Below are 53,727 nucleotides of genomic sequence, written 5' to 3' on the forward strand. Positions count from 1 at the left end.
AAACCCGACCCGGCGTCCGCAGTCGCAAAGAGCCACCTTCAAACCGTGGGGGAAGAATAACGTCCTTCAAGGCTGACTTCTTCAGCAGCCTGTTAAGGCTCAAGATTGGTTCAGTTTTACTAAAGCAACAGCACTCAGAATCGGAGTTATTGTGTTGATGATTTTTCTTGTGCAGATTTTGGTTAACCTTTTTCGTTATAATACAAGATTGGCTGCATTTTATAATGCAAGGGCCGATGTGCTCGAGCTAGCCTTTGTGGAAGGTATTAACATGAATGTCGGAGAGTTGGCCGAGTTCATTCGTGTGATGTCGCCAGACAATCTCGACTTTGGAAAATCGGTTCGGTCCCCGGTCGAAGAAGCAGTTGAAATTAGTAGAAATTTAGCATCGACAGCAAAAGCCCCTTTCCCGCGTTAAAAAGGTGCTGTGAACCGCGATAAAGCGCGTCCAATTCAATACTTTCTGAGGATCGCTATATTTGTCACTGAATGAGATTTCGGTCGAAGGTCAGTCAAATCGGGATATCGTCATACCCCCGCTTGGTGCCGGTCGTGGCGTCCTTGACCGCGTCGCCCGTGGCCTCGGTCATGATGTCAAACACCCGCTGCGCCTCGGAGGTGTATTGCTCGACCGCGCGGCGGAAGAATTCCGATTGCAGTTGCACCAGATCGGCCGGGCTCTGGCAGCGCAGCATGGCCCTTTGGGTCTCGAGATCGTTTTGCAGGCGCTCGGAGACGAAGCGGGTGCTCTCGGCCATGATGTCGAGCCACATCCGGGCGGCAGGGTTCCCGGCGGCCATGGCCGCGGTGAGGGCCGTGGTGTCTGGCTTGGCGGTGGTTTTCTTTGCGGATTTGGTCATGGTGGTCTCCCTTGTCCGGACGGATCATGCGCCATTGCGGGCGGCGCATCCCATCGGGTATGTGCTATTGAACGACCGGATTTTAATCCCGTCGGGCCGGGCTGGCCTTGATCTGTGTCTAATGGCGCGATTATGTGCTCACCCCCTTGACCGGGCACGGACACTCCCCTATCAGACCCCATCCGCAAGGCCCCGGATTCGTCCGGGGCTTCGCTGTTGTTCGCAAGGGCAACGAAGAGCCGGGCACCTTCGGGGGCCTAAATCCAAGGTGGGATACAAACCCACCCTACATAGCGGGCCTTCGGGCACGCGTTTGCTAAACGGAAGACAGAAAGCATGGCACTCAAGTCGTATAAGCCGACGACGCCGGGCCAGCGTGGGCTGGTGCTGATCGACCGTTCGGAGCTGTGGAAAGGACGTCCGGTCAAATCCCTCACTGAGGGTTTGACCAAGCATGGCGGCCGGAACAATACCGGACGGATCACGATGCGTCGCAAGGGCGGCGGGGCGAAACGCCTCTACCGCATCGTCGATTTCAAGCGCACCAAACTCGACATCTCGGCAGTCGTGGAACGGATCGAATATGACCCGAACCGCACCGCGTTCATCGCGCTGATCAAGTATGCAGATGGCGAACAGGCCTATATCCTGGCGCCGCAGCGTCTGGCTGTCGGCGACAAGGTGATCGCCTCGGCCAAGGCCGATATCAAGCCGGGCAACGCGATGCCGTTCTCGGGCATGCCGATCGGCACGATCGTTCACAACATCGAGCTCAAGGCCGGCAAGGGCGGGCAGATCGCACGCGCCGCTGGCACCTATGCGCAATTCGTCGGCCGCGATGGCGGCTATGCGCAGATCCGCCTCAGCTCGGGCGAGCTGCGTCTCGTGCGTCAGGAATGCATGGCCACCGTCGGTGCCGTCAGCAACCCCGACAACAGCAACCAGAATTACGGGAAAGCGGGCCGCATGCGCCACAAGGGCATCCGCCCGTCGGTGCGTGGTGTCGTGATGAACCCGATCGACCACCCCCATGGTGGTGGTGAGGGCCGGACCTCGGGTGGTCGTCACCCGGTCACGCCCTGGGGCAAGCCCACCAAGGGCGCGCGCACCCGCAACAAGAACAAGGCGTCGCAGAAGCTTATCCTGCGCTCGCGTCACGCCAAGAAGAAGGGCCGCTAACACATGGCACGTTCTGTATGGAAAGGCCCCTTCGTCGATGCCTATGTCTTGAAAAAGGCAGAGGCAACGCGCGAGTCGGGGCGCAACGAAGTGATCAAGATCTGGTCGCGCCGCTCGACGATCCTGCCGCAATTTGTCGGCCTGACGTTCGGCGTCTACAATGGCCACAAGCACATTCCGGTGAATGTGAGCGAAGACATGATCGGCCAGAAATTCGGTGAATACTCGCCGACCCGCACCTATTACGGGCATGCGGCGGACAAGAAAGCGAAGAGGAAATAAGCCATGGGCAAGGATAAGAATCCCCGCCGCGTGGCGGATAATGAGGCGATGGCCAAGCTGCGCATGCTGCGCACGAGCCCGCAGAAACTCAACCTCGTCGCCGCGATGATCCGGGGCAAGAAGGTGGATCGGGCGCTGACCGATCTGACCTTCTCGAACAAGCGGATCGCAGAGGACGTCAAGAAGTGCCTGCAATCGGCGATCGCCAATGCCGAGAACAACCACAATCTCGACGTGGACGAGTTGATCGTTGCCGAGGCCTATGTCGGCAAGAACCTTGTGATGAAGCGTGGCCGTCCGCGGGCACGTGGCCGGTTCGGGGCGCTGAAAAAGCCGTTCTCGGAGCTGACAATCAAGGTGCGTGAAATTGAGGAGCAAGCCTAATGGGTAACAAAGTCAATCCGATTGGCATGCGCCTGCAGGTGAACCGCACCTGGGACAGCCGCTGGTATGCCGACACCAAGGATTACGGCAACCTTTTGCTTGAGGATCTCGCCATGCGCGAGTTCATCAATACCGAGTGCAAGCAGGCCGGCATCAGCCGTGTGATCATCGAGCGTCCGCACAAGAAGTGCCGCGTCACGATCCACACCGCGCGCCCGGGCGTGATCATCGGCAAGAAAGGCGCGGATATCGAGACGCTGCGCAAGAAGCTGGCGAAGATGACCGACAGCGAGCTGCATCTCAACATCGTCGAGGTGCGCAAGCCCGAGCTCGATGCCGCCCTGGTGGGCGACAGCATCGCGCAGCAGCTTGAGCGTCGTGTGTCCTTCCGTCGTGCGATGAAGCGCGCCGTGCAGAACGCCATGCGCATGGGGGCCCTGGGGATCCGGGTCAACGTCGCGGGCCGTCTTGGCGGCGCCGAGATCGCCCGAACCGAATGGTATCGCGAGGGGCGTGTGCCGCTGCACACGCTGCGCGCCGATATCGACTATGCCAATGTCGAGGCGACGACCGCCTATGGCATCATCGGCATCAAGGTCTGGATCTTCAAGGGTGAGATCATGGAGCACGATCCCGGTGCGCGTGATCGCAAGGCCCAGGAACTCCAGGATGGTCCCGCGCCCCGTGGCGCCGGCGGCCGCCGTTAAGGAGGAATGACAGATGCTACAACCAAAGCGCACGAAATTCCGCAAGCAGTTCAAGGGCCGGATCAAGGGCGAGGCCAAGGGCGGCTCTGACCTGAACTTTGGCTCCTTCGGTCTCAAGGCGACGGAACCCGAGCGTGTCACCGCGCGCCAGATCGAGGCGGCACGCCGTGCCATGACGCGTCACATGAAGCGTCAGGGCCGCGTCTGGATCCGGATCTTCCCGGATGTTCCGGTGACGGCAAAGCCGATCGAGGTCCGCATGGGCAAGGGCAAGGGCTCGGTGGACCGGTGGGTCTGCAAGGTCAAGCCCGGCCGCGTTATGTTCGAGATCGACGGCGTCGGCGAAGCGGTCGCGATGGAGGCCCTGCGCCTCGCCGCAATGAAGTTGCCGGTCAAGACCCGGGTCGTGGTCCGCGAGGACTGGTAAGGGCGGTGGGGTGTAACCCCACCCTACGGTTTGCCCCCGTGCGAGCCATCGCGCGGGGGCTTTCGTTTGGCGCGAGGCTGCGCTAGGAACACGGCATGCCCCAGATCAGCTCTCTCTTCGTGACCCGCCTCTACCGTGCCGCCCTCAGCGAACACGGCCCCGCCATCGATGCCAGGGAGTTGGAGGCGTCGTGCTATTCCATCGCCGAGGATGACGAGGCGGGGCAGGCGTGGTGCGAGACCGAAGGCTATCCCGGCTACACCTCCTATGCCTCGCTGACCGATCTGCCGTGGCGGTTTCCGATCTTTGCGGATCTGGTCACGGCGCTGAATGCGCATGTCGGGGCGTTTGCCGAGGATCTCGAGTTTGATCTCGACGGGCGCGCGCTCAAGCTGGAGGATATCTGGATCAACATCCTGCCCGAGGGCGGCAGCCATGGCAGCCACATCCACCCGCATTCCGTGATCTCCGGCACCACCTACGTGGCGATGCCCGAGGATGCCAGCGCCCTCAAGCTGGAAGATCCGCGCTCTGCCCGGATGATGGCCGCGCCCGCCCGCCGCAAGCAGGCGCGCGAGGATCTTAAGACCTTTGTCTATGCCAGGCCGCAGGTGGGCGATGTGCTGCTCTGGGAATCATGGCTGCGCCACGAGGTGCCGATGAACATGTCGGAAGACGACCGGATCAGCGTCAGCTTCAACTATTCCTGGGCCTGAAACCGCCAAAAGGGGGCGAAAAGGGGCCGGAAAATCGGCGGATATCGAACTTGCCCCTTGCAAAATGCCGTGAAAGCGCGCATGTACTCCGTGCTAACGTTATTCTTTTTCGATACCTGTCTCCTCTAAACCGGCGGTCAGTTTCTCGATCCAGACCGACCACGCCGCGACTGCCGCACTAAAGCGGGCAGCACCACACCAGGAGACTACCCATGGCCAATGGCACCGTAAAATGGTTCAATTCCACTAAAGGCTTCGGCTTTATCGCACCCGACAATGGCGGCAAGGACGTTTTCGTCCACATCAGCGCCGTCGAGCGCGCAGGCCTCACCGGCTTGGCCGATGACCAGAAAGTGACCTTCGACATCGAATCCGGCCGTGACGGCCGCGAGAGCGCGTCGAACCTGCAGCTCGCATAAGCGATCTGATCCGAATTATGAAGCGGCCTCGGGGTGACCCGGGGCCGTTTCTTTTGCCATGGTGCCGAGGCGTGGCAGGGGCGGGCCGGACGATTTCCCAAACTCCCCCTTGCCCTATGCGGCTGCCTCCCTTATAGAGCGCCAATCCGCGACCCGTGGGCCTGCCTGGGGATTCGCGTGTCTTGCAAGTCATCCACCGGGTTTCGGGTGACCCTGAACCAACCGTCAGGGGCCGTCCGGTGTATTGAGAAAGGAAAAGGCGATGAACGCCAAGGAACTGCGTGACAAGACCCCGGACCAGCTCCGGGAGGACCTCACCACCCTGAAGAAGCAGCAGTTCAACCTGCGCTTTCAGGCGGCCACCGGCCAGCTTGAGAACCCCGCTCAGATGCGCAAGGCCCGCCGCGACGCGGCGCGCGTCAAGACCATTCTGAACGAAAAAGCCCAAGCGGCCGCAGAGTAAGGAGCCCCTGAGATGCCCAAACGTATTCTTCAAGGTGTCGTGACCTCTGACGCCAACGCCCAGACGGTGACCGTATCGGTCGAGCGCCGCTTCAAGCACCCGGTCCTTCAGAAGACCATCCGTAAGTCCAAGAAGTACCGGGCTCACGATGAGACCAACGCCTACAAGGTCGGCGATGCCGTTCGGATCATCGAATGCGCGCCGAAGTCGAAAACGAAACGTTGGGAGGTGCTGAAGGCGTAAGCCTGCACCGCCTTTCGGCATTATCGAAACCCTGGGGACACGGCATTGCATCGCCCCCCATAGGTCGGGAGAAACCAAATGATCCAGATGCAGACCAATCTGGATGTTGCTGACAACTCCGGCGCACGCCGAGTTCAGTGCATCAAGGTTCTGGGTGGTTCCAAGCGTAAATACGCATCCGTGGGCGACATCATCGTCGTCTCGGTCAAGGAAGCCATTCCGCGCGGTCGCGTGAAGAAGGGCGACGTCCGCAAGGCCGTCGTCGTGCGCACCGCCAAGGAGGTCCGTCGCGAGGACGGCACCGCCATCAAGTTCGACCGTAACGCCGCCGTCATCCTGAACAATGCGGGCGAGCCTGTCGGCACCCGTATCTTCGGGCCGGTCGTGCGCGAATTGCGCTCCAAGAACTTCATGAAAATCATCTCGCTCGCCCCGGAGGTGCTGTAAGATGGCTGCCAAACTTAAAAAAGGCGACAGCGTGATCGTTCTGGCCGGCAAGGACAAGGGCCAGAAGGGCACGATCACCAGCGTTGATCCGAAATCCGGCAAGGCCGTGGTCGAGGGCGTCAACATGGCGATCCGCCATACCCGTCAGAGCCAGACCAGCCAGGGCGGCCGCATCCCCAAGGCGATGCCGATCGACCTGAGCAACCTGGCCATTGTCGACAAGAACGGCAAACCGACCCGCGTCGGCTTCAAGATCGAAGGCGACAAGAAGGTCCGTTTTGCCAAGACCACGGGGGACGTGATCGATGCTTGATACAGCAACCTATACCCCGCGTCTGCGCACGCAGTTCCGTGAGGTGATCAAGCCCGCTCTGAAGGAAGAGTTCGGCTATACCAACGACATGCAGATCCCGCGTCTGGACAAGATCGTCCTGAACATCGGCTGCGGCGCCGAGGCTGTGCGCGACTCCAAGAAGGCGAAATCGGCTCAGGACGACCTGAGCGCCATCGCCGGTCAGCGCGCCGTCGTCACCAAGGCCCGCAACTCGATCGCCGGGTTCCGGGTACGCGAGGACATGCCCTTGGGGGCCAAGGTCACGCTGCGCGGCGACCGCATGTATGATTTCCTCGATCGCCTGATCACCATCGCCATGCCCCGTATCCGCGACTTCCGCGGCGTGCCAGGCAAGTCGTTCGATGGGCGTGGCAACTATGCCATGGGCATCAAGGAACACATCGTTTTCCCCGAAATCAACTTCGACAAGGTCGACGAAGTCTGGGGTATGGACATCATCATCACAACCACGGCGAAGACCGACGCTGAAGCCAAGGCGCTGTTGAAGCTTTTCAACATGCCCTTCAACAGCTGAGCCGGGGGAGGATAGATACATGGCTAAGAAAGCAATGATCGAGCGCGAGAAGAAGCGCCAGAAGCTGGTGGACCGTTTCGCCAAGAAACGCGCTGCCCTGAAAGCGGTCATCAACGATCAGGACAAGCCGATGGAAGAGCGGTTCCGCGCCTCCCTCGCGCTTGCGCAACTGCCGCGCAACAGCTCGGCGACCCGGCTGCACAACCGCTGCCAGCTGACCGGTCGTCCGCATGCGTATTACCGCAAACTCAAGATTTCCCGTATCGCGCTGCGCGATCTGGGCTCTGCCGGGCAACTGCCCGGCGTCGTGAAATCGAGCTGGTGAGGAGGGCAGAGATATGAACGATCCTATCGGCGACATGCTCACCCGTATCCGCAACAGCCAGATGCGCGGTAAGTCCACGGTTCTGACCCCGGCCTCGAAGATGCGCGTGCGCGTGCTCGACGTTCTGGCGGCAGAAGGCTATATCCGCGGCTACGAGCAGATCACGGGGGCCGATGGTCACCCGCAGATCGAAATCAGCCTGAAGTATTTCGAGGGCACCCCTGTCATTCGCGAAATGAAGCGGGTCTCCAAGCCCGGTCGTCGCGTCTATTTGGGCGTCAAGGACATTCCGCAGGTCCGTCAGGGCCTCGGCGTGTCGATTGTCTCCACCCCCAAGGGTGTGATGTCGGATGCAGCCGCGCGCGCAGCCAATGTTGGCGGCGAAGTGCTCTGCACGGTATTCTAAGGAGACCCGGACATGTCTCGTATCGGAAAACAACCCGTGGCTCTGCCGAATGGTGTCACCGCGACACTGTCGGGCCAGACCCTCGAAGTGAAGGGCCCGAAGGCCACCAAATCCTTCACCGCGACCGACGATGTGACCATCACCATCGAGGATGCTCAGATCACCGTCTTGCCGCGTGGCAAATCCAAGCGCGCCCGCCAGCAATGGGGCATGACCCGCACGGTCATCGCCAACCTGGTGCATGGTGCCAATGAAACCTTCAAGAAAGAACTGGAAATCCGTGGCGTGGGTTATCGCGCGCAGATGGCGGGCAACGTCCTCAAGCTGAACCTCGGTCTCAGCCATGACGTCGACTTCGCTGTTCCGGAAGGTGTGACTGTTACCGCGCCCAAGCCCACCGAACTGGTGGTCGAAGGCACGGACAAGCAGCTCGTCGGTCAGGTTGCGGCGAATATCCGCGACTGGCGGCGGCCCGAGCCCTACAAGGGCAAAGGGATCCGCTACAAGGACGAGTACATCTTCCAGAAGGAAGGCAAGAAGAAGTAAGGACGCGAGCTATGGCATACAGCAAAAGAAAACTGTTCCTCAAACGCCGCCTGCGCGTTCGGAACAAACTCCGCAAGGTCAATGCCGGGCGTCCGCGCCTGAGCGTTCACCGCTCCAACAAGAACATCAGCGTGCAGCTGATCGACGACGTCAACGGCGTGACGCTCGCCGCCGCCTCGACCCTCGAAAAGGATCTGGGACTGGTGGGCAAGTGCAACCTCGAGGCCGCCACCAAGATCGGCGCCACGATTGCAGAACGCGCCAAGAAGGCGGGTGTCACCGAGGCCTATTTCGACCGGGGCGGGTTCCTGTTCCACGGTCGGGTCAAGGCCGTGGCCGACGCCGCGCGTGACGCCGGTCTGAAAATCTAAAGCGCAGGCGGCCCCCCTCGGGGCCGCCTCGATGATCCGGGAGCTTCGACTCACCTGGATTGAGCAATATCAGGCACCCCGCCGTGCCGCATGGAAAGGACGCCGAGAATGGCAAGAGATGACAACCGCCGCGGAGGTCGCGATCGCGACGAAGCGCCGGAATTCGCCGATCGCCTGGTTGCGATCAACCGGGTTTCGAAAACCGTAAAAGGGGGCAAGCGCTTCGGCTTTGCCGCTCTGGTCGTTGTTGGCGACCAAAAAGGCCGTGTCGGCTTTGGCAAAGGTAAAGCCAAGGAAGTCCCCGAGGCGATCCGCAAGGCCACCGAAGCCGCCAAGCGCGCGATGATCCGCGTGCCGCTGCGCGAGGGCCGGACGCTGCACCACGACATGGAAGGCCGTCATGGCGCGGGCAAGGTCGTGATGCGCACCGCCCCGCAGGGTACCGGTATCATTGCCGGTGGTCCGATGCGCGCCGTGTTCGAGATGCTGGGCGTTCAGGACGTGGTCGCCAAGTCGAACGGGTCGCAGAACCCCTATAACATGATCCGCGCCACGCTGAACGGTCTCCAGAAAGAGACCAGCCCGCGCATGGTCGCACAGCGCCGTGGCAAGAAGGTCGCCGACATCCTGAAACGGGGTGACGAAGCGCCGGCTACTGCCGATGCGGCAGAAGCGTAAGGAGACCGGAACATGGCAAAAACCATCGTCGTCAAGCAGATCGGCTCGCCGATCCGCCGCCCCGAAAAGCAGCGCCAGACCCTGATCGGGCTGGGACTGGGCAAGATGCACAAGACGCGAGAGCTGGAAGACACGCCCGCGGTGCGCGGCATGATCGCCAAGATCCCGCACATGGTGCAGATCGTCGAAGAAAAAGGCTGAAGGCAGGCATCGGGTTCACCCGCGCTGCCTTGCTTGAAATCGCCCCGGTCAGTGATGGCCGGGGCGATTTTCGTTACACTATCACGCGAGTCTTTTGTCTCTCTGCCGGGCGGGCAGGGGGCCGTGGTATTCTCTCTCTTGCGCCGGGTGGCGGGCTGCTTCCGGGCGCGCATTCCTTGAGGGAGGACCCCATGTCACATAAATATTCCGGCGGTTGCGATCACATCCACACGCATGCCGATCACGACCCGATCGACAATCACACTTGTCACTGTTCCGTCTGCAAGGGCGTCACCGGGCAGGACACCACCCATGTCGTGTTCTTCAAACATGGCGATGTGGCGGTGGACAACGAGACCGGTCTCAAGCGCCAGCCGTTCAACGCTAGCAATCCCGACGGCCCGCTTGAGCTGTGTACCTGTGGCACCTGCGGCGCGCCGATCATGCTCGACGACAAGCAGAGCCGCATCCGCGTCATCGTGCCCAACCTGATGGGTTATGAGGACCAGATTGCCCCGGCCCCCTATCACGCCTTCTACGATCCCGCGAGCGGCGTGCCGAAGCCGGATGACGGTCGCCCGGTCTACGAGGCGCTGCGCCCTGACTTCGAGTGGCCTGCGCCGTCGTAAACATTGCTGCCCCGGCGGATCAGACCGGCACTCGCGCGGTGATCCGCCGGGGCGCTTCGCCCACCACCAGACATCCAAGCGTGACGCGGAGCGCGTCTGCCAATTCGTCCACCGTTTCGGTCGAGACGAACAGCCCTCCGGTCGCATCGGCGAGGCATTTGGCCACGGTCTGGCCGTCATAGTCCCCGGCCTCGGGGCTGTTCCACGAGAACGGGTCATAGACCACGCGAAAGCCGATGACATGCACGGTAAGCCCCGGGGCGGTGTCGGCCAGATTCGCGCTGAGCGCGCAGGGCGTGCCGCCGCAGGTCTCGTTACCATCGGTCACCAGAACGACGATGCCATCCTCTCCCAGAACTTCGACGGCCGCCGCGACCGAGGCGGCGAGCGGGGTAAGGCCGCCGGGTGAAAGCGCTTCGATGCCCGCGATGACGGCGGGCCCCGCATCGGCGCGCGGGGCAAAGCGCAGGTCGATCCCTGAGCAGGCATGCGCCCCGCCGGGGCCGTAGGTCAGCAGGCCGACCCGGCGATAGGGGGCGATGTCCGGCATCGCGGCGCGCACCGCGCGGCGGGCGTCGACGATTCGGGTCGGCGCGGTTGCGTCATGCCCCACCTCGTCCATCGAGCCCGAGCCATCAAACACCAGCATCGCATCGCGCGCGCAGCCCGTGGCGGCCTGTGGCGCGGCACCGGGCAGTGTCGTCGTCAGGCCAAGGGCAAGGCAAAGGGTCAGGGTGCGCATTCCGGGTCTCCGAGGCTGACAGGGAGCAGCCTAACGCAGGCAGAGCGCTTGTCCAGACATGCAAGACCGTCCTGCGTCATCCCGGGGGCTGTGCACGGTCATCCGGCGCAAAACCTGCCATGCCGACAGCAGTCCACCGTGCCCGGTTCACGGCTTTCTCAATCCGCCCTCCCACTGGATGAACTGGATGATTTGATCGAGACCCTCGCCGTTACGCAGGTTGGCAAGCACATAGGGCCTCCGCCCCCGCGCCAGCGCCGTGTCGGCCTCAAGCTGCACCAGATCGACGCCCACATGCGGCGCGAGGTCGGTCTTGTTGACCACCAGCAGGTCGGATTTCGTGAGCCCCGGCCCGCGTTTGCGCGGGATGTCCTGCCCTGCGGCGGTGTCAATCACATAGATCGTCAGATCCGCCAGTTCCGGGCTGAAGGTGGCCGCAAGGTTGTCGCCGCCCGACTCGATCAGCACCAGGTCGAGATCGGGAAAGGCGGTGTTGAGGTCGGTCACGGCGGCCAGATTGATAGAGGCATCCTCGCGGATCGCGGTATGCGGGCAGCCCCCGGTTTCCACCCCCCGGATACGGTCGGCAGGCAGCACCTGCGCGCGCATGAGGTATTCTGCATCCTCACGGGTATAGATGTCGTTGGTGATCACCGCCATCGAACAGCGATGCGCCAGCGCCCGCGCCAGCCCCTCGGTCAGCGTGGTCTTGCCGGCACCGACCGGGCCACCAATACCCACCCGCAGCGGGCCGTTCATACGGGTGCCGCTCATGTCCTGAAAATCCTCACATCCATCCCCTCATGTTGCAGCGCCGCCAGGTCGCCCGCAAGGGCGCAGGTGCCAAGCGTGTCGAGCGGCGCGCAGGCGGCGCGATGTGCCAGATCATGGATCCGCGGCGCAAGGCGTGAGAGGACGGCTTGCCCCTCGGTCTGACCAAGCGGCACGTGGCGGATACCGATGGTGACGAGGTTCCCGGCAAAGCCTTGCAGGTAGAGCGCGATCACGTCCTCACGGGCCAGATCAAGCGGCGCCGCGGCCTCCCCCACCGCCACGGGCAGCATCCGGGGCGGCAGGGCGCGCCCGGTGAGGCCATTGACGGTGCGGGCGAACGCGGCACCCTGTTCCAACCCCTCTTGCAGCCGTTCGGCGCAGGGCGCGAGCGCGCGGGCCAGATCGTCAAGCGCGTCGCACCCGCCCTCCAGCGCGTGGCTGAGCAGCACCGCATCCTGCCAGCCCGCGCCATAGCGCAGGATATTCTCCAGCCACGCCGCGAGGCTGGCCGCGTCCCTCACCACCCCCGTCGCGATCTCATGCTCCAGCCCGTGCGAATAGGCGAACGCCCCGGTCGGAAATGCGGGGGAGAGCCATTGGGTGAGCGTGAGATGTGCGGGCGTGAGCATCAGGCGTGGCTGTGATGGGTATGGCCGTGATCGTGACCGCCGTGATCGTGCCCGCCGTGATCGTGCCCGCCGTGATCGTGACCCATGGTGCGGCCCTTGCCGTAGGCCCCGCCCTCGGGGCGGAAGGGGCCAGTCACCGGCGTCAACGCCGCGCCCAGATGCGCCAGCATCGCCTCGATCACATGGTCGCGGCGAATGCGCAGGCGATCCGCGCCGATCTGGCAGGGCGTGTGCCGGTTGCCGATATGCCAGGCCAGTCGCGCCAGGTCGCCGCGTACTTCAATGAGATCCTCCGGCGCTGCCTCCACCGCCACCGCCCGACCATCGTCGAGCGCGAAGCCCCAGTGATCATCCAGATTGGTCACCTCCGCCAGATCGACCAGAAAGGTCAGCCCGGCCTTGCCCACCAGTCGCTTGCGCCGCATCAGCCGCGCGTCATAGTCGAGCACGACCGTATCCGCGACTGCGTCGGGGGCGTGAGGCAATAGGCGGCGGGCGGTTGGCAGGTCGGTCATGTGCAGGCCCTTCAGAACAGGAAATAGCGTTGCGCGAGCGGCAACTCGGAGGCCGGCTCGCAGGTCAGCAATTCGCCATCTGCCCGCACCTCGTAGGTTTCGGGATGCACCTCGACCTCGGGTGTCAGATTATTGTGGATCATGTCGCGCTTGGCGATGGTGCGGGTGTTCGACACCGCCACCGTCGCCTTGGCCAGCCCAAGCGCCGCGCCGATCCCGTCGGCCTGCGCGGCGGCGCTGACGAAGAGCACCGAGGACCGTTCCAGCGACCGTCCATAGGCCCCGAACATCGGTCGCGAATGCACCGGCTGCGCGGGGATGGAGCCGTTCGGGTCGCCCATCTGCGCCAGCACGATGGTGCCGCCCATCAGCACCATCTCGGGTTTCGCGCCGAAAAACGCCGGGTTCCACAGCACCAGATCGGCGCGCTTGCCCGGCTCCACACTGCCGATATGGGCGCTCATCCCGTGCACGATGGCGGGGTTGATGGTGTATTTCGCGATATAGCGTTTGACGCGGGCATTGTCGTTGTCGCCGGTCTCTTCCGCCAGCCGCCCGCGCTGCTTGCGCATCTTGGAGGCCGTCTGCCATGTGCGGATGATCACCTCGCCCACGCGCCCCATCGCCTGACTGTCCGAGGCCATGACGGAAAACGCGCCCATGTCGTGCAGGATATCCTCGGCGGCGATGGTCTCCCGGCGGATACGGCTCTCGGCAAAGGCCACATCCTCGGGGATCGCCTTGTCGAGGTGGTGACAGACCATCAGCATGTCGAGATGCTCTTCGATGGTGTTGACGGTATAGGGCATCGTGGGGTTGGTCGAGGACGGCAGGATATGCTCATACCCCACCACCTTCATGATGTCAGGGGCGTGTCCGCCCCCCGCACCCTCGGTGTGAAAGGCGTGGATCGTGCGCCCCTTGATGGCGGCAAGCGTGTTTTCCACAAAGCCGCTTTCATTGAGCGTATCGGTGTGGATCATCACCTGCACGTCCATGTCATCGGCGACCGAGAGGCAACAGTCGATGGCACCCGGCGTTGTGCCCCAATCCTCGTGCAGCTTCATCGCGCAGGCCCCGGCGCGCACCTGCTCGATGAGCGCCTCGGGCAGGCTCGCATTGCCCTTGCCAGCGAGGCCGAAATTCATCGGAAAGGCATCCAGCGACTGCAGCATCCGCCCGATATGCCACGCCCCCGGCGTGCAGGTGGTGGCAAGCGTGCCATGCGCGGGCCCGGTGCCGCCGCCCAGCATGGTGGTGATGCCCGAATGCAGCGCGTCGTCGATCTGCTGCGGGCAGATGAAATGGATATGCGCGTCAAACCCGCCGGGGGTGAGGATGCGGCCCTCACCTGCGATTACCTCTGTCCCCGGCCCGATGATGATATCGACGCCGGATTGCGTGTCGGGATTGCCCGCCTTGCCGATGGCGGCAATCAACCCGTCGCGCAGCCCGACATCGGCCTTGGTGATGCCCTGATGATCGACGATCAGCGCATTGGTGATGACGGTATCCACCGCCCCGCCCGCGCGGGTGACCTGGGATTGCCCCATGCCGTCGCGGATCACCTTGCCACCCCCGAATTTCACCTCTTCGCCGTAGGTGGTCAGATCACGCTCCACCTCGATGATCAGATCGGTATCGCCAAGCCGCAGCCGGTCACCCGTGGTGGGGCCATACATGGCGGCATAGGCGGCGCGGGGGATGGAATATGCCATGTCTACAGGTCTCCCATAACTTGCCCGTTGAACCCGAACGCCCGCCGCGCGCCACCGTATGGGATCAACCGCACCTCGCGCCGCTGCCCCGGCTCAAACCGCACGGCGGTGCCTGCGGGAATATCCAGCCGTTGGCCGAGTGCCGCAGTTCGGTCGAAGGACAGCCCGGCATTGGCCTCGGCGAAATGGTAATGGCTGCCCACCTGCACCGGCCGGTCGCCGGTATTGGCGACCTCCAGCACGGTGACCGCGGCTCCTTCGTTCAGGGTGATCTCGCCATCGGCGGGAAAGAGTTCTCCGGGGATCATGATCTGCGCCTCATCCTGCGGCCACAAGCCACGCGCCGAGCGCCGCAACCAGCCCGCCGCCCCCGCGCGCCACGCTTTGCGAGCCAAGCCGTATGACAAGCAGCCCCAGAGCAAGGCCCGCAAGATGCAGACCCATTGTTGCTATGGCAAAGCCCGCGAAATAGTCCAACGCCGTCGCGGCCCCGATTTCGGCCCCATGGGCACCGCCGTGAAACAGACCGAATACCGACACGATACCGACTGCCCAAATCGCGGGCAGCCGCACGACGAGAGCCACCAGCAGCCCCAGGATCAGCACCGAGGCAAGGATCAGCGGCTCTACCGCCGGGAGGGTCAGCCCGAGCAGCGCGCCGCCAAATCCAACCGCCATCGCCGTGACGAAACCCACCGGCAACAGCCAGATCGCGCGCCCCGAAAGCACTGCGGCCCACAGCCCGACAGCGAGCATGGCAAGCCCATGATCGGCCCCGAAGAGCGGATGCGTCGCCCCGGCAGCGAAAGAGCCATGCGCCGCAGGATCGAGATGCGCAAAGGCCAGCGACGGTGTCAGCAGCAGAACAGCGAGGATGTAGCGCATTGGAAATATCCCTTCAGCGTAGTGGGTTATGGACGGTTACCAGCTTGGTGCCGTCGGGGAATGTCGCCTCGACCTGCACGGAATGGAGCATCTGCGCGATGCCCTCCATGCATTGCTCGGCGGTGATGACATGCGCGCCCGCCTCCATCAGATCGGCCACCGAACGGCCATCGCGCGCGCCCTCGACCACGAAATCGGTGATCAGCGCCACCGCCTCGGGGTGGTTGAGCCGGACACCGCGCGCGAGCCGCCCGCGCGCCACCATGGCGGCGAGTGAGATCAGCAGCTTGTCCTTTTCGCGGGGGGTGAGGTTCATCGCATGTCTCTCCTAAGTCTGCCAGACGCGGGGCAAGGGGCCGGGGCGCAGGGCGCTGACCAGCCGCATGATCTGGCGGCGCAGCGGCCGGCCGTCACCGGCCATGAGCCGGATCACCAGCCTGCCGTCAAAGCCCGAGGCGCCGCCCGACACGCCCTGCTCATCCAGCAGGTCGCGCATGCGGGGTACGGCACCCTCGGCCCCCTGGGCCACCAGCGCCAGCGTGGCGAAGGCGCGCGCGCCGTTCAGGATGGCGGGACCGGCGGTAAGCGCCTCGGTGGTCAGGTGAAGCGGTTCCATCAGCACGGGCCGCCCCGCGCGGGTGATGCGGCGGCTGTCGCGCAGGGTGGTGCGCGTGACGGTTTCGCCCATCGCGGCGCGGCCAAGCACGACCGATTCCAGCATCAGGCAAGAGGCATCTGCAGCAAGGTCGATGGTCGTCTCGCGCGCGAGATGGCTGTCCTCGAAAAGGATCGTCTCTTGTGGCAGCCAGTCGAGATGCGCGCCGGACGCGACCCGGTGATGCACCGTGACCCGCGCCGCCGCGCCGGTGCTGCGATAGGCGCGTTCGGCGGTCTGCGTGGTGCCGGTGGCCCGACAGCACGCCGCCAGATCAAGCCGGTAGGACAGAAGGTCACCCCCGGTCAGCCCGCCGGAGGTGTTGAGCAGCACGATCTCGGGGCCGGAGGTGCCGGGATGCAGGAACGCCTTGGCCGATCCCTTCTGAAACAGCCGGTCGAGCCGCCCGCCATTCGGCCCCGGCAAAAGCGTGACATGCGCGGCACCAAAGCTGCGCTCATGTCTCACGATTGGGGCGGGGCAGACGGTCATGCGGGCTCGCGTGTCAATTTCGCTGCCAACGCTACCGCCCTTGCGCCGGACCGCCAGAGGTCGGCCGCCGATGCGCCCGACCTTCGGGTGGCCGCATGCCAATTTGCCTAAATTACAGGCATGTCGCCCATCAAATGGACACTTCGCGCAAGAGCCGCGCGCGGTCCACCGTCGCGGCAGGCTCGGACAGGCGCACCTCGCCGCGATTGAGCACCACGATCTCGTCGGCCAGCCGATAGGCGAAATCGAAATACTGTTCGACCAGCACGAGGGCGATCTCCCCCTCGCCGCGCAGCAGGTCGATCACCGCGCCGATCTGCTTGATGATATTGGGCTGAATGCCCTCGGTCGGCTCGTCGAGCAACAGCACGCGAGGGCGGGCGATCAGCGCGCGGGCGATGGCCAGTTGCTGCTGCTGCCCGCCCGAGAGGTCGCCGCCGCGCCGGTCGCGCATCTGTTCCAGCACCGGGAAGAGGTCATAGATGCGGGGCGGAATCGTATGATCGCTTTTCGGCAGGCAGGCAAACCCGGTTTGCAGGTTCTCCGTCACCGTCAGCAGCGGGAAGATCTCGCGCCCCTGCGGCACATAGGCGATGCCCGATTGTGCGGCCTGCGCGGCGGAAAGATGGGGCAGTTCGCGCCCGTCGAGGGTGATGCGCCCGCCCGTGTAGGGATGCCGCCCGGCGATGGCCTTCAAGAGGCTGGTCTTGCCCACACCATTGGTGCCCATCACCGCCGTCACCGCGCCGGGGCGGGCGGCAAGGCTGACACCGTGCAGGATCTGCGAGGCACCGTAATGCAGGGTGAGGCTGTCCACGCTCAGCATCGCTTATCTCCCGAGATAGACATCTATGACCTGCTGGTTCTGCGTGACGTGATCGAGGCTGCCTTCGGCCAGCACCGACCCTTCGTGCAGCACCGTCACCTTGCAGCCCAGACGGCGGACGAATTCCATGTCATGCTCGATCACCACCACGGCACGGGTCTGCGCCGCACGTTTGAGAATGTCGGTGGTGTGCTCGCGCTCGGCGGGGGTCATTCCGGCGGCGGGCTCATCGACCAGCAAGAGGCGCGGGTCCTGCGCCAGCAGCATGCCGATTTCCAGCCACTGCTTCTGTCCATGGCTGAGGTCGCCTGCGCGGCGCGGCAGGTCGTCCATGAGGCCGATCTCCTCGGCCAATTCCGCAATGCGCGCGGACCCTTCTACCGAACGGCGATGGAGCACCACGTCGAGCGGCCCGCGTTTGCTCTTGAGCGCCATGGCGAGATTTTCGCGCACCGTCTGTTCCTCGAACACGGTGGGTTTCTGAAACTTGCGCCCGATGCCCGCCCGTGCGATGGCGCTTTCGCTCATCCCGAGAAGCGAGATGTTTTTCTCGGCCCAGATCACCCGGCCCTCGTCGGGCCTGGTCTTGCCGGTGACGATGTCCATGAAGGTCGTCTTGCCCGCGCCGTTGGGGCCGATCACGGCGCGCAATTCCGGCTCGCCGATCTGTATCGAGAGATTGTTGATGGCGCGGAAGCCGTCGAATGTGACGGAGACGCCGGAGACTTCGAGAAGGGTGGTCATGGCTTCCTCACCAGCATGTCGAACAGCCCGCCGATGCCGCGCGGAAAGAACAGCGTGACGGCGACGAAACCAAGGCCCAGAAGCACCAGCCACCAGTCGGTCCAGTTGATCGTGTAGAAGCCGAGGTCGATATCCGGCGCGCCGCCGCCGGTAAACCAGCTTGAGGCGAGCGAGACGACGGCTGCCCCGATCACAGCGCCGTAAAGCCGCCCGCGCCCGCCGATGGCGACCCAGACGGCGAGGTAAATGGACGCGATAGGGGCGATTTCGGCGGGGTTTATGATGCCCGCCTGCGGGTAATAGAGCGCGCCTGCAAGGCCAGAGACCACCGCCGTCAGGGTGAAGATCACCAGCTTGTAGCTTTCGACATGGTAGCCGAGGAAACGCACGCGGGCCTCGTTGTCGCGGATGCCGCGAATGACCGAGCCGAACTTGCCCGATATGAGCCAGGCAAAGAAGAGATAGCCAAGCCCGAGGGCAGCGGCGGAGGCCCAGAAGAACCACAGCGCGATGGTGGATTGCGGCAGGTGCAGCAGGCCGGGGATGTTCTGCAGGCCCGAGAGCCCGTTGTTGCCGCGCAAGCCGGTGTCGTTCTGGAAGAGATAGAGCGACAGCGCCAGCGTCATCGCCTGTGTCAGGATCGACAGGTAGACGCCGGTCACGCGGCTGCGAAATGCCAGCCAGCCGAAGACGAGCGCCAGCAGCCCCGGCACCAGCACCACGAAGACAAGCTGCATCGCGAGGCTGTCCGCGAAGGCCCAGATCAGCGGCAACTCGTTACTGCCCACCACACCGAAAATCTGCGTGGCGATGGCGTCGTTGATTTCTTCCTGCGTGGGGGGGATTGGCGCGTTTGCCAGCGAGTCCACCACGATGCCTTGGGTGCGGGCATACATCAGCCACATGCCGATGGCGTAGCCGCCCAGCCCGAAGAAGGCGAAATGCCCTAGACTGAGGATGCCGCAATACCCCCAGACCACGTCCATCGCCACGGCGATGAGGCACAGGCAGAGCGTCATGCCGAGGATCTTGACCATCGAGGTCGAAAGGAGCGCCACCCCAAACCCTTCGGCCAGCACGGTGACGCCGAGGGTGAAGAGGCCGAGCAGGCCTAGGAACCACATGACCGAGGGATTTTCGGCCAGAAAGCTGCGGCGCGGGGTGATATCGGGTTTGCTCATGGCTCAGTCCCCTGCCGCGCGGCCCTTGAGGGCGACGATGCCCTTGGGGCGGAACTGGATGAAGAGGATCACGAAGAGCACCATGTAGGTCTGTGCCGCCAGCGTGTTGGAGGGGTTGAACCACTCGATCCCCTTTTGCAGGAAGCCGATCATCGAGGCCCCCGCCAGCGTACCCCAGACATTGCCGACACCGCCGACCACCACGGTCATGAAGCTCTGCACGATGTAGTTGGCCCCCATCTCCGAGGTGACCTGCGCATAAAGCCCGATGGCCACTCCCGCGATCCCCGCGATGCCGGAGCCGAGGCCGAAGGTCAGCATGTTGATGCGGTCGGGGTCGATCCCCATCGAGGCCGCCATGCCGGGGTTTTGCGTTACTGCCCGCACCTCCAGCCCCAGCCGGGTACGCTTGAGGATGTAGAGGAGCAGCGCGAGGAAGATGAGGGCCAGCACGAAGATCGCCACGCGGATGGTGGAGATGCTGACGATGTCGTTGAGGGTGATCGCACCGCCAAGCCAGTCGGGGGCGGTGAGGGGACGCGCCTGCGTGCCGAAGATGTTCTTGGCCAGTTGTTGCAGGGCGATGGAGATGCCGAAGGTGGCAAGCAGCGTCTCGAGCGGCCTTGTGTAAAGGTGGCGGATCACCAGCCGCTCCATCGTGACGCCTGCACCGAACGTGACGGCAAAGGCGAGCGGCAGGGCGATCAGCAGGCTGACGGTGTAATCGGGGATAAAAAGCTGCACGACATAGCCGGTATAGGCCCCCATCATGATGAATTCGCCATGCGCCATGTTGATCACGCCCATCACGCCGAAGGTGATGGCAAGGCCGATGGCGGCGAGAAAGAATATCGAGGCGAGCGACAGCCCGTCAAGCACCAGATCGGCGGTCTGGTAGAGGCCGAGCGTGCGCGAGGTGGCGGTGAGCGCGTCCTCGGCGGTCTGTGTGATCTCTGGATCAGGTTGCAGGTATTCGGTGTAGAAGACATGGGCGGCGACGGCCTGTGCCACCTCGTCGGGCGCGGCGCGCGGCGGCACGGTGCCCGCCTGTTCCAGAGCCTCGTAGGCGCGGGCGCGGGCGGCGGTGGTGTCGAGTTGGTGCAGCGGCACGCCGCCGACAGTGCCATCCACGACATGCTGCGCGAGCACGTCGCGCAGGTCGGTGGCGGTCTGGCGCGGCGGGGCGAGGTCGGCCTCCACCAGCCGGTCATGCGCCTCAGCTTCGCTGAGGTCGGCGCCGACCTCCAGCACGCCGGCAAGGTTGATGCCGTCGGGCAGGGTCGTCGCCACGCGGTCGCGGGTGGCCGTGAGCTGGTTGAGAACGCTGCGCGCCTCGATGCTGGTGTCGCCGCCAAGCCCTGCGATCGCGTCGAGACGTTCGGATTTGGTCTCACCGAATTGCGCGATGAGCAGGGTAAGCAGGCGCTGCTTACGGGTTTTCAGGGCGGGGTCCGTCTCGGTTACGATGCTGTCGCGCAGGGGCGCGATCTGGCTTGTCTCGGCGCTACGCGCGATCGCGTCGAGCGCGGCGGCGCGGCGGGCGGGGTCGGCGGCGTTCAATTCGAATGGCACGAGGGCGGCGGCGAGTTCGCGGCGCACGCCCGCATTGGGACGGATCTGGTCGACGTCGCGGCTGCCCGCTTCGGCCACCGTCTCGCCGCTGTCGATGTCGATCAGCCGCAGGGTGTCGCCCGCCTCATCGGCGTAGAAGAAGAGCCCGTCCCCGGGGCGCAGATAGACCTCGCGCGCCTCCCATTTGCGCAGGAAATCGGCCATTCCGGGGTGATCCGAGGCCAGAAGGTCCGCGATCACCGGGCCGATGGTCTGGCGGGATGGCTTGGCGAGATCGGCCTGATACTCCTGCAGGAGCGGTTGCAGTGCGCCCTGTGCCGTCGCGATACCCGGGCGCAGGACCATGGCGCAGGCGAGGATCATCAGCAGCGCGGCGGCGCGGGCAAGGAGGGCGGTGAAACGCATGGTCGATCCGGTCCTGAGCGGGGGTGCTGTGTGAAGGGCCGCGCGGGGGTAATCGGCGCGGCCCGTCGGATCAGTAATTCGAGGTCATCTGCACGCAGGTCGCGGTCTCGGTGTTGTACATGCCGCAGCCAAGATCCTTCCAATCGCTCTTGAGCGGCGCGCTCTCGGGCAAATGATCGGTCCAGGCATCGCCGGGCACTTCCTCGGTCTGGCTGATGATGTCGAACTGACCGTCATCACGGATTTCGCCGATCAGAACCGGCTTCGACAGGTGATGGTTGGCATTCATCACCGCCATGCCGCCGGTGAGGTTGGGGAATTCCTGCCCCCACATCGCCGCGCGCACCGCGTCCACATCGGTGGTGCCCGCCTCGGTCACGGCGTTCACCCACATGTTGAAGCCGATGTAATGCGCCTCCATCGGGTCGTTGGTCACGCGCTTGGTGTCACCGATATAGTCATGCCAGGCGGCGATGAAGGCCTCGTTCTCCGGGGTGTCGGCGGACTGGAAATAGTTCCACGCCGCGAGGTGCCCGACGAGCGGCGCGGTGTCGAGGCCCGAAAGCTCTTCTTCACCGACCGAGAAGGCCACCACGGGAATGTCGGCGGCGTCCACGCCTTGCGCGGCCAGTTCCTTGTAGAAGCCGACATTGGCGTCGCCATTGATGGTCGAGATCACGCCGACCTGCTTGCCAGAGGCACCGAGGGCGACCACGTCCGAGACGATGGTGGCCCAGTCGGAATGGCCGAAGGGGGTGTAGTTGACGAAGATATCCTCATCCGCGATGCCCTTGGACTTGAGATAGGCGTCAAGGATGTTGTTGGTGGTGCGGGGATAGACATAGTCGGTGCCCAGAAGCGCGAAGCTTTCGACTCCCAGTTCGTCGAGGAAATAATCCACCGCCGGGATCGCCTGCTGGTTGGGGGCGGCACCGGTGTAAAAGACGTTTTTCGAGCTTTCCTCGCCCTCGTACTGGACGGGGTAAAACATCAGCCCGTTGAGTTCCTCCAGCACCGGCAGGGCCGATTTGCGGCTCACCGAGGTCCAGGAGCCGAAGATCACGTCGACCTCGCTCACGGTGAGCAATTCACGCGCCTTTTCGGCAAAAAGCGACCAGTCGGAGGCGGGATCGACCACCACCGCCTCGATGTCGCAGCCCAGAAGACCGCCCTTGGCGTTCTGCTGCTCGACCAGCATCAGGACGGTATCCTTTAGCGTGGTCTCGGAGATCGCCATCGTGCCCGACAGCGAGTGCAGCACACCCACCTTGACGGGGCAGTCCTGCGCCCAAGCGGGCGCGGTCAATAGCGCGGTTGTCGTGGCGAGGCTCGCCAGCAAGGTCTTGGTTTTCATCTCTTCGGAACTCCCATGTGAACGCTGCGCGCACCTGATGACGGGGCTGCCGCAGGCACGCGTACATCCCCTGCCGGGTGAGCGCGGCAGCGCATTTTTGTGTTACAAGCCAGCGGCTTCGGAATCCCCCGGGGCCGCAAGGGTTGGGTGTCGGTCACGTCCTGGCCAGACACAGCTTTTCAACATCGCAAGCCGGAGATCCGCCAACGTTTGGGGATGCCCGGGCGTTCGGATGTGGCTGTTTGCACGTTATTTGGGAGGATTCTGTCAGCGCTGCCCGATTTTTCCCCATCTGAGAATTTCGCTGAACCAAGGCCACGGCCCGGGAACTCGTGTTAACCCGGATAATTCATGAAGCTGCCTTCATGTGTTCCTGGGGCCGGTTTCACGGATCTCGGGGAGTCGCGCGCATCCGATGTTTGCGTCCGGTTTGCTGGCCGGTCGGTGACGGGGGTGTTGGGTAATGATGGATTGCTGTTTCGGTGTGTCGGGGCGCTCTGCGTCAGGCCGATTTCGGTGGGGCGAGGGCGTTGAAGAGAAGATGGAGGAGGCCCTGTCGCGGACATGATGTCGGCAGTGTGATGACGATCCGGGTCTTCTTCTCGACGATGGTTGCGGCCAGCTTGACGAGATGCAGCCGCAGCGTGTCGAACTGGGCGCGGCGCCACGGGGATCTCCTTGGGCAGGCCGCGCGTAACGTCCACCAGATCCAGTAGGCGCAGCCGTGCAGCAGTGAGCCGGGACCGTGGCCCTGGTGGGGCCGCGTAAGCCCGGCGAACGCGCATCTGGTTGGCGTTCGCCTTCGAGCACGAGGTCCGGTCTGATGCGAGGTGGGCTTTCCAGGCCTTGATGTGGTTTTCGGCCTGACCGCGAGCGGAATAAAGCTTCTCGTAAAGATGCTTGCCGCGACCGCCCATCAGATTGGTGACGATAGCGGGTATCGCGCCCCATTGGGCCAACCTCGACCCGGGCGATCACGCGGCGCGGTTTCGACCACGACCGGGCCGCGTAGGAGAAGGTTTTGAACCGGCGCAGCTTTTGCCCCGGCGTGCGGGCGTAGCGCGCAGCCGTCGACGCCTCCAGAGCCGAGATGTTTTGCGCCAGACGGCCGTTCTTTGACAGACCGAAGACATAGCACAGCCCGAGCCTGTCACACAGGTCCAGAACCTCCGGGGTGCCGTAATGGCTGTCCGCCCGGAGCAGGATTTCCGTCTCGGGCCAATGCCTGGCAATCTGCCGGATCAACCGGCGGATATGGGCCGCGCTCTCGGCTCCCTTGGGCCGGCGGGCCGGGCGCAGCAGTGTCCCCACGAGCCGGCCTTCGCCGTCGAAGACGACGATCGGCTGGAAGCCGAACGCGTCGTAGAACGCATTGAACAGGCGCAGTTGCTGGTGGCCATGCACCGCATCGAAGGTATCGTCGATATCGAGCACGATCCGGCCCGGGGCGCGCGCAAAGGACTGGCAGTAGAACCGGACCATCTCGCGGCCCATTCGGATCGGCGCGCGGGCGTCGGGCAGGTTTTCCATGCGCGAGATCGTCGGCTGCGAACATAACGCCGCCCCGGTTTCCGGGCCGCGCTCCAGGGCAATCCTGAAGCCGGGATCGTGCCGCAAGGCGTTCGCGTCATTGCCGTCTTCATACCCGGCTCCGATCATCATGATCCGGAAACGGATGATGTCGCACAGGCGATGCTGAACTTTCACCGGATCGCGCGGATCGCACAGGCAATCTGCAAGCCGCTGCGCCAGACCCGCCTTGCGCTCGATCTCGCGCAGCAGTGTCAGTCCTGCGTCGGAGCTCATGTCCGCGCCGTCAAATCCAAGCAAGATCGGCTTGCTATTGAGGGGTGACAGGCGGGGCGTGGAGCACGTAGATTGAACCATGGCGGAGGTCGTCCTCCTGAAAGCTGCATGTTTGGCGGTAACACCCAAAACATACAGCGTTTCAGATGGTTACGCTACCTCCGCCGCCTTCTCGTGAATTATTTGGGTTAGGTTCTGTTGCATCATCCTGCGCGACCACGGTCGCCAACCGGGAGCCGTGGTCGTGATCGGGCGTAGCATGGGCGATCGTGTCCGGGTGTTCGTCTGGGAAGGGGCACGATGGCCCCAGGAGCCCGGCATCGGAGGCTCGGCCAGCGATCCCCGACAGGACGATCCGCGTCAAACGCGAGGTGCAGAACACTGCCGTCAGAACACGTCGGCGATGCGGGGCGCATTGTCCGCATTTGCCGATCCGCGGCCGCCATAGAACTCGCATAGCAGGCCAAAGAGACGCGCCTGCATGTCCTCGGTGTCCATCAGGGTTTCGTGCCGTCCCCCCGGCACGATTTCCAGCCGTCCGCCGGGCCAGCGCGCCATGCGGTCATGCACGCGCGGCACGTCGACGATATCCTCGTCGCTGCCCAGGAGGGTCAGGCAGGGCGGGTCGGGTGAGGGGCGGCGCGCGAGATCCCGGGTCTCGCGCAGCGCCTCGTGAAGCCAATGCAGGCTGGGGCCGCCGAGGCCAAGCGCAGGATGCGCCCGGAGTTGCCGCCCCATATAGGCCCACATGCCCTGATCATTGGTCAGCTTGTTGGTCTCGAACGGCTCGCTCAGCACGTAATGCTCGGCGGCTGTGCCGGGGGCGTAGCGATGGCTCATCCCGACCTGACGGCTGCTCCAGGACAGCGACCAGGCCACCGGACGCAGCGCGTCGGCCATCTTGATCCCCCACATCGGCCCCGAAAAGGCGACGCTGGCGACGTCAAGGCCCTGCATCACCGCGCGCAGCCCGATGCAGCCGCCCATCGAATGCGCCAGAAGATGCCAGGGGCGCGGCAGGTCGAGCCGTTCGGCGGCCTGCATCATCGCGGCGACGTCCTGCTGATAGTCGGTGAAGTGATGCACATGGCCCGACATCGCGTCATCGAGCAGGCGGTCGGACAATCCCTGGCCGCGCCAGTCGATGGCAAGGCTGGCATAACCAGCGGCCGCAAACCGGGTCGCGGCGCGACCGTATTTCTCGATATACTCGGTGCGTCCGGGCCAGATCAGGACCGTGCCCCGGGGGGCCTCTCGGTTCCAGAGCCCGACGCGCAGGCGCAGGTTATCGTTCGCCGTGATCCACCAAGCGGCACCGCCCTCGGGCCCTTCGGCCACATCTGCAAAGAACGGTGCGGTGTCCATCAGGCGAGAACGCTGCCCAGCTTCATCGCCAGACCCATGTCGCCGTCGACGCTGAGACGGCCCGACATGAAGGCCGCTGTCGGGTCGAGATCGCCGGAGAGGATCGATTCGAAGGTATCGGCATCGGCGGTGAGTGTGACGTCGGCGTCATCGTCTGAGGCGCGCGCGCCGTCGTTGTCCATGACGATACTGCCTTCGCCCTCGATCACGAATTTTGCGGTGCCGTCAAAGCCGTCGTCGCCCATCTTTTCGTTAAGGGCCTTCACCGCCGCGTTGATCACGTCGCTCATCTGCGCTTCCTTTCACAATTGCGATGTCGGGGGTTTGAATCCCGGCATTCTGCGCTAAACTCACGACTGTTATGGGCGCAGCATTCACCAATCTCAACCGTATCGTCGCGGCAGGTCTGACGGTAGTCACGTTTTCCTTACCCGCCTCGGCGGAGGACACGCGGGTTGACTCGCTGTTGTCTGACCTGTCACAGGCCGAACCGGCGGAGGCGCGCAAGATTGCCGCCGAGGTCGAGCTGGAATGGTCGAAATCCGGCTCGCCCGCGATGGACCTGCTGTTGCGACGGGGCGAAGATGCGATCGAGGCCGGTGATCTGGATGCCGCAGTCGAGCATTTGAGCGCTTTGATCGATCATGCGCCGGATTTTGCCCAGGGCTGGCACCTGCGCTCGGTCGCGTTTTTCAAGCAGGATCACTACGGGCTGGCGCTGGCCGATATCGAGCGGGCGCTGGCACTGGAGCCGCGACAGTTCAACGTGATCTACGGGCTGGGCGTGCTGCTTGATGAGACCGGGCACCCCGATCTGGCCCATGACGCGTTTTCGCGCGCGCTGGCTATACATCCCCACCACGAGGACGTAACCAAGGCCAAAGAGCGTGTGGCCCGCGAGTTGGGCGGCGCGGAACTCTGACGGCATAAGGAACGCGGCGGATGTCCGAGCAGTCGAGAACCCTAGCGGTTCTGGGCCCCACCAATACCGGCAAGACGCATTTCGCCATCGAGCGGATGCTGGGCTATCGCACGGGGGTGATCGGCCTGCCGCTGCGCCTGCTGGCGCGTGAGGTCTATGACAAGATTGTCGCTGTGCGGGGCCCTTCGGTCGTGGCGCTGGTGACGGGTGAAGAGCGCATTGTGCCGGAGCGCGCGCAATACTGGGTCTGCACGGTCGAGGCGATGCCCGAGGGGATGGGCACGGATTTCGTCGGCATTGACGAGATTCAGCTCTGTGCCGACCCTGAGCGCGGGCATGTCTTTACCGACCGGCTGTTGCGCATGCGGGGCCTGCGCGAGACGCAGTTTCTGGGCAGTCACACGATGCGCAGCGTGATTGCCAACCTCGTGCCGGGGGTCGAATTCCTGAGCCGCGAGCGGATGTCGCAACTGAGTTACTCGGGGCCGAAGAAAATCTCGAAAATGCCCGCCCGCAGTGCGATTGTCGGATTTTCGGTGGAAAACGTCTATGCGATGGCCGAATTGCTGCGCCGCCAAAAGGGTGGGGCGGCGGTGGTGATGGGCGCGCTTAGCCCGCGCACGCGCAATGCGCAGGTGGCGCTCTATCAGAATGGCGATGTCGATTACCTGGTGGCGACCGATGCCATCGGCATGGGGCTCAACCTCGATATCAACCACGTGGCGTTTTCGTCGCTCTCGAAATTCGACGGGCGGCGGATGCGGCATCTGCAACCCAATGAGCTGGGCCAGATCGCCGGGCGCGCGGGGCGGGGGATGAGCCATGGCACATTCGGCGTGACCGGCGAGGCGCCCGATCTCGACCCCGATCTGGCGCAGGCGATCATGGAGCATCGCTTTGCCCCCATTCGCAAGCTGGAATGGCGCAACGCGCGGCTGGCCTTTGGCAGCACGCAGTCGCTGATCGCCTCACTGGAAGCCAAGCCCGAGCACGAGTTGCTGGCCCGCGCGCGGGAGGCCGACGATCTGGGTGCGCTCAAGACGCTGGCCGCGCAGCCCGATATCGCGGCGCGTGCCACCGATGCGCCCTCGGTGCGGCTGTTGTGGGATGTCTGCCGCATCCCCGATTTTCGCGGCATCAGCCATGCGGAACACGCGGGCCTGTTGGAACGACTTTACGGCGATCTGGTTGAGTATGGGCGAGTGCCCGATGATTGGCTGGGCGGCCAAGTCAAGCGGATCGACCGGACTGATGGTGATATCGACACATTGTCGAAACGGCTGGCGTATATCCGCACATGGACCTATGTCGCACAGCGCAAGGGCTGGGTGGATGACGAAAATCATTGGCGCGGCGCGACTCGCGCGGTAGAAGACCGCCTGTCGGACGCGCTGCACGACCGTCTGACGCAGAGATTTGTGGACCGGCGCACATCCGTGCTCTTGCGCCGGCTCAAGCAGAAGGAGGCCATGGTGGCCGAGGTAAACGATCAAGGTGATGTGAGCGTCGAAGGCGAATTCGTCGGACGGCTCGAAGGGTTCCGCTTCATGCAGGACAAGGCGGCAGCGGGCAAGGAGGCGCGCACGTTGCAACAGGCGAGCCTGCAGGCGCTGGCACCGCATTTCCATCTCAAGGCGGATCGCTTTTACAACGCGCCCGATACCGAGATCGACTTTACCGAACAGGGCGGGCTGCTCTGGGGCAAGGAAGCGGTGGGCAAGCTGACGCCCGGTGCCGACCCATTGAAGCCGCAGGTTGCCGCCTTTGTCGATGACGAGGCGGGCGCGGACGTGGCGCAGAAGGTGCAGCGCCGCTTGCAGCATTTCATCGACCGCAAGATTGCCACGCTCTTTGAGCCGCTGATGAACCTGCAACGCGACGAGACGCTTGGCGGTCTGGCGCGCGGTTTCGGCTTTCGCATGGTCGAGGCGCTTGGCATCATTCCGCGCGGCGAGGTGGCCGCCGAGGTCAAGGCGCTCGATCAGGAGGCGCGCAGCGCTCTGCGCAAGCATGGCGTCCGGTTCGGTCAGTTCACGGTGTTCATGCCCGCGCTGCTGAAGCCCGCGCCGACGCGGCTGCGGCTGGTGCTGTGGTCGCTGAGCAACGGGCTGCAGGAGTTTCCCGAGACGCCGCCGCCGGGTCTGGTGACGGTGCCCGCGCGTGATGACGCGCCCAAGGGTTATCACAGCATGGCAGGCTATCGCGCGGCGGGCGAGCGGGCGATTCGCATCGACATGCTGGAACGGCTGGCCGACATGCTGCGCAGCGAGGATACGCGTGGCGGCTTCGAGGCCAAGGCGGACATGTTGTCGATCACCGGCATGACGCTGGAACAGTTCGCAGCGCTGATGCAGGGCCTGGGCTACAAGGCTGAGAAGGCTGAGCGCGAGAAGGTCAAGCCGGTGGATCAGGCACTGGCAGAGGCCCCCGCCGATGCCGCGCAGGCCGCTGACGAGACCCCAGTCGAGACCGCGGAGGATGCTGTCGAGGCGATCGTCGACGAGGGCGAGGCCCCGATTGCTGCCGAACCTCAGCCGGAGGCGGAAGTCACCGCCGACATTCCCGAAACCCCGGAGGAGGAAGTGATCCCGGGCGAGACGCCCGAGATGGCGGAGCCGGAGATCGAGGTCTATTATACCTTCACCTGGGCTCCGCGCGCGCCGCGTGGCAATCGCCCCGCCCAGGGCGGGCGTGGCAAGCCGCAAGGCAAGCCCAAGGGCAAGGGCGGCCCCAAGAGCAAGCCGCGCGAGGAAAGCACCCGGAATTTCTCGTCCAAGCCGGAGAAGAAGGACAAGATCGACCCCGACAATCCCTTTGCGGCAGCCCTGATGGGGCTCAAGACCAAGGGCTGATCTTGGTCGAGGGCGCGTCACGTATCCGCCTCGACAAGTGGCTCTGGCATGCGCGGTTCTTCAAGACGCGCTCGCTGGCGTCAAAGCAGGTGTCGGGCGGGCATGTGCGGGTCAACGGCAACCGGGTGTCGAAACCGGCGCAGGCGGTTGGCCCCGAGGATGTGCTGACCTTCGTGCAGGGCGATGCGGTGCGGGTGGTGCGCATTCTGGCCCCCGGCACGCGGCGCGGCCCGGCGCCCGAGGCGCAGACGCTTTATGATGATCTGAGCGAGTCCAAGCCGCAGGACAGCGTTCCGCCCGCGCCGAAATACGAGGGAAAAGGACGCCCCACCAAGCGCGACCGCCGCAAACTCGATCTCAATGGGCCGGGGACGCTTGATTGATCCGGTCCGCTGGATTAGGTGAACCCCAACCCGGCAAACATGAGAGACGGCCATGACTTACATCGTCAACGACAATTGCATCGCCTGCAAATATACCGACTGCGTCGAGGTCTGCCCGGTGGATTGCTTTTACGAGGGCGAGAACATGCTGGTCATCCACCCCGATGAGTGCATTGATTGCGGGGTCTGCGAGCCGGAATGCCCCGCCGATGCGATCCGCCCGGACACCGAGCCGGAGATGGAGAAGTGGGTGGAGTTCAACCGCAAGTATTCCGAGATGTGGCCGGTCATCATAACCAAGAAGGACCCGCTGCCCGAGGCCGAGGAGCGCGATGGCGAGACCGGCAAGCTGGAAAAGTACTTTTCCGAAGCCCCGGGCGAGGGCGGCTGAGACCGATTCGCGCGGCTTTGGCCTGAGAGACGCGCCGCACGACCTGAAAAACCCGCTGAATCCATTGTTTTTCACGGTGGATTTACCACGCCTGTGACGCGCACCCTTCCATTGCGCCGGTTTTTATGATACATTTCCGTCACAAACAATGAGAGACGCCTGACATACGTTCACCCGCCATGCTGCCTGGGGGTGGATTTCCTTGTGACAGTCACACATATCCCCGGTCTGCAACTGGCCCGAGGCATGTGTTTGTCTGCGTCGACAGGGCGGGCCCCCTTGCTAGGAAATGAACCGAATGTCGAAATCCAAGAAATCCGAATTTCGCCCTGATGATTATGTCGTCTACCCCGCGCACGGCGTGGGTCAGATCGTGTCGATCGAAGAGCAGGAAATCGCCGGGATCACCCTGGAGCTTTTCGTGATCTCCTTCGAGAAGGACAAGATGACCCTGCGGGTGCCGACCAACAAGGCTACGGAAATCGGAATGCGCAGCCTGTCCAGCCCGGACGTGATCTCGAAGGCGATGAGCACGCTCAAGGGCAAGGCCAAGGTCAAGCGCGCGATGTGGTCGCGCCGCGCCCAGGAATACGAGCAAAAGATCAACTCGGGCGATCTGATCGCCATCGCCGAGGTCGTGCGCGATTTGCATCGCAGCGATGATCAGCGCGAGCAAAGCTATTCCGAGCGTCAGCTTTACGAGGCGGCGCTTGAACGGCTGACCCGTGAGGTCGCGGCGGTCTCCGGTGGCGACGAGGTTCTGGCCGCCAAGCAGGTGGACGAAGTTCTCGTTTCGCGCGCCGCGTAAGCGCTATTGCAGATCACTGAAAGGGCCGCGCCGTCAGGGTGCGGCCTTTCTTGTGGCCGACGCGGGCGGTTCGAGCGGGGCCCGGCGCTGCACGGCGGCGCCAGCGACGCCTTGGCTCCAAGCACGGGTGGCCGCCTGCGAAAATCCGACCCGAGCACTACCGGCCTATTGCGCCAGTGCCGCGTCCACGACCGGTTTCCAGGTCTCCTCGTTGGCCGCGAGCCAGTTGGCGGCAACCTCGGCCACCGGGCGGCCCTCCTGCTCGACCGCTAGCATCAGCGCCTCTTGCGTTTCGGTGCCGAGCTGGAAATCCTCCAGCATGTACCAAGCGGCGGGCCATTTGATCTTGGTGCCCTTGATCACCGTCTTGACCGCCTGCAGCGAAGGAATGCCGCAGTCGCCGGGCAAGTCCGGGTTCGGCCCCCAGCTTGCGGTCTCAAAACAGGCGGCCTCGGGCGTGGGTAATGTGACAAAGCGCAGATCCTGCGCGGCCACCGCCCAATGCGGCCGCCAGAACATCACCAACGCGGCGTCGCCCGAGGTGCTCGCCTCGCTCAGGGTCTCGGCCAGATCCGCTTCGGAGGCGGCGGGGCGCACCTCGAAGGGCAGGGCTAGGGCCTCGATGATGCCGACGGCGGCGCCGTCCCACTCCTCGGGGTAGTCGGTCACCACCAGACCCGAGAGGGCGGCGCAATCGCGCAGCGCTTCCCAGTCGGGCAGGCCGGGGCAGGTTGCCTCCATATGGGCGGGATAGGCAAGGCCCTCGGACAGGGTCAGGCCCAACTCGCCCATGTCCTGCAAGTCGCCGTCGAGGATCATGTCGCGGTAATTGGCCGGTGCGCGCGCCTCCCAGACTTCGAGATTGGCGTCGATACGACCCTGTTTCATGTCGCTGAAGACGCGCATGTGATCGGCCTCGACATACTCCACCGCGTATCCCATGGCGGTGAGCATCTCACCGGCCAGATGGGCGGTGATCTGTCCGCCGGTTTCAGGCAGGAGCGCCAGCCGGATGGCACTTCCGGTGTCACCCAGTTCGGCGGCATGGCTGGCCATGGGAAGGGTCAGGCCGACAATGGCGAGGGCGCGGATTCTGGACGGCATTTCAAGCTCCTGATGCAATAATGGGCGCGTGGCCCGCATGGGTCAAACGGTCAGATCGGGCCGCAGGGTGCTGAAAAGCGTTTGCGAGTAATGTGACGGCGCGTCCCGAATCGCGGGCAAGATAGCATGCGCGTCGGGCGGCGCATCCTTTTTCTGCTGCCGGGCGCAGCGGCCCGTCTGGCGGCATGGCAGATGTTCAAATCCTAGGGCAGATCTGCTAGGCTATCGAGGTCGGAAGGGCCGAAGTTCGGTTGAGTTCGCGTAGGTGTTTGCGGTAACAGACAAGGAGGCCGAGGTGAGAACTTCGAACCACAGACCGGGCGTGCTGACGCTGCTGATTGTCCTGCTGTGCATGATCGTGCCCTTCGCGCGTGCCGCAGAGGAGGGCGCGCCGCGAGCCGGGCTGATGTGGAATCGCACCGGCCTGCCTGCCGTCTTCCCGCTTCAGGTCAAGAGCCCGCCGGGCCGCGATTATTTCCTGCGATTGATCGACGTGGAGACCGGAGACGCCGCCCTCGCCGCCTATATCGAAGGAGGTGCGTTCTTTCGCGTGCTGGTGCCGCCGGGCACCTTTCGCCTGATATTCGCCGCCGGAACGACGTGGCGGGGTGAGGACGACCTCTTTGGCCCGGGCGAGGCGACGCAGATATTCGAGTTGCGCCGCCCGCTGACCTTCGAGACCCATGGGCTGGACACCAAGGCCGGACATATTGTGCGCCTGATCGAACAGCCATCCGGTGAAATCCTCGAGGCTGCGGTGAAGGGGCAGGCGATCTGCCAGACCTTCCGGCTGTCGCTGCCGGTGTCGATCTACGGTGACCAGACGAGAACGCGGCACTTCCGTCACAACCCCGGCCATATCGGCCTGCCCTCGCAGGACGTGTCGCGCTCCGGGCCGGGGCTGGTCGATCCGCCACGGGATCACGACCGGTTTCACCGTTCCTTCACCGGCCCGCGCCGGGATGTGCGGTCGCGCTATTGCGGGTGACTGCCGCGCAATTGCCGGGGTGACAGGCCAAAGGCGCGCCGGAACATCCGCGTCATCGCCGAGGCATCGTCATAGCCCACGCGCGCCGCGATCTCGGCCACCGAGAGCGGCGTGCCCTTGACCAACCGGTAAGCCTCGGACATGCGGATCAGGGCATAGATACCCTGCGGTGACCGCCCAGAGGCGGCAAGGCAGCGTTGTTCGAGGCCGCGCTGGCTGAGCGCGAGGCGGCGGGCAATTTCGGGGATCGGCAGCGGCTGCTCGACATGGCGGCGCATCAACGCAGCGGCGGCGCGCACCACCCGGTCGCCCGACATGCCCGGGGGGCTGGGCGCGTCGGCAGGCCGTTCGCCATGCATGAAGAGCGCCGCCACATCGAGGCTGAGCATCGCGCCGTGATGCTGCGCGATCAGTTCCAGCATCAGCTCCATCGTGGTCGAGGCGCCGCCGCAGCTCAGCCGGTCGCGGTCGATGACGAAGCGGTCGCTCACCACCTCGACCTCGGGATGGGCTTCCTCGAATTCGGTCAGCACGTCCCAATGCGAGGTCGCGCGGTAGCCCTCCATCAGCCCCGCCGCCGCCAGCAGGAGACTGCCGGTATCGAGCCCCACAAGGTTGCCGCAACGCGCCGCAGCACCGCGCAACCGGCGCAGGATGCCGGGCTCGGTCAGGGCGCGGTGGCCATAGCTGGGCATGACAAAGAGGTAATCGACGCGCGGCATGTCCGAAAGCCGTAGCATCGGCGTCACCGGCAGGCCGCTCGACGACAGCACGGTGCCGCCGTCAAGGCCGATGAAGTGCCAGTCATAGAGATCGCGGCCCGCCAGCGTGTTAGCGGCGCGCAGCGGCTCGACCGCGTTGGCAAGGCACAGGTTGGAAAAGCTGGGAAAGAGAAGGATCGCGACCTGGCGTTGCATCGGAAAATTTCGAATCCTGCATGATCTGGAGCATTTTCGGCATGATACCGCCCGCGCCCGATGTCTAGCAATATCATCAGGACAGCAGGGAGCATGGCATGGATTTCGATCTGAGCGCCGAACAGGAGATGATCGTCTCGACGGTCCGCAGCTTTGTCGAGACCGAGATCTACCCGCATGAGGCAGAGGTGGAGAGCCGGGGTGAAGTGCCGCCCGAGCTTGCCGCGGAGCTGCGCCGCAAGGTCATCGACATGGGGTTCTGGGCCTGCAACTTCCCCGAGGAGATCGGCGGCGGCGGGCTCGGCCATCTCGATTTCGCGCTGGTCGAGCGGGAATTGGGGCGCGGCTCGATGGCGCTCACGCATTTCTTCGGGCGGCCGCAGAACATCCTGATGGCCTGCACGGGCGATCAGCGCGAGCAGTACCTGCTTCCAGCGGTGCGTGGCGAGCGGATGGACGCGCTGGCGATGACCGAACCCGATGCCGGATCGGATGTGCGCGGCATGAAATGCACAGCGGCGCGCGACGGGTCGGACTGGATCGTGAACGGCACCAAGCATTTCATCTCGGGCGCAGATCACGCGGATTTCTTCATCGTCTTCGTGGCGACCGGCGTCGATGAGACGGCGCATGGCCCGAAAAAGCGGATCACCTGTTTTCTGGTGGATCGCGGGCATCCCGGCTTTACCGTGCGCGATGGCTATCGCTCGGTCTCGCATCGCGGCTACAAGAACTGCATCCTCGAATTCGGCGATTGCCGCCTGCCGCAGGGCCAGGTTCTGGGCGAGGTCGATGGCGGATTCGAGGTGATGAACACCTGGCTCTATGCCACCCGGATCACCGTGGCGACGATGAGCGTCGGGCGCGCGCGCCGGGTTTTTGACCTTGCGCTGCACCATGCCGCCGAGCGGCGGCAATTCGGCCAGCCGATCGCGAAATTTCAGGGTGTCAGCTTTCAGATCGCCGATATGATCACCGAGATCGACGCCGCCGACTGGCTGACGCTCGCGGCCGCCTGGCGGCTAGACCGGGGCCTGCCCGCCAATCGCGAGATCGCCAGCGCCAAGCTCTATGCCTCCGAGATGCTGGCGCGGGTGACCGACGCCGCGCTGCAGATCCATGGCGGCATGGGTCTGATGGACGATCTGCCCATCGAGCGGTTCTGGCGCGATGCGCGGGTCGAGCGGATCTGGGACGGCACCAGCGAGATCCAGCGCCATATCATCGGGCGGGACCTGTTCCGCCCGCTCGGGGCCTGAGCGCGATGCAAGACCTGTCGCGCCTGTTGCGCCCGCGCTCCATCGCGGTGATCGGCGGCGGCACCTGGTGCCGCGACGTGATCGCGCAATGCCGCCGGATCGGCTTTGCCGGCCCGGTCTGGCCGGTGCATCCCCATCGCGACGAGATCGGCGGGCTGCCCGCCCATGCCCGCGTGACGGACCTGCCCGAAGCACCCGACGCCGCCTTCATCGGGGTCAATCGCGCCGCCAGCATCGAGACGGTGCGCGCGCTCCATGCAATGGGGGCCGGGGGGGCGGTCTGTTTCGCCTCGGGCTTTCGCGAATCGACCTCCGAGACCGGCGATGGCCGGGACATGGAGGCGGCCCTGGTGCGCGCGGCGGGGCCTTTGCGCATTCTCGGGCCGAATTGCTACGGATTTCTGAACCTGCTCGACGGGGCCGCGCTCTGGCCCGATCAGCAGGGCGCGCGCCGCGTGGAACGGGGCGTGGCGCTGATCACGCAATCCTCGAATATCGCGATAAACCTCACCATGCAGACCCGGGGCCTGCCGCTGGCCTATGTGGTCACCGTCGGCAATCAGGCGCAGACCGGCATGGCCGAGATCGCCGAGACGCTGCTGGCCGATCAGCGGGTCACAGCACTCGGGCTGCATGTCGAGGGCGTGGGCGATCTGGCGGCGTTCGAGGCGATGACCCGCGCCGCCCGGGCGCGCAGCGTGCCGGTGGTGGTGATCAAATCGGGGCGCACGGCGCAGGCGCAGGCGGCGGCGCTGTCGCATACCGGCGCGCTTGCGGGCAGCGATGCGGGCGCGCGGGCGCTGTTCGAGCGGCTGGGCGTGGTGCAGGTCGACACGCTGTCCGACCTGCTGGAAACCTTGAAGATCCTGCATGTCGTGGGCCCGCTCGCCTCGCCCCGCATCGCGTCGCTGTCCTCGTCGGGCGGCGAGGCGGGGCTGATCGCGGATCAGGCCGCGCGGGCCGGGCTGATCTGCCCGCCGCTCGATGCGGCGCAGCAGGCGGGCTTGCGCGCCGCCCTCGGGCCGCGCGTCGCGCTCGCCAACCCGCTCGATTACCACACCTATATCTGGGGCGACCGCGCGGCGATCGCCGCCACCTTTTCGGCGATGATGGCGGGCGATCTGGCACTGGGCGTGGTGATCCTCGACTTCCCGCGCCCGGACCGCTGCGACGGCGCCGCCTGGCATATCGTGATCGACGCCGTCGCCGACACCATGGCGGCCACCGGGCGGCCCATGGCGATCCTGTCGAGCCTGCCCGAGACCATGCCCGAAGACGTGGCCGAGGCGATGATAGCGCGCGGCATCGTGCCGTTGTGCGGCATGGCCGAGGGGGTGGCGGCGATGGCCGCCGCCGCGCGCTGTGGCGCGCAGCGGGCGTATCCCAGCCCGCTGGCCATCCCCGCGCCAATCGGCGATGAAAGCCACCTGCTGACCGAGGCCGAGGCCAAGACCCGGCTGGCGGCGCGTGGCGTGGCGGTGCCGCGCGCGCAAACCGCCCATGGCCCCGAGGAGGCCGCAGAGGCCGCCACCGCGCTCGGCTTTCCGGTTGTGCTCAAGGCACTGGGCATCGCGCACAAGACCGACGCCGGGGCGGTCGCGCTCCACCTGTCCAGCCCCGAGGCGGTCGCTGTGGCGGCCACGCGCATGGGCGGTGCCAACTTTCTGATCGAGGAAATGATCACCGGCGGCGTGGTGGAACTTCTGGTGGGCGTGATCCGCGACCCGGCGCATGGCTTCGTGCTGACGCTTGGCGCGGGCGGCGTGCTGACCGAACGGCTGGCCGATACCGTCTCGCTCTTGCTGCCCGCCGAACCCGCCGATATCCGCGCCGCGCTCGACCGGCTGCGGATCGCGCCGCTGCTGCATGGCTATCGCGGCGCGCCCGCCGCCGATCTCGACGCGCTGGTCGCGGCGATTGAGGCGGTGCAGGCCTGCGCGCTTGCGCATCAGGCCCAATTGCACGAGCTTGAGATCAACCCGCTGATCGCCACCCCGGAGCGCGCCATCGCGCTCGATGCCCTTTTCAGACTGGGAGGAAACCCATGACCGACAGTCCGATCCGAACTGAACGCCGAGGCGCGGTGCTCGAGGTGACGCTGGACCGGCCCAAGGCCAATGCGATAGATTTCGCGACCAGCCGCATCATGGGCGAGGTATTCACCGAGTTCCGCGACGACCCGGATCTGCGGGTCGCGATCCTGACCGGGGCGGGCGAGAAATTCTTTTGCCCCGGCTGGGATCTCAAGGCCGCCGCCGGGGGCGAGGCGGCGGATGGCGACTATGGCAAGGGCGGCTTTGGCGGGTTGCAGGAATTGCGCGGGCTCAACAAGCCGGTGATCGCCGCCGTGAACGGCATCGCTTGCGGCGGCGGGCTGGAGCTGGCGCTCTGCGCCGATATCATCCTTGCGGCGGATCACGCCAGCTTTGCGCTGCCGGAAATCCGCTCCGGCACGGTGGCGGATGCCGCCTCGATCAAGCTGCCCCGGCGCATTCCCCACCACATCGCGATGGAATTGCTGTTCACCGGGCGCTGGTTCGATGCCCAGGAGGCGGCGCATTGGGGTCTGGTCAACCGGGTGCTGCCCGGCGCCGATCTGATGGAGGCGGCGCAGCAGATGGCCGATGAGCTGGCCGCAGGTCCGCCGCTCGTCTTCGCCGCGATCAAGGAAATCGTGCGCGAGGCCGAGGATATGAAGTTCAACGATGCGCTCAACCGCATCACCCGAAGCCAGTTCGAGACGGTGGAACGGCTCTACCGCTCGGAGGATCAGAAGGAAGGGGCGCGCGCCTTTGCAGAGAAGCGCGACCCGGTTTGGAAAGGAAGGTAACCGATGCCGCTGACCATGACCCGCGACGTGTTCATCACCTGCGCCGTGACCGGTTCGGGTGCCAGCCAAGACCGCAGCCCGCATGTGCCGCGCTCGCCGAAGGAAATCGCCGAGAGCGCCATAGACGCCGCCCGCGCCGGGGCCGCCATCGTGCATTGCCATGTGCGCGACCCCGAGAGCGGCGCACCGTCGCGGCGGCTCGATCTTTACCGCGAGGTGACCGAGCGCATTCGTGACGCGGAGGTGGATGTGGTGCTGAACCTGACCGCCGGCATGGGCGGCGACATCACCTTCGGCTCGACCGAGGCGCCGCTGCCGGTAAATCCGGCGGGCACCGACATGATCGGCGCCGAGGAGCGGGTGGCGCATGTCGCCGACTGCCTGCCCGAGATCTGCACGCTGGATTGCGGGACGATGAATTTCGCCGAGGCCGATTACGTGATGACGAACACGCCCGGCATGCTGCGCGCCATGGGCCGGAGGATGACCGACCTGGGCGTGAAGCCCGAGATCGAGGCCTTCGACACCGGGCATCTGTGGTTCGCCCAGGAACTGGTCAAGGAGGGCGTGCTGGAGGCCCCGGCGCTGGTGCAGCTGTGCATGGGCGTGCCCTGGGGCGCACCCGATGACCTCAACACCTTTATGGCGATGGTGAACAACGTGCCCGACGACTGGACCTTCTCGGCCTTCTCATTGGGGCGCAACCAGATGGCCTATGCGGCGGCGGCGGTGCTGGCGGGCGGGCATGTGCGCGTCGGGCTCGAGGACAATCTATGGCTCGAGAAGGGCGTGCTGGCCACAAACGCGCAGCTCGTGGAGCGTGCCGTCGGCATCGTCGAGCGCATGGGTGCGCGGGTCATGAGGCCGCAGGAGGTGCGCGACGCGCTCGGGCTCGTGAAGCGGGCGCCGCGCGGATGAGCCAGCGCGTCGTGATCACCGGCGGCGCGTCGGGCATCGGGCAGCGTCTGGCCGAACGCTTTGCCGCGCGTGGCGACCGGGTGGCGCTCTGCGATGCCGACGCGGCGGCGGTCGCGCGGATGCGCGCCGATCATCCGGCGATGATCGTGTGGCGGGCGGATGTCACCGACGAGGCGCAGATGACCGCCTTTCTCGGCGAAGTCGAGACGGCCTGGGGCGGGGCAGATGTGCTTTGCGCCAATGCGGGCAGCGGCGGCCCGGCGGGACGGATCGAGGATCTCGACTATGCCGAGTGGCGGGCCTGTGTGGGTGTCAACCTCTTCGGGGCGTTTCTGGCCTGTCGCTGGGCGGCGCGGGTGATGCGGGCGCAAGGCGCGGGGCTGATCCTGCTGACCACCTCCACCTCTGGCCTGCACGGCGTGCCCTACCGCACGCCTTACGTGGCGGCAAAATGGGGTCTGGTGGGGCTGACCAAGACGCTGGCGATGGAGCTTGGCCCGGCCGGCGTGCGCGTCAACGCCATCGCCCCCGGCGCGGTCGAGGGTGCGCGGATGGAGCATGTCGTGGCGATGGAGGCCCGCGCCTCGGGTCGCACGGAAGACGCGGTGCGCGGCGTCTACGCCTCGGGCACCAGCCTGCGCACTTGGGTCACGGCGGACGATCTGGCGGATATGGCGCTCTTTCTCGCCTCGCCGGGCGCGGGCAAGGTAACCGGCCAGATCATGGCCGTGGACGGACATACGGAGAGGATGGTGTGATGACGGGCAAGGCGGCAATCATCGGCGGCGGGGTGATCGGCGGCGGCTGGGCCGCGCGGTTCCTGCTCAATGGCTGGGACGTGGCGGTGTTCGATCCCGATCCGGAGGCCGAGCGCAAGGTGGGCGAGGTGCTGGCCAATGCACGCCACGCGCTGCCCGGGCTTTATGACGCGGCGCTGCCCGAGGAGGGACGGCTGAGCTTTCACACCTCCATGTCCGAGGCGGTGGAGGGCGCACAGTGGATTCAGGAAAGCGTGCCCGAACGTCTGCCGCTCAAGCGCAAGGTGTTCCAGACCTTGCAGGAATGGTGCGACCCGGAGGCGATCATCGGCTCGTCCACTTCGGGGTTCAAGCCGTCGGAATTGCAGGGCTGCGCCACCCGGCCCGGTCAGATCGTCGTCACGCATCCGTTCAATCCGGTCTATCTTCTGCCGCTGATCGAACTGGTGACGACCGACAAGAACGCCCCCGACCTGATCGACCGGGCGAAGCAGACGCTCACCTCGGTCGGGCTCTATCCGTTGCATCTGCGCCGCGAGATCGACGCCCATATTGCCGACCGCTTTCTCGAGGCGGTCTGGCGCGAGGCGCTGTGGCTGGTCAAGGACGACATCGCCACCACCGAGGAAATCGACGAGGCGATCCGTATGGGCTTTGGCCTGCGTTGGGCGCAGATGGGCCTTTTCGAGACCTATCGCATCGCCGGGGGCGAGGCGGGCATGCGCCATTTCCTCGATCAGTTCGGCCCCTGTCTGAGCCTGCCCTGGACCCGGCTGACGGATGTGCCGGACTATGACGAGGCGCTGGTCGAGTTGATCGCGAGCCAGTCGGACGCGCAATCCGGTCATCTCAGCATCCGCGAGCTGGAACGGCTGCGCGACGACAATCTCGTCGCCATGCTGCGCGCGCTCAAGCGCACGCAGACCGGGGCGGGTGGTGTCATCCTTACCCATGAGGCCACGCTGCCGCGCGCCGAGACCGGGGTGGATGGCCTGCCGATGACGCTTGAGGCGCAGGTGCCGAGCAGTTTCGCCGATTACAACGGTCACATGAACGAGGCCGCCTATCTCGAGCTTGGCACCCGCGCCTCGGACCGGCTGATGGAGATGCTGGGCGCGGATGCCGCCTATATCGCGAGCGGGCTGAGCTATTTCACGGTCGAGACGGATATCCGCTATCTCGCCGAGATCGAGATCGGTCGGCGCGTCACCATGACCACGCAGCTTCTCGCCGGGGACGGGCGCAAGCTGCATCTGTTGCACCGGCTCTGGGATGGCGACGATACTCCGGCGGCCACCATCGAGACGCTGCTGCTGCATGTCGATCTGGCGACCCGGCGCGTTGTGGCCCCCGGAGAGGCGCTGGCCGGTCGCGCAGCGGCGATGCTGGCGGCGCATACCGCGCATCCCGTGCCCGAACGTCTGGTGCTGGGCCGCGCCAAACGCTGAGCGCACGCCCGCTCAGGGTAGAACCTCGGCCAGCAGTGGATTGGGAAAGCGCCGCTCCAGCGTCACCGCGAGGAACGTTTCGGTGATGCCGTCAAGCTGGATGGCCTCGACCAGATGGCCGCTGCGCAACTCGTCCTGCACCACGATGGGCGGGATCACGGCAAGCCCGGCATCGGCGCGCACCAGCAGGCGCAGCATCGCCATGTCATCCGCCTCGGCCGCAACCTGCGGCGTGACCCCGAGCCGCGAGACGAGCGCGTCGAACCCTGCGCGCAGGGCCGTCTCGGGCGTCGGCAGGATCAGGGGAAACTGCGCCAGCAGGGCGGGCAGGTCGCGGGGCGGTCCTTTGAGGCGCGCGGCGGTGCCGATCAGGCTGACTGGTTGCGCGTCGATCCGCTGGATCAGATAGGGGCTGGCGGCGTCGCGCGCGGGGGCGAGATTGGTCAGCACGACATCGAGCGCCATCGCCTCGAGCCCGCGCAACAGCTCGGATTGCGCGCCCGAGCGCAGCACCACCTCGACATCGCGCCGCCCGATCAGCGGGCGCAGGAACTGCATCTGGAAATTGCGCGACAGAGTGGCCAAGGCACCTACCCGCAGCGCCCGGCGGCCCGCCTTGCGGTCGCGCAGCGTGGCGCTGAGATCCTCGGCGGTACGAAAGATCGCCTCGGCATGATCGAGCGCGATGCGCCCTGCTTCGGTCAGCACGAGACCGCGCCCGCGCCGCTCGAAAAGCGCCTGTCCAACGGCGGCCTCCAGCGCCTTGATCTGCGTCGAGAGCGCCGATTGCGACAGGTTCAGGCTGCGTGCCGCCCTGGTGAGCGTGCCGTCATGCGCGACCGCCCGAAAAAGGCGCAGGTGATGGAGGTTCAGACCCGACATGCCGACAGCCTACACCTATATCCAATCAGCCGGAATTCGGAATCGACTGGCTGGTGTCGGCCTATCGCTGCGTGATCACGGCCACCGCGATCACGCCGATCACCAGCAGCACCAACCCGAGCGCCAGCAGCCCCGGCACCCGTGCCAGCCAGCGTTGCCAGCGGTGGCGCAGCCGCTGGCCCATGGCCCAGATCACGATTGCCACGATCCCCGCGCCGACCTGATACTGCACAAACACCGTCAGCCGGTTCATTCCGCGCGTGAACCCGTCGCCCTCAGGGGCGGTGTGGGCAGCCAGAAGAAAGGACGCCGCATAGAGCGCGGCCCAGATGCCGGAGAGCAGGACAAGCCAATGCGTGCGGGTCATGAACGCCATCCTACTCTATCGCGATGCTCTGCCGTAATTCGCCGCTCGCCCGGTCATAGATCAGGATGCGGTCATCCCCGGTGACCACCGCCAGCCAGTCACCGCCAAAGGTGACCGCTTCGGCGCGCGCGCCGTCGGGCAGGGCGATGCTGTCGGGCAGGGCCAGCGATGGAGTCCGCTCCTCGCCCGGGAAGCGGATGACAAGCAGGGCGACGATGACTACAACGCCGACAATCATCGTGGCGGTCAGCACCGTGACCAGCCGCGCGAGAAATTTCAATGTCGCCGGGCTGACCGGCGGGGGGCTATCATCCATGGGGCAAGACCCGCTCGTGTTCCGGATCGGGGACGATCCGCCGTCCCGCCTTGATAAGGCGCTTTCGCGCGATGTGCCAGAGGCGGCAGCGCTGTCGCGCACGCGGCTGGCGCGGCTGCTCGCAGAGGGCGCGGTGCGCGTGAACGGCGCGGTGGTCTCAGAGGCCAAGGCAAGGGTGGCGCCGGGTGACCTGATCGAGATCGACGTGCCAGAGACGCGCGCGAGCCATATCGGGGCCGAGGAGATCGCGCTTGTCGTGGTGCATGAGGATGACGACCTGATCGTGATCGACAAGCCCGCGGGCATGGTCGTGCATCCCGCCCCCGGCAGCCCGGAAGGCACGCTGGTCAATGCGCTCCTGCATCATTGCGGCGACACGCTCTCTGGCGTGGGCGGCGCGCGGCGGCCCGGGATCGTGCACCGCATCGACAAGGATACCAGCGGTTTGCTGGTGGTGGCCAAGTCCGACGCCGCGCATCAGGGGCTGGCCGCACAGTTCGAGGCGCATAGTGCCGAGCGCGCCTATATGGCGGTGGTGCATGGCGTGCCCGAGGCCAGCGATCCGCGCCTGCGGGGCGTGCGGGGCGTATCGTTCGAGCCGGGCAATGTGCTGCGCATCGCTACCGGTCTCGCGCGGCACAAGACCGACCGTCAGAAACAGGCGGTGACGTTCGAGGGGGGGCGTCACGCGGTCACACGCGCGCAGGTGCTGGAGCGGTTCGGCCATCCCCCGGCGGCGGCGCTGCTGGAATGTCGTTTGGAGACCGGACGCACCCATCAGATCAGGGTGCATCTGGCGCATGTCGGGCACGGGCTCATTGGTGATCCGGTCTATGGCGGGCGGCGCAAGCTGTCGCAAAAGGCGCTCTCGCCCCGGGCCATCGAGGCCGCAGGCGGGTTTTTCCGTCAGGCGCTGCATGCCGCCGTCCTGGGCTTTGTCCACCCGGTGAGCGGCGTGGCCCTGCGGTTCGAGTCGCACCTGCCGCCTGATATGGCGTCACTGGTCGCAGCGCTGAGAGGGGAGGCGTGACAAACACGCAAGATCACGTGAAATTCTGACATATTGGGGGAACCGCGACGGAAACCACATAGTTGACCGTTAACATATATGAGTCATGGCATCTTGAAAGGATGCGGTGGCGGTCCTAGGTCAATGTTAACGACCTAAACATCAGGAGGGACAACGGCATGGGCAATTACGCGAATCTGCCAGCGCCGACACCGGAAGGCGGATTGAATCGCTACATGCAGGAGATCCGCAAGTTTCCGCTGCTCGAGCCGGAAGAGGAATACATGCTGGCCAAGCGGTGGGTCGAGGAACAGGACACCGAGGCCGCGCATCGCATGGTCACCAGCCATCTGCGCCTCGCGGCCAAGATCGCCATGGGCTATCGCGGCTATGGATTGCCGCAGGCCGAGGTGATCTCGGAGGCCAATGTCGGCCTCATGCAGGCGGTCAAGCGGTTCGACCCCGAAAAGGGCTTCCGCCTCGCGACCTATGCGATGTGGTGGATCCGGGCGAGCATTCAGGAATATATCCTGCGCTCGTGGAGCCTTGTGAAACTCGGCACCACCTCGGCGCAGAAGAAGCTGTTCTTCAACCTGCGCAAGGCCAAGGCACGCATCGGCGCGCTGGAAGAGGGGGATCTGCGCCCTGACGTCGTCAAGAAGATCGCCACCGATCTCGGCGTGACCGAGGATGAGGTGATCTCGATGAACCGGCGGATGGCCGGGTCTGACGCCTCGCTCAACGCCACCGTCGGCTCCGAAGGCGAGGGCACGATGCAGTGGCAGGACTGGCTTGAGGACGAGGATGCCGATCAGGCCGGGGCCTATGAGGAGCAGGACGAACTCAAGGCGCGGCGCGAGTTGCTGGGCCTTGCGATGGACGTTCTCAACGAGCGTGAGCGTGACATTCTCACGCAGCGCCGCCTGAGCGACGAGACGATCACGCTGGAGGATCTCAGCTCGCAATATGACGTCAGTCGCGAGCGTATTCGCCAGATCGAGGTACGCGCCTTCGAGAAGCTGCAAAAGCGGATGCGCGATCTGGCGCAGGAAAAGGGCATGCTGACCTCGGCCTGACCGCTCTTGGCAGCGGGCTCGACATCACCTATTTCTCGCGCTCAGGTGAAGGCGAGGAACAATGGTGAAGCGCGCGACCGAGATCTGGACGACTGACCGCTGGGTCCGCCTCGGTGCCACGGTCGTCATCCTGTTGCTTGCCGCCTGCGCGCCCCGTGTCACCGCAGAGCGCGCGGCGCCGCATCCGCAAGCAGACATTCAGCCGGTTTTCGTGGCGACGGGCCGCGATCTCGACCGGACCGGGCCGATCTTTGGGTTGGAGCGGCCTGAGGCAATGCATTATTTTCGCGCCGATATCTCGATCCCGCCGACCCATGAGACCGGTCGCATCGAATGGCCCGAGGGACCGCCCGATGCCGCCACCGATTTCGTGGTGACCGGGACGCAGGTGCATGACGGGTCGGAGGCGCTCATCCGCGACATGCGCGCGCGCACGACGGGGCGCGAGACGCTGCTCTTCGTGCATGGCTACAACAATACCCTTTCGGAGGCGATGTACCGGCTGGCGCAGATCCGGGCGGATTTCAACGTGCCGATGCCGGGGCTCCTGTTTGCCTGGCCCTCAGCGGGCGATCCGCGTGGCTATATCTATGACCGCGACAGCGTGCTTTATGCGCGCGACGATCTGGAGGCGCTGCTGCGCGATCTGACAGCGCGGTCGGGCGAGACGGTGTTTATCCTCGCGCATTCCATGGGGTCGCAACTGGTGATGGAGACGCTGCGCCAGATCGCCCTGCGCGGTGACAGGCACTTGCTCGACAGGATCAGCGGCGTGGTGCTGATGTCGCCCGATATCGACCCTGATCTTTTCGACCGGCAGGCCGAGGCCATTGGCACATTGCCGCAGCCGTTCCTGATCTTCATCACCAAGGCGGACCGCGTGCTGACGCTTTCGGGTCTCGTCACCGGAAGAAAGCCGCGTCTGGGGGTGATCGACGACGCCGGAAAAGTCCAACGCGGCGATGTACAGGTGGTTGATTTCACGGACCTTTCGGATGGCGAGGGGTATAACCATTTCGTGCCGGTCACCTCGCCCGCCGCGATACGCATGCTCAACGGTATCATCACACAGGCAGGCGATGTAGGCACCGCCTTTGTGCGCGCCATGGCGCTGCCGCTGCCTGCGGCCCGGCATGTGGAACCGTGAGCGTGGTTTGACGCGGGGCAGGTGCCGGGCATAGACTGGATGCTGCAAGCAAGGAGACGGCCATGGCCGGTGGGTGGGCGCGCGATGGCGCGGTGAGCGAACAGATCGAAGCCTCGATTTCGGACGAGTTGGCGCGGCTCAAGGCCCGGGCGCAGCCAAAAGGCGAGAGCCTGACCCATTGCGCCGAGTGCGAGGAACCGATCCCCGAGGCGCGCCGCACCGCCATCCCCGGCGTGAAGCTGTGCATCGACTGCGCGTCCGATTTGCAAGCGCAGAATCAGCCCCGCAGCGGCATCAACCGGCGCGGATCGAAGGACAGCCAGTTGAAGTGAGGCCCGGCTGTATCGCGTCGGTATCACGTCGGTATTGCGTCGGTATGGACTGCGGGGCCCGCCACGTCGACGGGGCGCGGGGGTAACGATTTCTTCAAAAGAAATCGGACCGGAATTTTTTGAAAATTCCGCAGCACCCGGTCGGGCTGTGGCAGCGGTCTCAGTCCTCCATCGCCTCCAATTCGTCGATCAGGCCCGAGATCATCGACAGGCCCTTGTCCCAGAACGCCGGGTCGGAGGCGTCGAGGCCGAAGGGCGCCAGCAGATCCTTGTGGTGCTTGGAGCCGCCCGCTTTGAGCATCTCGAAATACTTCTCCTGAAAGCCCTCGGGGTTTTCCTCGTAGACCGCGTAGAGCGCGTTCACCAGACCGTCGCCGAAGGCATAGGCGTAGACGTAAAACGGCGAATGGACGAAATGCGGGATATAGGCCCAGAAGGTCTCGTACCCGTCCATGAAATCAAACGCCGGCCCAAGGCTCTCGGCCTGAACGGACATCCAGAGTGCATTGATGTCCTCAGGCGTCAACTCGCCCTCGCGGCGTGCGGCGTGCAGCTTGCATTCGAAATCATAGAACGCGATCTGCCGCACGACCGTGTTGATCATGTCCTCGACCTTGCCCGCGAGCAGCACCTTGCGTTCGGCTTGGTCCTTGGCACCGTCGAGCATCCGGCGGAAGGTCAGCATCTCGCCGAAGACCGAGGCCGTTTCCGCCAGCGTGAGCGGGGTTGAGGACAAAAGCTCGCCCTGCTCAGACGCCAGCACCTGATGCACGCCGTGGCCCAATTCATGCGCCAGCGTCATCACGTCGCGCGGTTTGCCGAGGTAGTTGAGCATCACGTAGGGGTGCACATCGGTCACCGTGGGATGCGCAAACGCCCCCGGTGCCTTGCCCTGTTTCACGCCTGCGTCGATCCAGCCCTTCTCGAAAAACGGCTGCGCCAGATCGGCCATGCGCGGGTCGAACGCGGCATAGGCGTTCATCACCGTCGCGCGGGCGTCGTCCCAGCCAACGATGCGGGTTTCCTCCATCGGCAGCGGTGCGTTGCGGTCCCATACCTGCATGCGCTCCAGCCCCAGCCATTTGCGCTTCAACTCGTAATAGCGGTGCGAGAGCTTGGGATAGGCCGCGACGACCGCGTCGCGCAGCGCCTCGACCACCTCGGCCTCGACATCGTTGCTGAGGTGACGCCCGGTCTGCGGGGTGGGCATCTTGCGCCAGCGGTCGATGACCTCTTTTTCCTTGGCGGCGGTGTTGTGGATGCGGCTGAACGTGCGGATATTCTCGCCAAACACCCGCGCCAGTTCGCGCGCGGCGGCTTCGCGCTGATCGCGGTCCTGCTCGGTCAGCAGGTTGAGCGTGCCTTCGATGCCCATCTCCTCGCCGTCCACGGTGAAGGTGAGCCCGGCAATGGTCTCGTCAAAGAGCCGCTCCCAGGCGTCGCCCACCACGCCCAGATCATGCAGGAATCTCTCAAGCTCATCCGAGAGCTGATGCGGTTTCATAGCACGGATGCGGCGGATGACGGGGGCGTAGCGCGCGAGATCGGCGTTCTCGGCATACATCGCCTTGAGCGCATCCTCGTCGAGCCGGTTCAGTTCCAGCGAGAAAAAGACCAGCGGCGTGGTGTAATTCGTGACCTTCTCCTGACAGTCGGAGAGGAATTTCGCCCGCCCGCCATCGGTGGTCAGCTGGTAATAGCGCAGCCCGGCAAAGGACATGATCCGTCCCGCCGTGCGGCTGATCCCCTCGTCGCGGTGCAGGCAGTCGAGCAGCCCGGCCGCATCCAGCGTGTCGAGCTTGCCCTCGTAATCACTGGCAAACCCGGCACAGGCGGTTTGCAGCCAGTCGAGATCGCGCTTGAGCTCGGGCGCATCCTCGCCTGTGTAGAGGTCGCTCAGATCCCATTCCGGCAGATCGCCGAGGTTCTTGTTGCCCGAGGGGGCGTTGGCATCGCGGAGGACGGTATCGGTCATGGGGCGCTCCTTGTATCGGTCTGCGCAGAGGTAGCGCGCAGAATGGGCGAAGTATATGCACGCAGGCCGGTTCGGTCGAAAAAACTGTTCCGGATTTTGCGAATCCCCGTATCCTTAACCGTCCAGGGGGAGGATTTGAACATGTCAGAGATTTTGAAGAACCCGGTCGTGACCGGTGTGGGCGGCGGGATTGCCGGGCTTCTGGTGGGAGCGCTCTTGTCGCTCTCGACCATCGAGAGCAAGGTCGGCACCAGCATGGGCCGCGCGATGGTGGATCTGTCCGCCGCAGTTCAGGGTGACGACACTGCGCTGTCGGAGGTGAGTGAGCGATTGGCGGCGCTGGAAAAGAGCGTCTCGGGCAATGCCGATTCGGTGGCCGGTCTTGGGAAACAGGTGGCCAGCGATCTCGGCGAGCGGATCGCCGCGCTCGAGGCGAGAATCGACACCGTGGCCGAAGACATCGGTCGCCAGATTTCCCAAACCGCTGAGGCGCAGGCCGAGGCGGTGCGCGGCGCGCTGGAGGCGCAGCCCGCAGCCGCGCCGGAGCCCGAGACCGGCACGGCGGCGGTGAGCGCGCCGCAGGCGGAGACGCCCGAGGGGTTGGCACTGGTGGCCGAGGCGCGCGGGGTTGGTGAGACCTTCGTGCTGGCCGATGGCGCGGTGCGCGCCTTCGTGCAGCGTGTGGACGCCGAAGCTGGCACGGCGCTCTTGTCGGTGAATGGCGCGGCGGCGCAGATGTCGCCGGGCGAGGCGGTCACCGTGCGGCACGAGGCCGGGGCCTGTCGGCTGGCGCTGGGCGAGGTCGGCGCAGACGGCGTGCGGATCAGTTCGGATTGCGACATGCCCGCCGGGGAGGGCACGGCCTATGGGCCGGGCGAGATGGCGAGCTTGGGCGACGGGCTGTTGCGGGTCTTCGTCTCGGGCATTCTGGGCGACGCGGCGCGGCTGGCGATCAACGGCCTGGATACGCAGAGCCTGCGCGTCGGCGAGAGCCATTCGGTGGAGAATTGCACGGTCAGCGTGACCGGCATTCGGGGCAATCGGGTGCTGCTGGACGGCGGGTGTTCCTGAGCTAGCCGTATTGCGCCAGCATGGCGCGCAGGTCGGTGAGGGTATTGGCCTCATGGGTCGGCTTGTCCTGCCGCCAGCGGGCCATGCGGGGAAAGCGCAGCGCCACCCCGGATTTGTGGCGCGGGCTGGCCTGGATGCCCTCGAAGGCGATTTCGAACACATGTTCGGGGCGGACCTGGCGGACGGGGCCGAAGCGCTCGGTCGTGTTCTTGCGCACCCATGCGGTGATCTGGCGGAACTCGGCATCGGTGAGGCCGGAATAGGCCTTGGTGAAGGGCACGAGCGTATCGCCGTCCCAGACCGCGAAGGTGAAATCGGTGAAGAGGTTGGCCCGGCGTCCGTGGCCCGCTTGGGCGTAGATCATCACCGCGTCGAGGGTCAGCGGATCGAGTTTCCATTTCCACCAGTCGCCCTTTCTGCGGCCCGCGTGATAGGGGCCGCTGCGGCGCTTGAGCATCAGCCCCTCGGCGCGGTGGTCGCGGGCGGTGGTGCGGGTGGTGCTCAGGTCGTCCCATGTGGTGAAGGGGATTGCCGGTGAGGGGCGCAGGGGGGCGGTGTCGGGGAGGTCTGCGATCAGTTGGTCGAGCCGGTCACGGCGTTCGGCGAAGGGGGTGTCGCGCAGGTCGTGGCCGCCCTGTTCCAAGAGGTCATAGGCCATGAGGATCACCGGGGCCTCGGTCAGCAGTTTCTTCGGCACGGTCTTGCGCGTGATGCGTTTTTGCAGCGCGGCGAAGGGCAAGGGGGCAGTGCCGTCATGGGCGAGGATCTCGCCGTCGATCACCGTGCCGTCTGGCAAGAGATTGCACAAGATGGCCAGTTCCGGAAATCGGTCGGTCATCAACTCCTCGCCGCGCGACCAGATGAAGATCTGCGCGCCGCGCGCGATCACCTGCCCGCGGATGCCGTCCCATTTCCATTCCGCCAGCCAGTCGGCAGGTGGCCCAAGGCTCTCGGGCCCGTGCTCCAGACCGTAAGCGAGGCAGAAGGGATAGGGGCGCGAGAGGGTGTCGGTGGGGTCTTGGCTCTCTATCAGGGCGGCCCATGTGGTGCTGTCGGGGGTCCAGTCGCCCATCAGGCGGTGGGCGATTTCGGCCTCGTCGCGTTCAAGGGCTTGCGCCAGTGCGCGGGTCATCAGCCCGGCGCTGACGCCGATGCGAAAGCCGCCGGTGAGCAGCTTGTTGAAGACCAGCCGTTCCAGCGGCTCCATCCGCTCCCACGCGGCGAGCACCTGTTCCTTGCGGGTGGCGTCTTCGGCGTCTTTCAAGGCGCGCAGGTGGTCGATCCAGTCCGCGAGGCTGGCGGCGTGCGTGGTGGAGGGCGGTGGCAGCACCAGCGCGATGGTCTCGGCCAGATCGCCGACGATTGCGTAGCTTTCCTCGAAGAGCCAAAGCGGGATGCCCGCGCGCTCGGCGGCCCATTCGCGCAGCCGGGTGGTGGTGATGGCGCGTTTCGGACGGCGGCCCGAGAAGAGCGCGATGGTCCAGAGGCGATCCGCCTCGGGGGCGGTGCGGAGATAGTCGGCCAGCGCGGCGACCTTGGTGTTGGTGCGCGTGGTCTGGTCGAGCGTGGCGAAGAGCGCGGCAAACTGCTTCATGTCTCGGCCCCGTCATCCAGCGTCTCGCCGGTGAATTCGGTGCGCAAGACGCGGGCATCATAGCCCTGCTCGGTCAGCCAGCGGGCGAAAATTTCGGTATAGCCGTGGGTGACGTGGATGGTCTCGGCCCCGGTCTCGGCGATGGCGCGGTTGAGGCCCGCCCAGTCGGCGTGATCCGACAGCACGAAACCGCGATCCGCCGCGCGCCTGCGGCGCACGCCGCGCAGCCGCATCCAGCCGCTGGCGAACCCGGTTGAGGCCGGGCGAAACCGCCGCGCCCAAGGCCCCGCAAGCGCCCCGGGAGGGGCGAGGACCAGCGCGCCGCGCATCGTGCGCAGATCGGTCGCGGGGGTGACGTGGTGGGTGTCGGGCAGGGCGATGCCCTGACCGCGCATCACCGCGTTTGTGGCCTCGATGGCGCCATGGGTGAGTATCGGGCCGATGGTCGGATCGAGCATGCCGAGCACGCGCTGCGCCTTGCCGAGCGCATAGGCCCCGAGCAGAGAGAATCGCCCCTCGGCGGCGTTCGTTGACCACCACGTGTTGATCTCGCGGGCCACATCCTCGGGGTCGGGCCAGTCGAAGACCGGCAGACCGAAGGTGCATTCGGTCACGAATTGATGACAGCGCACCGGCTCGAACGGGGTCGAGAGCGGATCACGCTCCAGCTTGTAATCGCCCGAGACGACCCAGACCTCGCCGCCCACCTCGACCCGGATCTGTGCCGAGCCGGGGACGTGGCCCGCCGGGTGGAACGAGACGCGCGCATCGCCGATCTGCCGCGCCTCGCCGTAGCGGATGGTGTCGAGCGTGATATCCCCCAGCCGGTGGCGCATCACCGGGGCAGCGAGATCGGTGGCGAGGTATGCCCGATGCCCGCCCCTCGCATGATCGGTATGGCCATGCGTGATCAGCGCCCGCGCGACGGGACGCCACGGGTCGATGTGAAAATCGCCGGCGGGGCAATAAAGCCCCTCTGGGGTGACGTGCAGGACCATGCGCCGATGATAGGCCCCGTGCGGCCCGTGACCAGCCCCTTGCGAAGCGCCGCCTGCGGTCTATGCTGCACGGCAGAGCGAGCGGAACAGGGGATGGAACATGCGGTTCGTGAGATATGGCGAGGCCGGGCAGGAACGGCCCGCCGTTCTGGATGCCGACGGGCAGATGCGCGATCTGAGCGGGGTGGTGCCGGATTTGGCAGGTCGTGTTCTGGGCGATCTGCCCCGGATCAACCCGCAAAGCCTGCCGCTGGTGCCGGGCGGCCCGCGCATCGGGCCGCCGGTGGGGCAGGTCGGCAAGCTCGTGTGCATAGGCTTGAACTATACCGACCACGCCGCCGAACTGGGGGTGGAGCCGCCTGAGGACCCGGTGGTCTTCCTCAAGGCGACCTCGGCGATCAACGGGCCGCACGATCCGGTGATCCTGCCGCGCGGCGCGGCGAAGGGCGATTGGGAGGTCGAGCTTGGCATCGTCATCGGACGCCGCGCCAAATACGTGACCGAGGCGCAGGCGCTGCGCCATGTGGCGGGCTATACCATCGTCAACGATGTTTCGGAGCGGGCGCTGCAACTGGAACGCTCGGGCCAATGGACCAAGGGAAAGAGCTGCGACACCTTCGCGCCGCTGGGGCCCTGGCTGGTGACGCCGGACGAGGTCGGCGACGTTCAGGCGCTCGATCTTTCGGTCGAGGTGAACGGCGAGCGGGTGCAGAGCGGCCATACCGGGCGGATGATCTTTTCGGTGGCGCGGATCGTGTCCTATCTCAGCGAGTTGATGGTGCTGGAGCCGGGCGACATCATCGCCACGGGTACGCCACCGGGGGTGGGCATGGGGCACAGGCCGCCGCGCTTTCTGAAGGACGGCGACGAGATGGTGCTGCGCATCACCGGGCTGGGCGAGCAACGCTCGCCGGTGCGCGCGGAGGGGTAAAGAGAGGCATCGGGCAGGTGGGGGCGAGTGGCCTGGAGCTGCCGTTTAACCTTGGTGCCAATGCGCGGAATCAAGGCGCGGCACGCGCCGCCGCGCAGCGCCCGACCGCCCCGTCGCACCAAAGGTGCGCCGATAGCACCGGCACGCCTTTGGCGTGACGGGCGGGCGCTTTTGCCACGTATCAAGTAATTGAAAACGCGGAAGTATTGGGCTGATATAAAGTGCCTTCCGGAAAGGGTGCCGCGCCCACCCGCGGTCGGGCACCGCGCGGCTCGTCCCTGATACCGCCAAGGTCCGCTCCAGGCCGACCGCTCCCCCGCCAATATCCGCCAAACGCAAAACGGCCCCGCCGATCCGACGGGGCCGCCTTGATCAAGTCACAGCGTCAGACGCTTACTTGTCGCCCTTGAGCGCCGCGCCAAGGATATCGCCGAGCGAGGCCCCCGAGTCGGAGGAGCCGTACTGTTCGACCGCCTCTTTCTCTTCGGCGATCTCGCGGGCCTTGATCGACAGGCCCAGACGGCGGGTCTTGGCATCGACATTGGTCACGCGGGCATCGACCTTGTCGCCGACCGAGAACCGCTCGGGGCGCTGCTCTGCACGGTCACGGCTGAGGTCGGAGCGGCGGATGAAGGA

Annotated in this window: 63 protein-coding genes and 2 pseudogenes (1 of these 65 only partly in view); 38 read left to right on the forward strand and 27 right to left on the reverse strand. The window is 65.3% G+C overall.

Annotated elements, in window-relative coordinates; translation table 11 throughout:
* Positions 1-157 precede the first annotated feature (157 nt).
* Complete coding sequence (locus ACSSV4_RS13165; RefSeq protein WP_454275583.1) at positions 158-418, forward strand: hypothetical protein; 261 nt, start codon at positions 158-160, stop codon at positions 416-418.
* 94 nt (positions 419-512) lie between these two features.
* Here ACSSV4_RS13165 and ACSSV4_RS13170 read toward each other — a convergent pair whose 3' ends face one another.
* On the reverse strand, positions 513-860 hold the full coding sequence (locus ACSSV4_RS13170; RefSeq protein ID WP_454275584.1) for a phasin family protein: 348 nt from the start codon (positions 858-860) through the stop codon (positions 513-515).
* Between the two features lie 336 nt (positions 861-1,196).
* Between ACSSV4_RS13170 and rplB the strand changes: the two genes are divergently transcribed.
* The 19 genes from rplB (at position 1,197) to ACSSV4_RS13265 (ending at position 10,152) form a co-directional block, all read left to right on the forward strand.
* Positions 1,197-2,039, forward strand: coding sequence for a 50S ribosomal protein L2 (gene rplB / locus ACSSV4_RS13175; protein ID WP_454275585.1), 843 nt, complete (start codon positions 1,197-1,199; stop codon positions 2,037-2,039).
* Between the two features lie 3 nt (positions 2,040-2,042).
* Positions 2,043-2,321: a 30S ribosomal protein S19 gene (gene rpsS / locus ACSSV4_RS13180; RefSeq protein WP_454275586.1), complete on the forward strand. Its 279-nt coding sequence runs from the start codon at positions 2,043-2,045 to the stop codon at positions 2,319-2,321.
* Positions 2,322-2,324: 3 nt separating this feature from the next.
* Entirely contained in the window at positions 2,325-2,705 is a 381-nt protein-coding gene (gene rplV, locus ACSSV4_RS13185; protein ID WP_080457198.1) for a 50S ribosomal protein L22, read from the forward strand.
* Positions 2,705-3,412 (forward strand): 30S ribosomal protein S3, encoded by a 708-nt coding sequence (rpsC, locus tag ACSSV4_RS13190; RefSeq protein ID WP_454275587.1) that lies wholly within the window; start codon positions 2,705-2,707, stop codon positions 3,410-3,412. Before rplV ends, rpsC begins: the two co-directional genes overlap by 1 nt.
* Before the next feature lie 13 nt (positions 3,413-3,425).
* Complete coding sequence (rplP, locus tag ACSSV4_RS13195; protein ID WP_454275588.1) at positions 3,426-3,839, forward strand: 50S ribosomal protein L16; 414 nt, start codon at positions 3,426-3,428, stop codon at positions 3,837-3,839.
* A gap of 95 nt (positions 3,840-3,934) precedes the next feature.
* Positions 3,935-4,555, forward strand: coding sequence for a 2OG-Fe(II) oxygenase family protein (locus tag ACSSV4_RS13200; protein WP_454275589.1), 621 nt, complete (start codon positions 3,935-3,937; stop codon positions 4,553-4,555).
* A gap of 212 nt (positions 4,556-4,767) precedes the next feature.
* A complete protein-coding gene (locus ACSSV4_RS13205) occupies positions 4,768-4,974 on the forward strand; it encodes a cold-shock protein (protein WP_050663332.1) in 207 nt (68 codons plus the stop codon).
* A gap of 262 nt (positions 4,975-5,236) precedes the next feature.
* The gene (gene rpmC, locus ACSSV4_RS13210) at positions 5,237-5,437 is read left to right on the forward strand and encodes a 50S ribosomal protein L29 (protein WP_080457192.1); all 201 of its coding nucleotides are present in this window, start codon (positions 5,237-5,239) and stop codon (positions 5,435-5,437) included.
* 12 nt (positions 5,438-5,449) lie between these two features.
* Positions 5,450-5,680 carry a 30S ribosomal protein S17 gene (gene rpsQ, locus ACSSV4_RS13215; RefSeq protein WP_454275590.1) on the forward strand — a complete coding sequence of 77 codons (231 nt, stop codon included), beginning with the start codon at positions 5,450-5,452 and terminating at the stop codon, positions 5,678-5,680.
* Between the two features lie 78 nt (positions 5,681-5,758).
* Positions 5,759-6,127: a 50S ribosomal protein L14 gene (gene rplN / locus ACSSV4_RS13220; RefSeq protein WP_050663329.1), complete on the forward strand. Its 369-nt coding sequence runs from the start codon at positions 5,759-5,761 to the stop codon at positions 6,125-6,127.
* 1 nt (position 6,128) lies between these two features.
* Entirely contained in the window at positions 6,129-6,440 is a 312-nt protein-coding gene (rplX, locus tag ACSSV4_RS13225; protein ID WP_454275591.1) for a 50S ribosomal protein L24, read from the forward strand.
* A complete protein-coding gene (gene rplE, locus ACSSV4_RS13230) occupies positions 6,433-6,996 on the forward strand; it encodes a 50S ribosomal protein L5 (RefSeq protein WP_454275592.1) in 564 nt (187 codons plus the stop codon). Before rplX ends, rplE begins: the two co-directional genes overlap by 8 nt.
* A 19-nt stretch (positions 6,997-7,015) precedes the next feature.
* Positions 7,016-7,321: a 30S ribosomal protein S14 gene (gene rpsN, locus ACSSV4_RS13235; protein ID WP_080457189.1), complete on the forward strand. Its 306-nt coding sequence runs from the start codon at positions 7,016-7,018 to the stop codon at positions 7,319-7,321.
* A 13-nt stretch (positions 7,322-7,334) separates the two neighbouring features.
* Positions 7,335-7,727: a 30S ribosomal protein S8 gene (gene rpsH / locus ACSSV4_RS13240; protein WP_454275593.1), complete on the forward strand. Its 393-nt coding sequence runs from the start codon at positions 7,335-7,337 to the stop codon at positions 7,725-7,727.
* A 12-nt stretch (positions 7,728-7,739) separates the two neighbouring features.
* The gene (gene rplF, locus ACSSV4_RS13245; protein WP_454275594.1) at positions 7,740-8,273 is read left to right on the forward strand and encodes a 50S ribosomal protein L6; all 534 of its coding nucleotides are present in this window, start codon (positions 7,740-7,742) and stop codon (positions 8,271-8,273) included.
* A gap of 11 nt (positions 8,274-8,284) precedes the next feature.
* Positions 8,285-8,644 carry a 50S ribosomal protein L18 gene (gene rplR / locus ACSSV4_RS13250; protein WP_050663323.1) on the forward strand — a complete coding sequence of 120 codons (360 nt, stop codon included), beginning with the start codon at positions 8,285-8,287 and terminating at the stop codon, positions 8,642-8,644.
* A 108-nt stretch (positions 8,645-8,752) separates the two neighbouring features.
* The gene (rpsE, locus tag ACSSV4_RS13255) at positions 8,753-9,322 is read left to right on the forward strand and encodes a 30S ribosomal protein S5 (RefSeq protein ID WP_454275595.1); all 570 of its coding nucleotides are present in this window, start codon (positions 8,753-8,755) and stop codon (positions 9,320-9,322) included.
* A gap of 12 nt (positions 9,323-9,334) precedes the next feature.
* Positions 9,335-9,523: a 50S ribosomal protein L30 gene (gene rpmD / locus ACSSV4_RS13260; protein ID WP_454275596.1), complete on the forward strand. Its 189-nt coding sequence runs from the start codon at positions 9,335-9,337 to the stop codon at positions 9,521-9,523.
* Positions 9,524-9,714: 191 nt separating this feature from the next.
* Entirely contained in the window at positions 9,715-10,152 is a 438-nt protein-coding gene (locus tag ACSSV4_RS13265; protein ID WP_454275597.1) for a GFA family protein, read from the forward strand.
* Between the two features lie 19 nt (positions 10,153-10,171).
* Here the strand turns inward: ACSSV4_RS13265 and ACSSV4_RS13270 are convergent, their stop codons facing one another.
* The 17 genes and pseudogenes from ACSSV4_RS13270 to ACSSV4_RS13350 all read right to left on the reverse strand — a co-directional run bounded on the left by ACSSV4_RS13270 (position 10,172) and on the right by ACSSV4_RS13350 (position 26,105).
* The gene (locus ACSSV4_RS13270; RefSeq protein WP_454275598.1) at positions 10,172-10,894 is read right to left on the reverse strand and encodes a vWA domain-containing protein; all 723 of its coding nucleotides are present in this window, start codon (positions 10,892-10,894) and stop codon (positions 10,172-10,174) included.
* 147 nt (positions 10,895-11,041) lie between these two features.
* Positions 11,042-11,668, reverse strand: a complete 627-nt coding sequence (ureG, locus tag ACSSV4_RS13275; protein WP_454275599.1) for an urease accessory protein UreG — start codon at positions 11,666-11,668, stop codon at positions 11,042-11,044.
* Entirely contained in the window at positions 11,665-12,297 is a 633-nt protein-coding gene (locus ACSSV4_RS13280) for an urease accessory protein UreF (protein WP_454275600.1), read from the reverse strand. Before ACSSV4_RS13280 ends, ureG begins: the two co-directional genes overlap by 4 nt.
* A complete protein-coding gene (locus ACSSV4_RS13285; protein ID WP_454275601.1) occupies positions 12,297-12,812 on the reverse strand; it encodes an urease accessory protein UreE in 516 nt (171 codons plus the stop codon). The genes ACSSV4_RS13280 and ACSSV4_RS13285 overlap by 1 nt, the downstream gene beginning before the upstream one ends.
* Before the next feature lie 11 nt (positions 12,813-12,823).
* Positions 12,824-14,530 carry an urease subunit alpha gene (gene ureC, locus ACSSV4_RS13290; protein WP_454275602.1) on the reverse strand — a complete coding sequence of 569 codons (1,707 nt, stop codon included), beginning with the start codon at positions 14,528-14,530 and terminating at the stop codon, positions 12,824-12,826.
* Between the two features lie 2 nt (positions 14,531-14,532).
* Positions 14,533-14,838 carry an urease subunit beta gene (locus tag ACSSV4_RS13295; RefSeq protein WP_454275603.1) on the reverse strand — a complete coding sequence of 102 codons (306 nt, stop codon included), beginning with the start codon at positions 14,836-14,838 and terminating at the stop codon, positions 14,533-14,535.
* Positions 14,839-14,848: 10 nt separating this feature from the next.
* Positions 14,849-15,415, reverse strand: a complete 567-nt coding sequence (locus tag ACSSV4_RS13300; protein WP_454275604.1) for a HupE/UreJ family protein — start codon at positions 15,413-15,415, stop codon at positions 14,849-14,851.
* Positions 15,416-15,428: 13 nt separating this feature from the next.
* Complete coding sequence (locus ACSSV4_RS13305; RefSeq protein ID WP_454275605.1) at positions 15,429-15,731, reverse strand: urease subunit gamma; 303 nt, start codon at positions 15,729-15,731, stop codon at positions 15,429-15,431.
* Positions 15,732-15,743: 12 nt separating this feature from the next.
* A complete protein-coding gene (locus ACSSV4_RS13310) occupies positions 15,744-16,562 on the reverse strand; it encodes an urease accessory protein UreD (protein ID WP_454275606.1) in 819 nt (272 codons plus the stop codon).
* Between the two features lie 130 nt (positions 16,563-16,692).
* On the reverse strand, positions 16,693-17,388 hold the full coding sequence (urtE, locus tag ACSSV4_RS13315; RefSeq protein WP_454275607.1) for an urea ABC transporter ATP-binding subunit UrtE: 696 nt from the start codon (positions 17,386-17,388) through the stop codon (positions 16,693-16,695).
* Between the two features lie 3 nt (positions 17,389-17,391).
* Positions 17,392-18,132 (reverse strand): urea ABC transporter ATP-binding protein UrtD, encoded by a 741-nt coding sequence (gene urtD / locus ACSSV4_RS13320; RefSeq protein ID WP_454275608.1) that lies wholly within the window; start codon positions 18,130-18,132, stop codon positions 17,392-17,394.
* Positions 18,129-19,313 carry an urea ABC transporter permease subunit UrtC gene (urtC, locus tag ACSSV4_RS13325; protein WP_454275609.1) on the reverse strand — a complete coding sequence of 395 codons (1,185 nt, stop codon included), beginning with the start codon at positions 19,311-19,313 and terminating at the stop codon, positions 18,129-18,131. Before urtC ends, urtD begins: the two co-directional genes overlap by 4 nt.
* A gap of 3 nt (positions 19,314-19,316) precedes the next feature.
* The gene (gene urtB, locus ACSSV4_RS13330; RefSeq protein ID WP_454275610.1) at positions 19,317-21,290 is read right to left on the reverse strand and encodes an urea ABC transporter permease subunit UrtB; all 1,974 of its coding nucleotides are present in this window, start codon (positions 21,288-21,290) and stop codon (positions 19,317-19,319) included.
* Positions 21,291-21,360: 70 nt separating this feature from the next.
* Entirely contained in the window at positions 21,361-22,644 is a 1,284-nt protein-coding gene (gene urtA / locus ACSSV4_RS13335) for an urea ABC transporter substrate-binding protein (RefSeq protein WP_454275611.1), read from the reverse strand.
* 335 nt (positions 22,645-22,979) lie between these two features.
* A pseudogene (locus ACSSV4_RS13340) lies at positions 22,980-24,531 on the reverse strand (IS1380 family transposase).
* Between the two features lie 306 nt (positions 24,532-24,837).
* Positions 24,838-25,815 carry an alpha/beta fold hydrolase gene (locus ACSSV4_RS13345; RefSeq protein ID WP_454275612.1) on the reverse strand — a complete coding sequence of 326 codons (978 nt, stop codon included), beginning with the start codon at positions 25,813-25,815 and terminating at the stop codon, positions 24,838-24,840.
* Complete coding sequence (locus ACSSV4_RS13350; RefSeq protein ID WP_454275613.1) at positions 25,815-26,105, reverse strand: SCP2 sterol-binding domain-containing protein; 291 nt, start codon at positions 26,103-26,105, stop codon at positions 25,815-25,817. Before ACSSV4_RS13350 ends, ACSSV4_RS13345 begins: the two co-directional genes overlap by 1 nt.
* Before the next feature lie 71 nt (positions 26,106-26,176).
* Here ACSSV4_RS13350 and ACSSV4_RS13355 point away from each other — a divergent pair, with 71 nt between their 5' ends.
* The 5 genes from ACSSV4_RS13355 (at position 26,177) to ACSSV4_RS13375 (ending at position 31,171) form a co-directional block, all read left to right on the forward strand.
* The gene (locus tag ACSSV4_RS13355) at positions 26,177-26,737 is read left to right on the forward strand and encodes a tetratricopeptide repeat protein (protein WP_454275614.1); all 561 of its coding nucleotides are present in this window, start codon (positions 26,177-26,179) and stop codon (positions 26,735-26,737) included.
* A gap of 20 nt (positions 26,738-26,757) precedes the next feature.
* The gene (locus ACSSV4_RS13360; RefSeq protein WP_454275615.1) at positions 26,758-29,589 is read left to right on the forward strand and encodes a helicase-related protein; all 2,832 of its coding nucleotides are present in this window, start codon (positions 26,758-26,760) and stop codon (positions 29,587-29,589) included.
* A 2-nt stretch (positions 29,590-29,591) separates the two neighbouring features.
* Positions 29,592-29,972 (forward strand): RNA-binding S4 domain-containing protein, encoded by a 381-nt coding sequence (locus tag ACSSV4_RS13365; RefSeq protein ID WP_454275616.1) that lies wholly within the window; start codon positions 29,592-29,594, stop codon positions 29,970-29,972.
* Between the two features lie 52 nt (positions 29,973-30,024).
* Positions 30,025-30,363: a ferredoxin FdxA gene (fdxA, locus tag ACSSV4_RS13370; protein WP_073195131.1), complete on the forward strand. Its 339-nt coding sequence runs from the start codon at positions 30,025-30,027 to the stop codon at positions 30,361-30,363.
* Between the two features lie 298 nt (positions 30,364-30,661).
* Positions 30,662-31,171: a CarD family transcriptional regulator gene (locus ACSSV4_RS13375; protein ID WP_454275617.1), complete on the forward strand. Its 510-nt coding sequence runs from the start codon at positions 30,662-30,664 to the stop codon at positions 31,169-31,171.
* Between the two features lie 165 nt (positions 31,172-31,336).
* Here the strand turns inward: ACSSV4_RS13375 and ACSSV4_RS13380 are convergent, their stop codons facing one another.
* Positions 31,337-32,275 (reverse strand): glycine betaine ABC transporter substrate-binding protein, encoded by a 939-nt coding sequence (locus ACSSV4_RS13380; protein ID WP_454275618.1) that lies wholly within the window; start codon positions 32,273-32,275, stop codon positions 31,337-31,339.
* Between the two features lie 295 nt (positions 32,276-32,570).
* Between ACSSV4_RS13380 and ACSSV4_RS13385 the strand changes: the two genes are divergently transcribed.
* Positions 32,571-33,263, forward strand: coding sequence for a hypothetical protein (locus ACSSV4_RS13385; RefSeq protein WP_454275619.1), 693 nt, complete (start codon positions 32,571-32,573; stop codon positions 33,261-33,263).
* Here ACSSV4_RS13385 and ACSSV4_RS13390 read toward each other — a convergent pair.
* Positions 33,251-34,180: a GlxA family transcriptional regulator gene (locus ACSSV4_RS13390; protein ID WP_454275620.1), complete on the reverse strand. Its 930-nt coding sequence runs from the start codon at positions 34,178-34,180 to the stop codon at positions 33,251-33,253. The genes ACSSV4_RS13385 and ACSSV4_RS13390 overlap by 13 nt on opposite strands.
* A gap of 98 nt (positions 34,181-34,278) precedes the next feature.
* On the opposite strand from ACSSV4_RS13390, the gene ACSSV4_RS13395 reads away from it, so the two are divergent.
* From ACSSV4_RS13395 to ACSSV4_RS13420, 6 genes are read left to right on the forward strand one after another with little or no spacing between them, the layout of a single operon-like run.
* Complete coding sequence (locus ACSSV4_RS13395) at positions 34,279-35,439, forward strand: acyl-CoA dehydrogenase family protein (protein ID WP_454275621.1); 1,161 nt, start codon at positions 34,279-34,281, stop codon at positions 35,437-35,439.
* A gap of 5 nt (positions 35,440-35,444) precedes the next feature.
* Positions 35,445-37,487: an acetate--CoA ligase family protein gene (locus ACSSV4_RS13400; protein WP_454275622.1), complete on the forward strand. Its 2,043-nt coding sequence runs from the start codon at positions 35,445-35,447 to the stop codon at positions 37,485-37,487.
* Complete coding sequence (locus ACSSV4_RS13405; RefSeq protein ID WP_454275623.1) at positions 37,484-38,269, forward strand: carnitinyl-CoA dehydratase; 786 nt, start codon at positions 37,484-37,486, stop codon at positions 38,267-38,269. The genes ACSSV4_RS13400 and ACSSV4_RS13405 overlap by 4 nt, the downstream gene beginning before the upstream one ends.
* A gap of 3 nt (positions 38,270-38,272) precedes the next feature.
* Positions 38,273-39,187 carry a 3-keto-5-aminohexanoate cleavage protein gene (locus ACSSV4_RS13410; protein ID WP_454275624.1) on the forward strand — a complete coding sequence of 305 codons (915 nt, stop codon included), beginning with the start codon at positions 38,273-38,275 and terminating at the stop codon, positions 39,185-39,187.
* Positions 39,184-39,945 carry an SDR family oxidoreductase gene (locus ACSSV4_RS13415; RefSeq protein WP_454275625.1) on the forward strand — a complete coding sequence of 254 codons (762 nt, stop codon included), beginning with the start codon at positions 39,184-39,186 and terminating at the stop codon, positions 39,943-39,945. Before ACSSV4_RS13410 ends, ACSSV4_RS13415 begins: the two co-directional genes overlap by 4 nt.
* A complete protein-coding gene (locus ACSSV4_RS13420) occupies positions 39,945-41,393 on the forward strand; it encodes a carnitine 3-dehydrogenase (RefSeq protein ID WP_454275626.1) in 1,449 nt (482 codons plus the stop codon). The genes ACSSV4_RS13415 and ACSSV4_RS13420 overlap by 1 nt, the downstream gene beginning before the upstream one ends.
* 12 nt (positions 41,394-41,405) lie before the next feature.
* Here ACSSV4_RS13420 and ACSSV4_RS13425 read toward each other — a convergent pair whose 3' ends face one another.
* The 3 genes from ACSSV4_RS13425 to ACSSV4_RS13435 all read right to left on the reverse strand — a co-directional run bounded on the left by ACSSV4_RS13425 (position 41,406) and on the right by ACSSV4_RS13435 (position 42,958).
* Complete coding sequence (locus tag ACSSV4_RS13425; RefSeq protein WP_454275627.1) at positions 41,406-42,275, reverse strand: LysR family transcriptional regulator; 870 nt, start codon at positions 42,273-42,275, stop codon at positions 41,406-41,408.
* A 61-nt stretch (positions 42,276-42,336) separates the two neighbouring features.
* Positions 42,337-42,642 (reverse strand): hypothetical protein, encoded by a 306-nt coding sequence (locus ACSSV4_RS13430; RefSeq protein WP_454275628.1) that lies wholly within the window; start codon positions 42,640-42,642, stop codon positions 42,337-42,339.
* Positions 42,643-42,652: 10 nt separating this feature from the next.
* Complete coding sequence (locus ACSSV4_RS13435) at positions 42,653-42,958, reverse strand: DUF6476 family protein (protein WP_454275629.1); 306 nt, start codon at positions 42,956-42,958, stop codon at positions 42,653-42,655.
* Between ACSSV4_RS13435 and ACSSV4_RS13440 the strand changes: the two genes are divergently transcribed.
* From ACSSV4_RS13440 to ACSSV4_RS13455, 4 genes are all read left to right on the forward strand, one after another.
* Positions 42,957-43,988, forward strand: coding sequence for an RluA family pseudouridine synthase (locus tag ACSSV4_RS13440; protein WP_454275630.1), 1,032 nt, complete (start codon positions 42,957-42,959; stop codon positions 43,986-43,988). The two genes, ACSSV4_RS13435 and ACSSV4_RS13440, sit on opposite strands and share 2 nt — an antisense overlap.
* Before the next feature lie 158 nt (positions 43,989-44,146).
* Positions 44,147-45,043: an RNA polymerase sigma factor RpoH gene (gene rpoH / locus ACSSV4_RS13445; protein ID WP_454275631.1), complete on the forward strand. Its 897-nt coding sequence runs from the start codon at positions 44,147-44,149 to the stop codon at positions 45,041-45,043.
* Positions 45,044-45,104: 61 nt separating this feature from the next.
* Entirely contained in the window at positions 45,105-46,190 is a 1,086-nt protein-coding gene (locus ACSSV4_RS13450; protein WP_454275632.1) for an alpha/beta hydrolase, read from the forward strand.
* Positions 46,191-46,252: 62 nt separating this feature from the next.
* Positions 46,253-46,522, forward strand: a complete 270-nt coding sequence (locus ACSSV4_RS13455) for a DksA/TraR family C4-type zinc finger protein (RefSeq protein ID WP_454275633.1) — start codon at positions 46,253-46,255, stop codon at positions 46,520-46,522.
* Between the two features lie 160 nt (positions 46,523-46,682).
* Here the strand turns inward: ACSSV4_RS13455 and ACSSV4_RS13460 are convergent, their stop codons facing one another.
* The gene (locus ACSSV4_RS13460) at positions 46,683-48,497 is read right to left on the reverse strand and encodes a M3 family oligoendopeptidase (protein WP_454275634.1); all 1,815 of its coding nucleotides are present in this window, start codon (positions 48,495-48,497) and stop codon (positions 46,683-46,685) included.
* A gap of 141 nt (positions 48,498-48,638) precedes the next feature.
* Between ACSSV4_RS13460 and ACSSV4_RS13465 the strand changes: the two genes are divergently transcribed.
* On the forward strand, positions 48,639-49,568 hold the full coding sequence (locus ACSSV4_RS13465) for a hypothetical protein (protein ID WP_454275635.1): 930 nt from the start codon (positions 48,639-48,641) through the stop codon (positions 49,566-49,568).
* 1 nt (position 49,569) lies between these two features.
* On the opposite strand, the gene ACSSV4_RS13470 is transcribed toward ACSSV4_RS13465, so the two are convergent.
* Both ACSSV4_RS13470 and ACSSV4_RS13475 read right to left on the reverse strand, forming a co-directional pair.
* Positions 49,570-51,162 (reverse strand): ATP-dependent DNA ligase, encoded by a 1,593-nt coding sequence (locus ACSSV4_RS13470; protein ID WP_454275636.1) that lies wholly within the window; start codon positions 51,160-51,162, stop codon positions 49,570-49,572.
* On the reverse strand, positions 51,159-52,160 hold the full coding sequence (locus ACSSV4_RS13475) for a ligase-associated DNA damage response exonuclease (RefSeq protein WP_454275637.1): 1,002 nt from the start codon (positions 52,158-52,160) through the stop codon (positions 51,159-51,161). Before ACSSV4_RS13475 ends, ACSSV4_RS13470 begins: the two co-directional genes overlap by 4 nt.
* Before the next feature lie 100 nt (positions 52,161-52,260).
* Between ACSSV4_RS13475 and ACSSV4_RS13480 the strand changes: the two genes are divergently transcribed.
* Complete coding sequence (locus tag ACSSV4_RS13480; RefSeq protein ID WP_454275638.1) at positions 52,261-53,091, forward strand: fumarylacetoacetate hydrolase family protein; 831 nt, start codon at positions 52,261-52,263, stop codon at positions 53,089-53,091.
* Positions 53,092-53,484: 393 nt separating this feature from the next.
* Here the strand turns inward: ACSSV4_RS13480 and rpsA are convergent.
* Positions 53,485-53,727 (reverse strand): annotated as a pseudogene (gene rpsA, locus ACSSV4_RS13485) (30S ribosomal protein S1) (its annotated part continues 1,464 nt past the right edge of the window); the annotation flags it as partial.

The sequence above is a fragment of the Roseovarius sp. MBR-154 genome (assembly GCF_053628595.1).

Coding starts and splice junctions, on each gene's coding strand:
- ACSSV4_RS13165 (WP_454275583.1), top strand. CDS start 158: ATGATTTTTCTTGTGCAGATTTTGGTTAACCTTTTTCGTTATAATACA.
- ACSSV4_RS13170 (WP_454275584.1), bottom strand. CDS start 860: ATGACCAAATCCGCAAAGAAAACCACCGCCAAGCCAGACACCACGGCC.
- rplB (WP_454275585.1), top strand. CDS start 1,197: ATGGCACTCAAGTCGTATAAGCCGACGACGCCGGGCCAGCGTGGGCTG.
- rpsS (WP_454275586.1), top strand. CDS start 2,043: ATGGCACGTTCTGTATGGAAAGGCCCCTTCGTCGATGCCTATGTCTTG.
- rplV (WP_080457198.1), top strand. CDS start 2,325: ATGGGCAAGGATAAGAATCCCCGCCGCGTGGCGGATAATGAGGCGATG.
- rpsC (WP_454275587.1), top strand. CDS start 2,705: ATGGGTAACAAAGTCAATCCGATTGGCATGCGCCTGCAGGTGAACCGC.
- rplP (WP_454275588.1), top strand. CDS start 3,426: ATGCTACAACCAAAGCGCACGAAATTCCGCAAGCAGTTCAAGGGCCGG.
- ACSSV4_RS13200 (WP_454275589.1), top strand. CDS start 3,935: ATGCCCCAGATCAGCTCTCTCTTCGTGACCCGCCTCTACCGTGCCGCC.
- ACSSV4_RS13205 (WP_050663332.1), top strand. CDS start 4,768: ATGGCCAATGGCACCGTAAAATGGTTCAATTCCACTAAAGGCTTCGGC.
- rpmC (WP_080457192.1), top strand. CDS start 5,237: ATGAACGCCAAGGAACTGCGTGACAAGACCCCGGACCAGCTCCGGGAG.
- rpsQ (WP_454275590.1), top strand. CDS start 5,450: ATGCCCAAACGTATTCTTCAAGGTGTCGTGACCTCTGACGCCAACGCC.
- rplN (WP_050663329.1), top strand. CDS start 5,759: ATGATCCAGATGCAGACCAATCTGGATGTTGCTGACAACTCCGGCGCA.
- rplX (WP_454275591.1), top strand. CDS start 6,129: ATGGCTGCCAAACTTAAAAAAGGCGACAGCGTGATCGTTCTGGCCGGC.
- rplE (WP_454275592.1), top strand. CDS start 6,433: ATGCTTGATACAGCAACCTATACCCCGCGTCTGCGCACGCAGTTCCGT.
- rpsN (WP_080457189.1), top strand. CDS start 7,016: ATGGCTAAGAAAGCAATGATCGAGCGCGAGAAGAAGCGCCAGAAGCTG.
- rpsH (WP_454275593.1), top strand. CDS start 7,335: ATGAACGATCCTATCGGCGACATGCTCACCCGTATCCGCAACAGCCAG.
- rplF (WP_454275594.1), top strand. CDS start 7,740: ATGTCTCGTATCGGAAAACAACCCGTGGCTCTGCCGAATGGTGTCACC.
- rplR (WP_050663323.1), top strand. CDS start 8,285: ATGGCATACAGCAAAAGAAAACTGTTCCTCAAACGCCGCCTGCGCGTT.
- rpsE (WP_454275595.1), top strand. CDS start 8,753: ATGGCAAGAGATGACAACCGCCGCGGAGGTCGCGATCGCGACGAAGCG.
- rpmD (WP_454275596.1), top strand. CDS start 9,335: ATGGCAAAAACCATCGTCGTCAAGCAGATCGGCTCGCCGATCCGCCGC.
- ACSSV4_RS13265 (WP_454275597.1), top strand. CDS start 9,715: ATGTCACATAAATATTCCGGCGGTTGCGATCACATCCACACGCATGCC.
- ACSSV4_RS13270 (WP_454275598.1), bottom strand. CDS start 10,894: ATGCGCACCCTGACCCTTTGCCTTGCCCTTGGCCTGACGACGACACTG.
- ureG (WP_454275599.1), bottom strand. CDS start 11,668: ATGAGCGGCACCCGTATGAACGGCCCGCTGCGGGTGGGTATTGGTGGC.
- ACSSV4_RS13280 (WP_454275600.1), bottom strand. CDS start 12,297: ATGCTCACGCCCGCACATCTCACGCTCACCCAATGGCTCTCCCCCGCA.
- ACSSV4_RS13285 (WP_454275601.1), bottom strand. CDS start 12,812: ATGACCGACCTGCCAACCGCCCGCCGCCTATTGCCTCACGCCCCCGAC.
- ureC (WP_454275602.1), bottom strand. CDS start 14,530: ATGGCATATTCCATCCCCCGCGCCGCCTATGCCGCCATGTATGGCCCC.
- ACSSV4_RS13295 (WP_454275603.1), bottom strand. CDS start 14,838: ATGATCCCCGGAGAACTCTTTCCCGCCGATGGCGAGATCACCCTGAAC.
- ACSSV4_RS13300 (WP_454275604.1), bottom strand. CDS start 15,415: ATGCGCTACATCCTCGCTGTTCTGCTGCTGACACCGTCGCTGGCCTTT.
- ACSSV4_RS13305 (WP_454275605.1), bottom strand. CDS start 15,731: ATGAACCTCACCCCCCGCGAAAAGGACAAGCTGCTGATCTCACTCGCC.
- ACSSV4_RS13310 (WP_454275606.1), bottom strand. CDS start 16,562: ATGACCGTCTGCCCCGCCCCAATCGTGAGACATGAGCGCAGCTTTGGT.
- urtE (WP_454275607.1), bottom strand. CDS start 17,388: ATGCTGAGCGTGGACAGCCTCACCCTGCATTACGGTGCCTCGCAGATC.
- urtD (WP_454275608.1), bottom strand. CDS start 18,132: ATGACCACCCTTCTCGAAGTCTCCGGCGTCTCCGTCACATTCGACGGC.
- urtC (WP_454275609.1), bottom strand. CDS start 19,313: ATGAGCAAACCCGATATCACCCCGCGCCGCAGCTTTCTGGCCGAAAAT.
- urtB (WP_454275610.1), bottom strand. CDS start 21,290: ATGCGTTTCACCGCCCTCCTTGCCCGCGCCGCCGCGCTGCTGATGATC.
- urtA (WP_454275611.1), bottom strand. CDS start 22,644: ATGAAAACCAAGACCTTGCTGGCGAGCCTCGCCACGACAACCGCGCTA.
- ACSSV4_RS13345 (WP_454275612.1), bottom strand. CDS start 25,815: ATGGACACCGCACCGTTCTTTGCAGATGTGGCCGAAGGGCCCGAGGGC.
- ACSSV4_RS13350 (WP_454275613.1), bottom strand. CDS start 26,105: ATGAGCGACGTGATCAACGCGGCGGTGAAGGCCCTTAACGAAAAGATG.
- ACSSV4_RS13355 (WP_454275614.1), top strand. CDS start 26,177: ATGGGCGCAGCATTCACCAATCTCAACCGTATCGTCGCGGCAGGTCTG.
- ACSSV4_RS13360 (WP_454275615.1), top strand. CDS start 26,758: ATGTCCGAGCAGTCGAGAACCCTAGCGGTTCTGGGCCCCACCAATACC.
- fdxA (WP_073195131.1), top strand. CDS start 30,025: ATGACTTACATCGTCAACGACAATTGCATCGCCTGCAAATATACCGAC.
- ACSSV4_RS13375 (WP_454275617.1), top strand. CDS start 30,662: ATGTCGAAATCCAAGAAATCCGAATTTCGCCCTGATGATTATGTCGTC.
- ACSSV4_RS13380 (WP_454275618.1), bottom strand. CDS start 32,275: ATGCCGTCCAGAATCCGCGCCCTCGCCATTGTCGGCCTGACCCTTCCC.
- ACSSV4_RS13390 (WP_454275620.1), bottom strand. CDS start 34,180: ATGCAACGCCAGGTCGCGATCCTTCTCTTTCCCAGCTTTTCCAACCTG.
- ACSSV4_RS13395 (WP_454275621.1), top strand. CDS start 34,279: ATGGATTTCGATCTGAGCGCCGAACAGGAGATGATCGTCTCGACGGTC.
- ACSSV4_RS13400 (WP_454275622.1), top strand. CDS start 35,445: ATGCAAGACCTGTCGCGCCTGTTGCGCCCGCGCTCCATCGCGGTGATC.
- ACSSV4_RS13405 (WP_454275623.1), top strand. CDS start 37,484: ATGACCGACAGTCCGATCCGAACTGAACGCCGAGGCGCGGTGCTCGAG.
- ACSSV4_RS13410 (WP_454275624.1), top strand. CDS start 38,273: ATGCCGCTGACCATGACCCGCGACGTGTTCATCACCTGCGCCGTGACC.
- ACSSV4_RS13415 (WP_454275625.1), top strand. CDS start 39,184: ATGAGCCAGCGCGTCGTGATCACCGGCGGCGCGTCGGGCATCGGGCAG.
- ACSSV4_RS13420 (WP_454275626.1), top strand. CDS start 39,945: ATGACGGGCAAGGCGGCAATCATCGGCGGCGGGGTGATCGGCGGCGGC.
- ACSSV4_RS13425 (WP_454275627.1), bottom strand. CDS start 42,275: ATGTCGGGTCTGAACCTCCATCACCTGCGCCTTTTTCGGGCGGTCGCG.
- ACSSV4_RS13430 (WP_454275628.1), bottom strand. CDS start 42,642: ATGACCCGCACGCATTGGCTTGTCCTGCTCTCCGGCATCTGGGCCGCG.
- ACSSV4_RS13440 (WP_454275630.1), top strand. CDS start 42,957: ATGGGGCAAGACCCGCTCGTGTTCCGGATCGGGGACGATCCGCCGTCC.
- ACSSV4_RS13435 (WP_454275629.1), bottom strand. CDS start 42,958: ATGGATGATAGCCCCCCGCCGGTCAGCCCGGCGACATTGAAATTTCTC.
- rpoH (WP_454275631.1), top strand. CDS start 44,147: ATGGGCAATTACGCGAATCTGCCAGCGCCGACACCGGAAGGCGGATTG.
- ACSSV4_RS13450 (WP_454275632.1), top strand. CDS start 45,105: ATGGTGAAGCGCGCGACCGAGATCTGGACGACTGACCGCTGGGTCCGC.
- ACSSV4_RS13455 (WP_454275633.1), top strand. CDS start 46,253: ATGGCCGGTGGGTGGGCGCGCGATGGCGCGGTGAGCGAACAGATCGAA.
- ACSSV4_RS13460 (WP_454275634.1), bottom strand. CDS start 48,497: ATGACCGATACCGTCCTCCGCGATGCCAACGCCCCCTCGGGCAACAAG.
- ACSSV4_RS13465 (WP_454275635.1), top strand. CDS start 48,639: ATGTCAGAGATTTTGAAGAACCCGGTCGTGACCGGTGTGGGCGGCGGG.
- ACSSV4_RS13470 (WP_454275636.1), bottom strand. CDS start 51,162: ATGAAGCAGTTTGCCGCGCTCTTCGCCACGCTCGACCAGACCACGCGC.
- ACSSV4_RS13475 (WP_454275637.1), bottom strand. CDS start 52,160: ATGGTCCTGCACGTCACCCCAGAGGGGCTTTATTGCCCCGCCGGCGAT.
- ACSSV4_RS13480 (WP_454275638.1), top strand. CDS start 52,261: ATGCGGTTCGTGAGATATGGCGAGGCCGGGCAGGAACGGCCCGCCGTT.